The organism is Gordonia alkanivorans NBRC 16433, assembly GCF_000225505.1.
Lineage (GTDB): Bacteria > Actinomycetota > Actinomycetes > Mycobacteriales > Mycobacteriaceae > Gordonia > Gordonia alkanivorans.
On the sequence record NZ_BACI01000030.1, the window covers coordinates 1 to 56765 of the forward strand.

The 56765-nt window shown below is 65.5% G+C and carries 54 protein-coding genes and 4 pseudogenes; 21 read left to right on the forward strand and 37 right to left on the reverse strand.

Translation table 11 applies throughout. The features are described 5' to 3' along the window. Positions 1–88 precede the first annotated feature (88 nt). Complete coding sequence (locus GOALK_RS04290; RefSeq protein WP_006357572.1) at positions 89–1564, forward strand: flavin-containing monooxygenase; 1476 nt, start codon at positions 89–91, stop codon at positions 1562–1564. A 57-nt stretch (positions 1565–1621) separates the two neighbouring features. Here the strand turns inward: GOALK_RS04290 and GOALK_RS04295 are convergent, their stop codons facing one another. Next, a complete protein-coding gene (locus GOALK_RS04295; RefSeq protein WP_006357573.1) occupies positions 1622–2836 on the reverse strand; it encodes a cation:proton antiporter in 1215 nt (404 codons plus the stop codon). 173 nt (positions 2837–3009) lie between these two features. Between GOALK_RS04295 and GOALK_RS04300 the strand changes: the two genes are divergently transcribed. Then, positions 3010–3429: a DUF1622 domain-containing protein gene (locus GOALK_RS04300; protein ID WP_006357574.1), complete on the forward strand. Its 420-nt coding sequence runs from the start codon at positions 3010–3012 to the stop codon at positions 3427–3429. Between the two features lie 55 nt (positions 3430–3484). On the opposite strand, the pseudogene GOALK_RS04305 reads toward GOALK_RS04300, so the two are convergent. Beyond that, positions 3485–4435 (reverse strand): annotated as a pseudogene (locus GOALK_RS04305) (GlxA family transcriptional regulator). Between the two features lie 115 nt (positions 4436–4550). On the opposite strand from GOALK_RS04305, the gene GOALK_RS04310 reads away from it, so the two are divergent. Then, on the forward strand, positions 4551–5186 hold the full coding sequence (locus GOALK_RS04310; RefSeq protein ID WP_040004002.1) for an isochorismatase family protein: 636 nt from the start codon (positions 4551–4553) through the stop codon (positions 5184–5186). 87 nt (positions 5187–5273) lie between these two features. Beyond that, positions 5274–6062, forward strand: a complete 789-nt coding sequence (locus tag GOALK_RS04315; protein ID WP_006357578.1) for a thioesterase family protein — start codon at positions 5274–5276, stop codon at positions 6060–6062. Between the two features lie 23 nt (positions 6063–6085). On the opposite strand, the pseudogene GOALK_RS04320 reads toward GOALK_RS04315, so the two are convergent. Together GOALK_RS04320 and GOALK_RS04325 are read right to left on the reverse strand one after the other, a co-directional pair. After that, positions 6086–7157 (reverse strand): annotated as a pseudogene (locus GOALK_RS04320) (YihY/virulence factor BrkB family protein). An 81-nt stretch (positions 7158–7238) separates the two neighbouring features. After that, complete coding sequence (locus tag GOALK_RS04325) at positions 7239–7898, reverse strand: FMN-dependent NADH-azoreductase (protein ID WP_006357580.1); 660 nt, start codon at positions 7896–7898, stop codon at positions 7239–7241. A 96-nt stretch (positions 7899–7994) separates the two neighbouring features. On the opposite strand from GOALK_RS04325, the gene GOALK_RS04330 reads away from it, so the two are divergent. Then, positions 7995–8345: a winged helix-turn-helix transcriptional regulator gene (locus tag GOALK_RS04330; RefSeq protein WP_006357581.1), complete on the forward strand. Its 351-nt coding sequence runs from the start codon at positions 7995–7997 to the stop codon at positions 8343–8345. A gap of 9 nt (positions 8346–8354) precedes the next feature. Here the strand turns inward: GOALK_RS04330 and GOALK_RS04335 are convergent, their stop codons facing one another. From GOALK_RS04335 to GOALK_RS04360, 6 genes are all read right to left on the reverse strand, one after another. Beyond that, positions 8355–9086 carry a lysophospholipid acyltransferase family protein gene (locus tag GOALK_RS04335; RefSeq protein ID WP_040003999.1) on the reverse strand — a complete coding sequence of 244 codons (732 nt, stop codon included), beginning with the start codon at positions 9084–9086 and terminating at the stop codon, positions 8355–8357. A 113-nt stretch (positions 9087–9199) separates the two neighbouring features. Beyond that, the gene (locus GOALK_RS04340; protein ID WP_035752567.1) at positions 9200–10243 is read right to left on the reverse strand and encodes an NAD(P)-dependent alcohol dehydrogenase; all 1044 of its coding nucleotides are present in this window, start codon (positions 10241–10243) and stop codon (positions 9200–9202) included. Between the two features lie 118 nt (positions 10244–10361). Further along, entirely contained in the window at positions 10362–10760 is a 399-nt protein-coding gene (locus GOALK_RS04345; RefSeq protein WP_050918651.1) for a TraR/DksA family transcriptional regulator, read from the reverse strand. 53 nt (positions 10761–10813) lie between these two features. Beyond that, the gene (locus GOALK_RS04350; RefSeq protein WP_006357585.1) at positions 10814–11233 is read right to left on the reverse strand and encodes a hypothetical protein; all 420 of its coding nucleotides are present in this window, start codon (positions 11231–11233) and stop codon (positions 10814–10816) included. Between the two features lie 74 nt (positions 11234–11307). Then, the gene (locus GOALK_RS04355) at positions 11308–12813 is read right to left on the reverse strand and encodes a protein adenylyltransferase SelO (RefSeq protein WP_006357586.1); all 1506 of its coding nucleotides are present in this window, start codon (positions 12811–12813) and stop codon (positions 11308–11310) included. 46 nt (positions 12814–12859) lie between these two features. Then, the gene (locus tag GOALK_RS04360; RefSeq protein ID WP_006357587.1) at positions 12860–13063 is read right to left on the reverse strand and encodes a zinc-ribbon domain-containing protein; all 204 of its coding nucleotides are present in this window, start codon (positions 13061–13063) and stop codon (positions 12860–12862) included. Positions 13064–13146: 83 nt separating this feature from the next. Between GOALK_RS04360 and GOALK_RS04365 the strand changes: the two genes are divergently transcribed. Beyond that, on the forward strand, positions 13147–13881 hold the full coding sequence (locus GOALK_RS04365) for a DUF6319 family protein (RefSeq protein ID WP_006357588.1): 735 nt from the start codon (positions 13147–13149) through the stop codon (positions 13879–13881). A gap of 7 nt (positions 13882–13888) precedes the next feature. Here GOALK_RS04365 and GOALK_RS04370 read toward each other — a convergent pair whose 3' ends face one another. Together GOALK_RS04370 and GOALK_RS04375 are read right to left on the reverse strand one after the other, a co-directional pair. After that, entirely contained in the window at positions 13889–14293 is a 405-nt protein-coding gene (locus GOALK_RS04370) for a VOC family protein (RefSeq protein WP_006357589.1), read from the reverse strand. 82 nt (positions 14294–14375) lie between these two features. Continuing rightward, the gene (locus tag GOALK_RS04375; RefSeq protein ID WP_006357590.1) at positions 14376–15176 is read right to left on the reverse strand and encodes a crotonase/enoyl-CoA hydratase family protein; all 801 of its coding nucleotides are present in this window, start codon (positions 15174–15176) and stop codon (positions 14376–14378) included. Positions 15177–15253: 77 nt separating this feature from the next. Here GOALK_RS04375 and GOALK_RS04380 point away from each other — a divergent pair, with 77 nt between their 5' ends. The 6 genes and pseudogenes from GOALK_RS04380 (at position 15254) to GOALK_RS04400 (ending at position 21960) form a co-directional block, all read left to right on the forward strand. Beyond that, on the forward strand, positions 15254–15802 hold the full coding sequence (locus GOALK_RS04380; protein ID WP_006357591.1) for a YceI family protein: 549 nt from the start codon (positions 15254–15256) through the stop codon (positions 15800–15802). Between the two features lie 149 nt (positions 15803–15951). Beyond that, positions 15952–16752, forward strand: coding sequence for a hypothetical protein (locus GOALK_RS04385; protein ID WP_006357592.1), 801 nt, complete (start codon positions 15952–15954; stop codon positions 16750–16752). Positions 16753–17176: 424 nt separating this feature from the next. Next, entirely contained in the window at positions 17177–17890 is a 714-nt protein-coding gene (locus GOALK_RS24535; protein ID WP_006357593.1) for an ABC transporter substrate-binding protein, read from the forward strand. Further along, entirely contained in the window at positions 17803–18417 is a 615-nt protein-coding gene (locus GOALK_RS24540) for an ABC transporter substrate-binding protein (protein ID WP_006357594.1), read from the forward strand. The genes GOALK_RS24535 and GOALK_RS24540 overlap by 88 nt, the downstream gene beginning before the upstream one ends. Positions 18418–18464: 47 nt before the next feature. After that, a complete protein-coding gene (locus tag GOALK_RS04395; RefSeq protein WP_006357595.1) occupies positions 18465–21236 on the forward strand; it encodes a branched-chain amino acid ABC transporter permease/ATP-binding protein in 2772 nt (923 codons plus the stop codon). Beyond that, positions 21233–21960: pseudogene (locus GOALK_RS04400) on the forward strand (ABC transporter ATP-binding protein). The gene GOALK_RS04395 and the pseudogene GOALK_RS04400 overlap by 4 nt, the downstream one beginning before the upstream one ends. Before the next feature lie 393 nt (positions 21961–22353). Here the strand turns inward: GOALK_RS04400 and GOALK_RS04410 are convergent. From GOALK_RS04410 to GOALK_RS04425, 4 genes are all read right to left on the reverse strand, one after another. Further along, positions 22354–22947: a cytochrome P450 family protein gene (locus tag GOALK_RS04410; protein WP_231380859.1), complete on the reverse strand. Its 594-nt coding sequence runs from the start codon at positions 22945–22947 to the stop codon at positions 22354–22356. 292 nt (positions 22948–23239) lie between these two features. Beyond that, the gene (locus GOALK_RS04415; RefSeq protein ID WP_006357600.1) at positions 23240–24490 is read right to left on the reverse strand and encodes an NAD(P)/FAD-dependent oxidoreductase; all 1251 of its coding nucleotides are present in this window, start codon (positions 24488–24490) and stop codon (positions 23240–23242) included. Further along, positions 24487–25875: a cytochrome P450 gene (locus tag GOALK_RS04420; RefSeq protein WP_006357601.1), complete on the reverse strand. Its 1389-nt coding sequence runs from the start codon at positions 25873–25875 to the stop codon at positions 24487–24489. Before GOALK_RS04420 ends, GOALK_RS04415 begins: the two co-directional genes overlap by 4 nt. A gap of 19 nt (positions 25876–25894) precedes the next feature. Continuing rightward, the gene (locus GOALK_RS04425; RefSeq protein WP_006357602.1) at positions 25895–26215 is read right to left on the reverse strand and encodes a 2Fe-2S iron-sulfur cluster-binding protein; all 321 of its coding nucleotides are present in this window, start codon (positions 26213–26215) and stop codon (positions 25895–25897) included. A 172-nt stretch (positions 26216–26387) separates the two neighbouring features. Here GOALK_RS04425 and GOALK_RS04430 point away from each other — a divergent pair, with 172 nt between their 5' ends. Beyond that, positions 26388–27023 carry a TetR/AcrR family transcriptional regulator gene (locus GOALK_RS04430; protein WP_040004000.1) on the forward strand — a complete coding sequence of 212 codons (636 nt, stop codon included), beginning with the start codon at positions 26388–26390 and terminating at the stop codon, positions 27021–27023. A 307-nt stretch (positions 27024–27330) separates the two neighbouring features. Continuing rightward, complete coding sequence (locus GOALK_RS24190; RefSeq protein WP_006357604.1) at positions 27331–28263, forward strand: substrate-binding domain-containing protein; 933 nt, start codon at positions 27331–27333, stop codon at positions 28261–28263. A gap of 3 nt (positions 28264–28266) precedes the next feature. Here GOALK_RS24190 and GOALK_RS04440 read toward each other — a convergent pair whose 3' ends face one another. The 7 genes from GOALK_RS04440 to GOALK_RS04465 all read right to left on the reverse strand — a co-directional run bounded on the left by GOALK_RS04440 (position 28267) and on the right by GOALK_RS04465 (position 34931). After that, entirely contained in the window at positions 28267–29133 is an 867-nt protein-coding gene (locus tag GOALK_RS04440; protein WP_040004005.1) for a formate/nitrite transporter family protein, read from the reverse strand. A 228-nt stretch (positions 29134–29361) separates the two neighbouring features. Beyond that, the gene (locus GOALK_RS04445) at positions 29362–29937 is read right to left on the reverse strand and encodes a hypothetical protein (protein WP_006357606.1); all 576 of its coding nucleotides are present in this window, start codon (positions 29935–29937) and stop codon (positions 29362–29364) included. 79 nt (positions 29938–30016) lie between these two features. Continuing rightward, on the reverse strand, positions 30017–30175 hold the full coding sequence (locus GOALK_RS23840) for a hypothetical protein (protein WP_155829487.1): 159 nt from the start codon (positions 30173–30175) through the stop codon (positions 30017–30019). 27 nt (positions 30176–30202) lie between these two features. Beyond that, positions 30203–30973 carry an ethanolamine ammonia-lyase subunit EutC gene (eutC, locus tag GOALK_RS04450; RefSeq protein WP_006357608.1) on the reverse strand — a complete coding sequence of 257 codons (771 nt, stop codon included), beginning with the start codon at positions 30971–30973 and terminating at the stop codon, positions 30203–30205. Then, the gene (locus GOALK_RS04455) at positions 30970–32379 is read right to left on the reverse strand and encodes an ethanolamine ammonia-lyase subunit EutB (protein WP_006357609.1); all 1410 of its coding nucleotides are present in this window, start codon (positions 32377–32379) and stop codon (positions 30970–30972) included. The genes eutC and GOALK_RS04455 overlap by 4 nt, the downstream gene beginning before the upstream one ends. Next, positions 32376–33818: an ethanolamine permease gene (gene eat, locus GOALK_RS04460; RefSeq protein ID WP_006357610.1), complete on the reverse strand. Its 1443-nt coding sequence runs from the start codon at positions 33816–33818 to the stop codon at positions 32376–32378. The genes GOALK_RS04455 and eat overlap by 4 nt, the downstream gene beginning before the upstream one ends. A gap of 219 nt (positions 33819–34037) precedes the next feature. Next, on the reverse strand, positions 34038–34931 hold the full coding sequence (locus tag GOALK_RS04465; RefSeq protein ID WP_035752385.1) for an SGNH/GDSL hydrolase family protein: 894 nt from the start codon (positions 34929–34931) through the stop codon (positions 34038–34040). Between the two features lie 263 nt (positions 34932–35194). Between GOALK_RS04465 and GOALK_RS04470 the strand changes: the two genes are divergently transcribed. Beyond that, positions 35195–36082 (forward strand): universal stress protein, encoded by an 888-nt coding sequence (locus GOALK_RS04470; protein ID WP_006357612.1) that lies wholly within the window; start codon positions 35195–35197, stop codon positions 36080–36082. Between the two features lie 623 nt (positions 36083–36705). On the opposite strand, the gene GOALK_RS04475 is transcribed toward GOALK_RS04470, so the two are convergent. The 4 genes and pseudogenes from GOALK_RS04475 to GOALK_RS04485 form a co-directional block, all read right to left on the reverse strand. Next, the gene (locus GOALK_RS04475; RefSeq protein ID WP_006357614.1) at positions 36706–37878 is read right to left on the reverse strand and encodes a L,D-transpeptidase; all 1173 of its coding nucleotides are present in this window, start codon (positions 37876–37878) and stop codon (positions 36706–36708) included. A gap of 436 nt (positions 37879–38314) precedes the next feature. Then, a pseudogene (locus tag GOALK_RS24195) lies at positions 38315–38557 on the reverse strand (M23 family metallopeptidase); the annotation flags it as partial. A 301-nt stretch (positions 38558–38858) separates the two neighbouring features. Beyond that, the gene (locus tag GOALK_RS04480) at positions 38859–39698 is read right to left on the reverse strand and encodes a F510_1955 family glycosylhydrolase (protein WP_006357616.1); all 840 of its coding nucleotides are present in this window, start codon (positions 39696–39698) and stop codon (positions 38859–38861) included. A 111-nt stretch (positions 39699–39809) separates the two neighbouring features. Further along, entirely contained in the window at positions 39810–40127 is a 318-nt protein-coding gene (locus tag GOALK_RS04485; RefSeq protein ID WP_010844644.1) for a hypothetical protein, read from the reverse strand. A gap of 235 nt (positions 40128–40362) precedes the next feature. Between GOALK_RS04485 and GOALK_RS04490 the strand changes: the two genes are divergently transcribed. Beyond that, positions 40363–41313, forward strand: coding sequence for a M56 family metallopeptidase (locus GOALK_RS04490; RefSeq protein WP_006357618.1), 951 nt, complete (start codon positions 40363–40365; stop codon positions 41311–41313). A 28-nt stretch (positions 41314–41341) separates the two neighbouring features. On the opposite strand, the gene GOALK_RS04495 is transcribed toward GOALK_RS04490, so the two are convergent. After that, positions 41342–41995: a DUF305 domain-containing protein gene (locus GOALK_RS04495; protein ID WP_035718242.1), complete on the reverse strand. Its 654-nt coding sequence runs from the start codon at positions 41993–41995 to the stop codon at positions 41342–41344. Positions 41996–42264: 269 nt separating this feature from the next. Between GOALK_RS04495 and GOALK_RS04500 the strand changes: the two genes are divergently transcribed. Continuing rightward, on the forward strand, positions 42265–43200 hold the full coding sequence (locus GOALK_RS04500; protein WP_006357620.1) for a M23 family metallopeptidase: 936 nt from the start codon (positions 42265–42267) through the stop codon (positions 43198–43200). Between the two features lie 22 nt (positions 43201–43222). Here GOALK_RS04500 and GOALK_RS04505 read toward each other — a convergent pair whose 3' ends face one another. The 7 genes from GOALK_RS04505 to GOALK_RS04535 all read right to left on the reverse strand — a co-directional run bounded on the left by GOALK_RS04505 (position 43223) and on the right by GOALK_RS04535 (position 51937). Further along, positions 43223–43552 (reverse strand): metal-sensitive transcriptional regulator, encoded by a 330-nt coding sequence (locus GOALK_RS04505; protein ID WP_006357621.1) that lies wholly within the window; start codon positions 43550–43552, stop codon positions 43223–43225. Then, positions 43549–45483, reverse strand: coding sequence for a heavy metal translocating P-type ATPase (locus GOALK_RS04510; protein ID WP_006357622.1), 1935 nt, complete (start codon positions 45481–45483; stop codon positions 43549–43551). Before GOALK_RS04510 ends, GOALK_RS04505 begins: the two co-directional genes overlap by 4 nt. A 263-nt stretch (positions 45484–45746) precedes the next feature. After that, positions 45747–48101 (reverse strand): heavy metal translocating P-type ATPase, encoded by a 2355-nt coding sequence (locus tag GOALK_RS04515; RefSeq protein ID WP_006357623.1) that lies wholly within the window; start codon positions 48099–48101, stop codon positions 45747–45749. 77 nt (positions 48102–48178) lie between these two features. After that, positions 48179–49129 carry a DUF8832 domain-containing protein gene (locus GOALK_RS04520; RefSeq protein WP_006357624.1) on the reverse strand — a complete coding sequence of 317 codons (951 nt, stop codon included), beginning with the start codon at positions 49127–49129 and terminating at the stop codon, positions 48179–48181. Positions 49130–49221: 92 nt separating this feature from the next. Beyond that, the gene (locus GOALK_RS04525) at positions 49222–49428 is read right to left on the reverse strand and encodes a heavy-metal-associated domain-containing protein (protein WP_006438347.1); all 207 of its coding nucleotides are present in this window, start codon (positions 49426–49428) and stop codon (positions 49222–49224) included. A gap of 103 nt (positions 49429–49531) precedes the next feature. Next, complete coding sequence (locus tag GOALK_RS04530; RefSeq protein ID WP_006357626.1) at positions 49532–50800, reverse strand: MFS transporter; 1269 nt, start codon at positions 50798–50800, stop codon at positions 49532–49534. A gap of 3 nt (positions 50801–50803) precedes the next feature. Beyond that, the gene (locus GOALK_RS04535) at positions 50804–51937 is read right to left on the reverse strand and encodes a PLP-dependent cysteine synthase family protein (protein WP_035718250.1); all 1134 of its coding nucleotides are present in this window, start codon (positions 51935–51937) and stop codon (positions 50804–50806) included. A 282-nt stretch (positions 51938–52219) separates the two neighbouring features. Here GOALK_RS04535 and GOALK_RS04540 point away from each other — a divergent pair, with 282 nt between their 5' ends. The 3 genes from GOALK_RS04540 to GOALK_RS04550 are packed head-to-tail and all read left to right on the forward strand — an operon-like array spanning position 52220 to position 54571. After that, complete coding sequence (locus GOALK_RS04540; protein ID WP_042375763.1) at positions 52220–52921, forward strand: response regulator transcription factor; 702 nt, start codon at positions 52220–52222, stop codon at positions 52919–52921. After that, the gene (locus tag GOALK_RS04545; RefSeq protein WP_006438349.1) at positions 52911–54143 is read left to right on the forward strand and encodes a sensor histidine kinase; all 1233 of its coding nucleotides are present in this window, start codon (positions 52911–52913) and stop codon (positions 54141–54143) included. The genes GOALK_RS04540 and GOALK_RS04545 overlap by 11 nt, the downstream gene beginning before the upstream one ends. A 47-nt stretch (positions 54144–54190) precedes the next feature. Beyond that, entirely contained in the window at positions 54191–54571 is a 381-nt protein-coding gene (locus GOALK_RS04550; RefSeq protein WP_006438350.1) for a BlaI/MecI/CopY family transcriptional regulator, read from the forward strand. Between the two features lie 38 nt (positions 54572–54609). Here the strand turns inward: GOALK_RS04550 and GOALK_RS04555 are convergent, their stop codons facing one another. Together GOALK_RS04555 and GOALK_RS04560 are read right to left on the reverse strand one after the other, a co-directional pair. Beyond that, positions 54610–54939, reverse strand: a complete 330-nt coding sequence (locus GOALK_RS04555) for a hypothetical protein (RefSeq protein WP_006438351.1) — start codon at positions 54937–54939, stop codon at positions 54610–54612. 27 nt (positions 54940–54966) lie between these two features. Beyond that, positions 54967–55410: a hypothetical protein gene (locus GOALK_RS04560; protein ID WP_231380857.1), complete on the reverse strand. Its 444-nt coding sequence runs from the start codon at positions 55408–55410 to the stop codon at positions 54967–54969. 970 nt (positions 55411–56380) lie between these two features. Between GOALK_RS04560 and GOALK_RS04570 the strand changes: the two genes are divergently transcribed. Next, positions 56381–56765, forward strand: a 385-nt coding sequence (locus tag GOALK_RS04570) for a DUF6924 domain-containing protein (RefSeq protein WP_040004001.1), incomplete at its 3' end; no start/stop codon positions are given.

The following is a 56765-nucleotide window of genomic DNA, read 5'->3' on the forward strand; positions in this document are numbered from 1 at the left end:
GATGGGGGGTGCGTTTGCCGAAAAGTGGTGGGCTTGTCGGAGCTGGCATCCTGGAGACAGCACCACGTCGGACAGCCAGGAGTGAACAGTGACCGCACCAGACCGCGTCGACGTCCTCATCATCGGAGCCGGGATCTCGGGCATCGGGGCCGCCCGCTACCTACGGACCAAGCGTCCGTCGAAGACGTTCACCATTGTCGAGGCTCGTGCAGCCGCCGGCGGAACCTGGGACCTCTTCCGTTACCCGGGCATCCGCTCGGACTCGGACCTGCACACCTTCGGCTACGAGTTCAAGCCGTGGACCGACAAGCAGGCGATCGCCGACGCCCCGCGAATTCTCGACTACCTCCACGAGACGATCGAGGAGAACGACCTCACCGGCCACATCCGGTACCACCACAAGGTCATGGCCGCCGCCTGGTCCTCCGACGACGCACGGTGGCTCGTCGACCTCGAGCGCACCGACACCGGGGAGCGGACGCAGATCAGCGCGCGGTGGATCTTCTGCGGTTCGGGCTATTACGACTACGACGAGGGATTCAGTCCCGACTTCGCCGGCGAGGACCGCTTCCGCGGTCAGATCGTGCACCCGCAGCACTGGCCGGAGGATCTCGACTACGCCGGGAAGCGGGTCGTGGTGATCGGAAGCGGTGCGACGGCCGTGACGCTGCTGCCCGCAATGGCCGAGGAGGCCGCGCACGTGACGATGCTGCAGCGCACGCCGACCTACGTCATCCCGTTGCCGCGTGAAGACGCAATTGCCAACTCGCTGAAGAAGATCTTCGGCGACGAGCGGGGATATGCGCTCACTCGGCAGAAGAACGTCGCGCAGCAGCGAATCCTGTTCGAACTGTGTCAGCGGTTCCCCCAGGTGGCGCGACGAATGATCCGGAAGATCAACAAGTCTCAACTCCCGGAGGACTTTCCGGTCGACGTCCACTTCAACCCGCCCTACGACCCGTGGGATCAGCGCCTGTGCGTGGTGCCCGACGCTGATCTCTTCCGCACCATCCGGTCGGGCAAGGCGTCGATCGTCACCGACCGGATCACGTCGTTCACCGAGACCGGCATCCTCCTGCGGAGTGGCGCCGAACTCGAAGCCGACATCATCGTCACCGCAACGGGACTCAACATCAAGATCATCGGCGGCATCGACCTCACCGTCGACGGCAACCCGGTCTCGCTACCGGACACCGTCGTCTACCGCGGGATCATGCTGTCCGATGTGCCGAACTTCGCACTGGCCATCGGGTACACCAACGCATCCTGGACACTGAAGATCGGGTTGCTGTGCCAGTACTTCTGTAAGTTGCTCGGGTACATGGACTCTCACGGTCACGACGCGGTGTGGCCGGTAGCCGACCCGGGCATGCCCACCCGGCCGTTGCTCGACTTCGGCGCCGGGTACGTCCAGCGCGCTCTCGACACCCTGCCGAAACAGGGACCGCACACCCCGTGGGTGATGTCGATGAGCTACTACGCCGATCGTCGCCTGTTCAAAGGCGATGTCGCCGACGAGAATCTACGGTTTGCGCAGGCGCGGCAACCGGAGGTTCTCACGTAGGAAACACGGACAGAACGACATACCTCGCCGGCTTCACCTGTCGGGCAAGCGAAACAATCAGTCGAACTCTAAGTCCTTCGCGGCCTCTCGCCGGTTCAGTCGCTGGGCCACGACACCCACCCCGAAGCCGTGCAACACGACACTCGCCAGGACCGTCACAGTCATCGCATACAGCGTCTCGTTGGCGACCATGCCGTCGAGTTCGTTGAAAGCAAGGAGACCGAAGACGATCGACGCGGTTCCGCGTGGCCCGAGGACGCCGATCAGAAGTCGATCACGTGGGCCGATGTCGGTGCGCAGCAGCGCGAGGTAGACGGGAACGATCCGGAGGACGGTCAGCGCGGCGAGGGCCAGAACGACGATCTGCCAGACGAACCCGAGTTCGAAGACCAGCACGGCGGCACAGCCGAAGACGAACCACATCGTGAGGGCCGCGAGCGCACTGACATCGTCGGCGAGGCGCAGTTGCTCGTCGCCCGGACCGTCGGCCCGTGCCGCCTTGTAGGCGATACCGCAAAGGAATGCCGCCACGAAGCCGTTGCCGCCGAGTTGCACCGAACATCCGTAGGCGAGGATCGGGATGAGGACGAGACTGATCCGGATGGACTGTTCGGTGGCGAGCCCGCGGCGAATGGTGAAGTTCGTCAGTCGCGCGGCGAGGAGTCCGATGACGCTGCCCGCCAACACCGCCCACAGCGCAGACGGCACCGCCTGTTCGAGTGCTTCGGCGGGGGAGGAGGCGTGCTTGTGGTCGCCTGCGAGCGTCAGGGCGAAGACGAAGAGCGGCGCGATGATGCCGTCGTTGTAACCGCTCTCGATGTTCAGCAGGTGTCGCACCCGCGTGGGGAACCGCCGATCACGTACCAGCGACGAGGCGGGCGTCAGGTCCATCGGGGTCACCACGCAGGCGATCAGCAGCGCGACGCCGACCGCCATCGACGGCAGGAGCGCGACACCCAGCAGGGTCGCCAGGGCGACCGACAGCGGCATCGCAATGAGCAACAGCCGCAGAGATGTTCGACGTTCACCGGCGAAGTAGCCGCCTCGCACTTCGATGGCGTCGACGAACAACAGGAGAGCCAGGATCAGTTCGACGAAGGGTTCGGCTGCGTCGGTGTCGAGTGCGTTGCCGATGGAGTTGTTCGTGGTCAGCCCGATCACGAGGCCGGCGACCACCATCACGATGGCCCCGGAGATCTGGAGCCGCGACAACCGGCCCGCGACCAGGGTCCACCCGACGATCACCACGATCGCGATCAGTGCGGGAGTCATCGACCTCGCCCACGTGACAGCATTGTCGGATCTTATCCCGGCCGGCCGCGCTGATCAGGTAGGTCGCAGCGAGATCAGTGCACGTGAGGCAGCTTCGCCACGTCGTGAATCCATGAAGTCGGCTCGCTCCGGACAGCCGTTGCACACGGGTGGACGCGGATAGGCTGACGTGCATGGAGTTCGAGGACATCTTCACCGCGGTGGCGGTCGCATTCGAAGCGCTCGGCGCACTGGCCATGATCACCGGCTTCATCATCGCGCTCGTCCTCGGTGCGCGGTCGTTGTCCCGCAGGGAATCCGGCAGCGAAGCCTTCTCGATCCTCCGGACAACCCTGGGCTCAGCCATCCTCCTCGGTCTCGAGATCCTCGTCGCCGCAGACCTCATCCGGACGATCACCTCGAAGCCCTCGATCGAGGACGCACTGATCCTCGGGATCATCGTGGTGATCCGGACGGTGCTGTCGATGTCCATTCAGATCGAGATCGAGGGCACTCTGCCGTGGCGGCGGGCGGTGCTGACCAACGGCGGTCAGTTGCTGAGCAAGGCGGTGGCACGTGACGCGGCCGCGAGTCGAGCGGTCGAAGAATCGTGATCGGCTGATCGACAACGCGTTCGGACGCCTACCAGATGCGCCTCGGGATGAGGAGTCAGCCGGTGACCCGGAATTGACGGCGATAACTGGTCGGCGACGTCGCGAACGTCGCCGCGAAGTTCTGTCGCATCGTCACGCTGCTGCCGAAGCCGCATCGTTCGGCGATGGCGTCCATTCCGAGGTCGGTGGTCTCGAGGAGAACCCGGGCACGATCGAGGCGCTGCCGAAGAATCCACTGCGCAGGCGTCGTTCCGGTGACCATCCTGAAGTTCCGCACGAAGCTCCGGGTACTCATGGCGGCCCGGGAGGCGAGATGTTGCACGGTGAGCGAGTCGTCGAGATGCTGCGCGGCCCACTCCATGAGTTCGCCGATCGGGTTGCCTGTTGCCGTCACCGGGACGGGCTGTCGGGTGTATTGCGCCTGACCGCCGTCCCGGTGCGGCGCGACGACCAGGCGGCGGGCGACGTCGTTGGCGACGTCGGCACCCAACCGTTCGCGGACGAGGTGCAGGCAGGCGTCGATCGCCGACGCCGTGCCCGCTGACGTCAAGACGTCACCGTGGTCCACGTACAGTACGAGTGAGTCGAGCGGGATGTCGTTGTGGCGCTTGCGTAACGCGTCCATCGCCGCCCAGTGGGTCACCGCCGAACGTCCAGACAGCAGGCCGGCGTCGGCGACCGGGATCGCGCCGAGACACAGCCCGACGATGACCGCGCCACGGTCGTGGCCGTCGATGAGGATCTGGCGGAGAGAGGCGTCGAGCGGCGGGAGATCCTCGGGCCAGGACGGCACGACGATCATGTCCGCATCTGCGGCAGCCTACGGTCCCACAAGACCGGAGATCTTGTACCCCTCGCCGACGCCGACCTCGCCGCCGGCCGCACTCCACAAGACAGTGGTCCACGATGATCCCGGGTCCGTTCTCGCGGTCTCACCGAAGACCAGCTGCGGTGCGGCGAGATGGAACATCGAGATGCCGTCGAAGACATAGACTGCGATTCGCATTGGCCAGATCCCATCGAAAGTAGGCATTCGTGCCACTCCCGACCGTACTCTGCGACGACGCATAGTGAGGTGGTCGGTCGACACCCCCGGCCGCCGACAGATGGGAGACCCGACCATGACCACGATCCGCCGCGCACTGATCCTCGTCGACGTCCAGAACCAGTACTTCGACGGCCCGCTGGCCATTCAGTACCCGCCTCGTGACATGAGCGTGCAGAACATCGTCCGACTCATCGACCACGCGAAGGAGCAGCGCATCCCGGTGGTGGCCGTTCAGCACACGTACCCGGCCGACGCGCCGGCGTTCGCGGAGGGGTCGCGATCGTGGGAACTGCACCCGGACGTCGCCTCGCGGGCGACACCGTCGTGGAAGCGGGTGCGCAAGATCCACGGCAGCGTGTTCGCCGGGACCGACCTGGCGGAGTGGCTGCGGGCGCAGGACGTGAACACGGTGACGTTCGCCGGCTACATGACGAACAACTGCGACCTGGCCTCGGCCGCGGGCGCCGAGGAACTGGGCATCGCCGCCGAGGTGGTCTCCGACGCGACCGGCGCCATCCACATCGCGAACGCCGCCGGGAAGGCCTCGGCCGAGCAGGTTCACAACACGCTGATGGCGATCCTCCACTCCAACTTCGCCGCGGTCGCCACCACCGATCAATGGATCGACGCCAGCGCCGGTGGAGACCCGCTCGACAAAGACGATCTGGCGTCCTCAGCCGTGGAAGGGCAGCGGGCATTCGGCGCCTGACGAGCGCGGTTTTATATGTCGACCGTCATAGAGTAGCGTGCACTGCGTTATAGCGGTCGTCATAGTCGCGTGAGGAAGAGTCCTGCCATGCCCACACTCGCCGAACTCGTCTCGGGTTTCGATCCGACCTCGGAATTCGTCGTCCCCACCCAGTGGACGCAGGGTCGTACCGCTTACGGCGGGCTGACCGCGGCCATGTCGGTACTCGCCGCGCAGCTGACCGAGGGTAAGCCGCTACCGCCACTGAAGTCGGCACAGTTCCTGCTCAGCGCGCCGGTCGTCGACGCCGCGACGTTCACCGCCCGCCGACTCCGCGAAGGGCGATCAGCCTCGAGCGTCGCCGTCGAAACCGTGAGCGGGGGACAGATCGCCGCGCACGCGTCGCTGATCTTCGCGCAGCCGCGTCCGAGTGCGATCAGCCATGACCTCGTCGGCGCTCCCGAGGTTCCGGCACCCGAGGATTGTGGGCCGTTCGGCGACGCCTCGGCGCCCCTTCGTCCGGCGTTCGTCGACAACGTCGAGATGGTTCGGGCGGGTGGGACCGTCCCGCTGGGTGACGACGGGGACCCGCGGTTCCTCGCCTGGGTGCGGCATCGCGGTGCCGAGGGAGTGGATCCGACGATCGCGCTGGTCGCCCTCGCCGACGCCCTGCCGCCGGCGACCACGGCCGCGTTCACCGAGTGGGCGCCGATCAGCACGATGAGCTGGTCGCTGCACATCTGCACCGACGACCTGCCGAAGCCGACGGACTGGATGCTCCTGGAATCGTCGAGCACCTTCACGCGCGACGGCTACTCCCATCAGTCGATGACCCTGTGGGACAGTGCATCGCGTCCGATCATCCAGGCCTCACAGACGGTTGCGCTGTTCGCCTGACGAAGCCCGGAGAAGTGCGGCGTTCAACCGCCGTGGGATTCCCTGAGGGCTCGGCCCTTCTCGATGTCTTCCTGGTGGATCTTCTCGTTCTTGTCCGAGACGGTGGTGTCGCGAGGGGGAAGCTGTAGCCGCTCTTCGGCAGCCATACCCGCCTGAAGCTGACGACCACGCTCGAGTTCGGCGTCGAACTCCGCGCCGAAGAGCAGGGCCAGATTGGTCAGCCACAACCACAGCAGGAAGACGATCACACCCGCCAGCGCGCCGTAGGTCTTGTTGTAGCTGCCGAAATTCGAGACGTAGAGAGCGAACGCCGCCGAGGCCACGATCCAGGTGACGATCGCCAGGACTGCGCCCGCACTGATCCACCGGAACTTCGGTTGTTTCACATTCGGTGTCGCCCAGTACAAGACAGCGACGATCACCACCACGAAGACCAGCACCACCGGCCAGCGCACGATGTTCCACACAGTCAGAGCGGTGCTGCCCAGACCGATCGCATCGCCGATGGAACGTGCGATCGGTCCACTGACCGCGAGCATCAGCGCCACAGCAGCGGAGGATCAGGGCCACCAGCGTCACCAGCAGCATGGCGGGCCGCAGCTTCCAGATCGGACGGCCTTCATCGACCTCGTACATGCGGTTCATCGCACGACCGAATGCGCCGACATATCCCGACGCCGACCACAGAGCGCCGGCGAGACCGATCACGAGGGCGAGGCCTGCACTCGGCGCGGACACGAGTTGTTCGACGGGTGCACGCAGCGTGTCCACCGCATCCGACGGGCCCAGGTCTTCGACCATCGTCAGCACCGCGTCAACCGTCTTCTCTCCCTGTCCGAAGACACCGAGCAGCGAGACCATGGCGAGCAGTGCGGGGAACAGTGACAGCACCGAGTAATAGGTGAGCGCGGCCGCCAGGTCGGTGCATTGATCACGGGAGAACTCGCGGGCCGTCTTTCGCAGCACGAACATCAGCGACGGCTTGGTGAGGTCGGTGGGCGATTCGGGCTTACGTGGATCGTCTGGATCGGCGAGAGTCGGGTCGTCTTCGACGTCCCGGCCGGCCTTGTCCATGGTCTGCTCGTCCTTGCTCATACCCCGGTGTAGCCGCCGGGTTCGCAGACCAAACTCTCCATGCCTTGACCAGGCGGGACGGGGGAGCGCGCCCGGTGGCGGTCAGCCCGCGGAGGCGACCACACGTGACAGCGCGAGCTCGCGGCCGGCGATGCGCGCGTTCTCCTCGGCCTCGACCTTGAGCTCGGCCGCGATATCGGCGAAGGCATCGAGGGCAGGATTCACACCGACGAGCGTGAACTGACGTTTGACGATCCGGAGGTCGAGTCCCCAGACATCCTCCAGGACGCGGCGCAGCCACGGCGTCGAGTGGTCCCAGCCGTCCCTCGGCGTTCCCGGGTCGTAGTTGCCGCCCTGGGTCGTGACCAGCACCGCGGGCTTGCCACGCAGCGCGGCCGGGTCGACGCCGATCCGCGGATCGGTAGCTGCGAGGTCGTACCAGCCCTTGAAGTGTTGGGAAACACCGAAGTTGTAGAGCGGAACGGTGAGCAGCAACGCCTCGGCCCCGATGACCTCATCCGCGATCTCGGCGGCGAGGGCGACTGCCTCGCGTTGCGCAGCGTCGCGGTCGGCCGGCGGGACCGTTCCGGCGATCACGGCATCGCGCCACACAGTCGCGGAAACGGGATCGGTCGACAGATCTCGGCGTGTGACCGTCGAGTCCGGGTGAGCGCTGGTCCATTCGCGCTCGACGAGGTCGCCGAGGGCGCGGCTCGACGACGTGGAGGGGAGGATGCTGGCATCCAGACGGAACAAAGACATTCGAACTCCTCGGGAGCAACTAGGTATTTAGAAGTGACTACTCACAAGGTAGTACCGTCGTCGTCGAAGCGCCACCGGGCGACTAGGATGTGGTCGATGTCCGATATTTCCGCGACCGGCCACGCGCCGCGCACATGCGACGATGCGTTGCGTCGTGCGTTCGGCTTCCTGGGCAAGCGGTGGAACGGCATTCTCATCGCAACGCTGATGAACGGACCGGCGGGGTTCGCCGAATTGCGTTGCGCCGTCGGAGGAATAAGCGATTCGGTGCTGTCCGGCCGACTCTCGGAACTGACCGCGGCCAATCTGGTGGAACGCCTGGTGGATCCCGGACCGCCGGTGTCGGTGTCCTATCAGCTCACCGAGTCGGGGCGCGCACTCATGCCGGCACTGACCGCCCTCACCGCTTGGGCTTGGGAGAATCTGCCGCCGTCGGTGGCGGAGTAACTCGACGGATCAGACTGCGATCCGACACACTTCGTCGACCACACCCTGCAGGTCGCCCTGGATCACCCTCGTCAGCGCGGCAGGCGTCTCGTCCTTGAAGCCGGTCAGGTCGACCGGATCCCCGAAGGTCACCATCGGTCGGGCCCGATCGCTCTCCGATGAGTAGGCGATACCGGCGGACACGAGCGTGACGTCGACGCCCGCTTTCAACGCACGGTAGGCGATGTGGCCGATCCCGGTTCCGAGCTTCTGCAACCGGGTCACGTCACCCTCGTTGCAGGTTCCCTCGGGGAAGACGGCGATGCTGTCGCCGCGGACCATTCGCTCGACGCAGACGCCGAACATCTGCCGACCGGCCTCCGCGGCGGCCCGGACACCGTGGTCCTTCTGACGGAAGACCGGAATGCCGCCCAGGGTGTCGATCTTGCGTCGCTGCTCCGGGTCCTCGAAGAGTTCGTCTTTCGCCAGCACGCGCAGGTGACCGATGCGGGGACGAAGGGGTGAGCGGAAGCCTGCCGCCGCCAACACCAGCGGATCGCGCTCGGACACATGGTTGGCCGCGACCAGTAACGGTTTGCCGCTGCGGACCGCGCGAACCAGACGATCGCGGGCGGTGAACCCCACGACGGGCCTGATCTTGGCGGCGAGCACCCCGTACATCAACTTCGCGCGTACGCGATCCTGCTGGTGATCGAGGTAATGCGCGTATACGGCCTCAGACCGGGTGAGCTCCACATCCACGTAAGTTACGGTACCGTAGGTTAGTTGTCATGCCCAAGGAACGGCGAAACCAGTCTGTCTGTGGACGACGAAGAACAGCAGGTGGGGGGCTTGAGTCCATGCCGGGGCGATGTTCAGTCAGGCACCACGACGGCTCGACCACGTAGGTCATTGGCGGCCAATCGCCGGTAGGCCTCGACCCCGTCATCGAGCGAGAACCGTTCGACCGCCACCTCTAGGACACCGTCTCGTGCGAGGTCGAGAACCTCGATGAGCTCGTCGCGTGCTCCCCAGTACGGCGCGCGCACCGACACCTCGTAGGGCTGGGTGAAGAAGCCGACCTTCGCCGCGGCGACCATGTCGCCGATGCCCACGATCACCACGTCACCCATGGTCCCGACGACGCCCATCGCGATGTCGAGAGTGGGTTGCAGGCCGACGAAGTCGAAGACTGCGGTCGCACCGTCGTTCCCGGTGATCCTGCGGACGCCCGCGACGGCATCGGCGTCGGAGAGCACCACCTCGTGGGCCCCGACCTCGCGCGCGAACTCGAGCTTCTCGTCGCTCACGTCGAGGGCGATCACTCGCGACGGAGTCAGGTGCCGAAGCAGTTGGATCCCGACATGCCCGAGACCACCGGCTCCGATGACCACTGCCGTGGTGCCACCGACCAGCTTCGGAAGCGAGGGTTTGATCGCGTGGTAGGGCGTGAGGCCGGCATCGGTGAGAGGGACTGCATCCACCGGATCGAGGTCGCCGAGGGGCACCAGGTGGCGCGCATTGTCGACGAGCAGGTACTCGGCCATCGCGCCCGGGTTGCCCAAACCCGGTGGTGCGATGCCCAGTTCGCCGGCTCGGCTGCAGTAGTTCTCCAAGCCGCGGGAGCAGAAGTGGCAGACGCCGCAACCCCAGGCTCCGTACACGGCCACTGAGATGCCCTCGGAGATACCGGTGACGCCGGTGCCCACCTCGGCGACCACGCCGGCTCCTTCATGGCCGAGCGTCATCGGAAGGGGATACGGGAATCCTTCTTCGGGCAGGTTGAGGACGAAGTCGTCCGAATGGCAGGCGCCGGCTGCCGTCACCTTCAGGAGCACCTGTCCGGGACCCGGCGAGGGTTTGTCGACCTCACGCAGCTCCGGCAGTTTGCCCGGCTGGACGACCTGAATAGCCTTCATGCGCATACCTTTCGATCCGGCGGATGGTGGACCCGCCTTCCGGTCTACTCGGTCGGTCGCAAAGCCATGCGTCTTCCGTCGAACTCGGCACAATCCGCTCGGCGTGGCAACTTCCTGTTCACCACCGGCGGGATGGGTTCCGTGCCGCGCATCGCACGCATTGCCGGGCCGCGGGGAGGACCTCGAGTCGCTCGGGGTCGATGACCTCGCCGCACGTCTCGCAGCGGCCGTACGCTCCGCGACCGACGCGCTCGAGAGCAGCGTCGATCTCGTCCAGACGAACCCGCGATCGTTCGAGCTGGGCGACCAACTGGCCACGCTCGACGGCGAGTGTCGTCCCCTCCGGATCGTGTTCATCGTCGGAGGCGGCGTCCGCGGTCGACTCGATGACGGCGGCCAGACTCGCAGACAGTGATTCGATGAGCGTCGCGGTTCTCTCGCGCTCGGCGATCAGCGATGCTTCCGATTGGTTCGGGCCGGAGTTCGGGTCGGAGTGGATCACGTTGACCGAGCCCAGGTCTGTGGTCGACTCACGGCTCAAGTTGTACGCCGCAGGTACGACGTTCTCGGTCACGCATGAACGTCGCGGAGACCGACGGCGCCGCGCAACCCTGAACAGTTGACGCACCCCACGCAGCCGACACATCCAGCGCACCGCCGGCACAGCAGACAGGCCACGACACCGACACTGCCGGCGACCCCGAAACTGATTGCGGTGGCGACACTTCCGGCGACGAGCAGGCTGGCCATCGTCGCCGCCGAACCCGTGACGATCGCGCTCGCGACCGTAGCCGCCGAGGAACTGACACCGGCGCTGGCCACCGTGCCGGCCGACCCGGCGACGGCAGCGCTCGCGACGGTGCCGGCCGAACCGGCCACCGCCAGGCTCGACGTGGTCGCGATCGAGCCGGCGACCGCGGTCGAGTTCACGGTCGAGGGTGATTCGACGACAGAAGTCTCATCGCGGGTGAGTGTCCACATGATGTCCATGGTCGCGCAGTCGGAACACGCACGCAGGGGGTTCGGGGGCAACTCACCGGTGTTCCGCGGAACACTCCCGACACTCAGGTCCCGCAGAACGTCTGGAACGACGAGTTGAACTCGTCCGAAGCAGGCGCGGTGTACTTGACCCATTCGACGCGCCGCTCGAACGGGTGCGTCACGACGTCGAGTAACTCCTCGAACGGCGCGAGGTCACCCTCGTGCGCGGCGCGGAGGGCGGCGTCGACCATGTGGTTGCGTGGGATGTAGAGCGGGTTGACCTGATCCATCGCGTCTGCGGTGGTGTCGTCGTCCCGGCCGTGATCGGCGAGCGTCTCGCGCCATCGTGCGAGCCAGGGCGCCGAGACCTCCCGTGGGAGGAGTAGGTCGAGTGGAGCCGTTCGTCCGCGGAGTTCGTCGGCGAGCGCCCGGAAGGCCCCGGTCCAGTCGGCGCGGTGTTCTGCCATCAGGGCCAGCAGGTCGTCGATCAATGCGTGGTCGACAAAGGTATCGGCCAGCCCCAACTTGGCGGACAGACCTTCGTTGAGGTGCTGCTCGTACAGACCGTCGAAGGTGGACAGCGTGGCGGTCGCGATGGCGATCGCCTCGTCCGGCGTGGGGCTGATCAGCAAGAGAAGCGTTTCGGCGAACCGTGCAAGGTTCCATTTCAGGACGGCGGGCTGGTTCCCGAAGGCGTAACGCCCGCCCTGATCGATCGAGCTGAACACCGCTGCCGGATCGAAGGCGTCGACGAATGCGCACGGCCCGTAGTCGATGGTCTCGCCGGAGATGGTGGTGTTGTCGGTGTTCATGACACCGTGCACGAACCCGACGAGCATCCACTGGGCGACGAGGCGGGCCTGACGGTCGACAACGCCCTCCAGCAGCTTCGCGTAGCGGTTCCCACCACCGGTGGTCGGCAGGTCGGACAGGTCGGGGTAGTGGCGAGCAATCGCATAGTCGGCGAGGGGTTGCAGGATGTCGCCGTTGCGGGCGGCGAACTCGAAGGTACCGACCCTCAGGTGACTCGCTGCGACGCGCGCGAGCACGGCTCCGGGCTCGACACCGGTGCGGTGAACGCCGCGACCCGTCGCCACCACCGACAGTGACCGGGTGGTGGGCACGCCGAGAGCGTGCATGGCTTCGCTGACCAGGTATTCGCGGAGCATCGGTCCGACGACCGCGAAACCGTCTCCTCCTCGCGAGAACGGCGTCGGACCAGAGCCCTTCAACTGCATGTCGACGCGGTGACCCTCGACGTCGAGCAGTTCACCCAGCAGAAGTGCCCGCCCGTCGCCGAGCAGTGGGGCGTATCCGCCGAACTGATGTCCGGAGTACGCCGTCGCCACCGGTTGCCCGTCGGCGGGCACGGCTGCGCCGGCCAGGATCGCGACCCCGTCGTCGGAGCGCAAGGCCTCGACGTCCAACCCCAACGACGATGCGAGCTGTTCGTTCACGACGAGGAGCTGCGGATCGGGCACGTCGGCTCCCCGCCATTCGACGGTGAGCGGCGTCAGCTCATCGACGAAAGTGCTCTCGAAGCCGGTGATCGCGTCGGACGTGCGGGCGGGGGAGTCGGTGGCAGCCACTCTTCGAGCGTAACCACTCGTCGCGCTGCCCGACTTTCGCTGATGTCTACAGTGCGATGGCGGCGCCGCAGATGCCGCAGGCCTCGAACTCGCGCCGTCCCCAGCGCGCGATCGGGATGAAGAACACGGTGAACTGCTTGAACTCCCGCATCCGGGTCCACTGGGTGGTGTTGTGACAACGGGGGCACGTACGGGTCTGTCCTGCGCCGAGTTGCTGCTGCTTGGGGCCGTATCCGAAGACGAAGAACACTCCGTCATCGTATGCACGACCGCGACCGGCCCGTCCGGACTGGATCGAGACCCGGCACCCGTCAGTCGCACGCGTGTGCGAACATGGGACGCGTGAGCTCGCAGAAGAGGACCGGCCTGACCGCCGTTGACCTGGAATCTCTGTCCGCCGCACTCGCGGCCGGCAAGCGCGTGACCGTCTACCTCCGTGACCCGATGCCGTCCCTCGGACTCGACGCCGGGACTTCGGCGCGGGTTCTGTCCGTCGACGGTTCGACGGTGACGGTGCGGCCCAAGGGCGTCGACGATCAGTTGCCCTTCGAGGCCGACGAACTGCAGCGCGCACGTTCCGCCTCAGCACCCGCGAAGGCAGCCCCACGGTCGCCCAGGACCGCCCCTGCCGACCCGACACCGTCGGTACGCCCTGCGCCGACACCGAAAGCAGCTGCAGTGGAACCGAAGCCGACGCCCGAGCCCACTACGCGTCCGGAGCCCGCACCGCCGCGATCGGCCGCGCCGAAGTCTGCTCCGGCGAAAGCTGCTCGACGGTCGAAGAACACGACAGCGGCGGTGAGCGTGACCATCACGTCAGCGGGTGAGAGCCTCTGGACGGTGTCGGTGGCGCACGGGAGTAAGAAGGGAAAGCCTGCTGAGGTGACCGCTGACCGCGTGGCCCGCGCGATGCAGGAACTCGGCGACGACGCAGCGATCACGGCCGTCGACGAGGTCATCGAATCCGCGCGCGAGGCCGCGCAGAGGAAGATCGAGGAGCTGACGCGCGAACTCGAGAACGCACGAGCAGCGCTCGCTCACCTCGACGTCGGGCCCGCCGAGAGCTGACTCGAGTTCATCCGGCCGGCGGGGCGAAGAACTCCAGCGCGATGTTGTCCGGGTCCCGGAACGATATCCCTGATCCGTAGTGGGCGTGCTTGATGCCGCTGTGCGCGATTCCGGCCTTGTCCAGACGGGCAACCCATTCTTCGAGTTCGGGCCGAGTGCAGGCGAATGCGACATGGTCCAGTCCGACGTTCCGCTCGTCGAAACCGTCAGCATCCGACCCGCTCGAACTATGGGTGTGGAGTCCGAAAAGCGTTCCGCCGGCGAGTGCGAAGACCGTGTGATGGAAGTTGCCGGATTCCTCGTCCTCGTCCAAGACCGGTTTGGCGTCGAACAGGGTCTGGTACCAAGCGGTACTCGCAGCAAGGTCACTCACGGTGATCGCGACGTGGGTGAGAGCGGGAAATGCAGGCATCGGATGCCTCCTCCCAGGAAGGGCGCCGGATGGGAACTCCGGACGCACCGACCAGTTTATCGCCGCAGCCAGAGTTCAGGCCTCAGTCCGGGTCGGTGAACCGAGGTTCCCGGCGGGCCAGGCCGGCGTGCACGGCCTCGAGCTGGTTCGGTGAACCGATCAGCTCGACCTGCAGTGTGCTCTCCAGCAGCAGCGCGGCCGATGGGTCGGTACCGGTCCAGGTCTCGTCGTAGAGGCGCTTCGCGGCGCGCACCGCGTGGGGCGACTTCGCCGCGATCTGGTGGGCGAGGTCCAAGGCGCAGGCGAGCGGGTCGTCGGCCGTGCCGGTGACCAGCCCGAGCTCGTGGGCCTCGGCTCCCGAGAGCACACGACCGGTGAAGGTGAGTTCTTTGGCCACGTCGGCCCGAAGGAGGCGCGGGAGCGTCTGGGTGATACCCATATCCGGCACCAGGCCCCACTTCACCTCCATGATGGACAGTCGTGCGTCGGGGGTCGCGTAGCGGATGTCGGCGCCGAGCGCGATCTGCAGGCCACCTCCGAAGCAGTTGCCATGGATCGCGGTGATCACCGGCGCCGGCACGTGACCCCAATCGAGAGACACCCGCTGCGCCTGGTTTCCGCGGTCGGCGTCGTCTCGATCCAGCAGAGAGTCGGCGAGCCCATCGCCGCCGAGTGATGAGATGTCGAGGCCGGAACAGAAGCTCTTCCCGGCTCCGTGGACGACGACCGCCCGCACTCGACGATCCGCCGCCAGGTCGCCCGTCACCGCGAGCAACGCGTCGAACATCGCGGGGTCCAAGGCGTTGTGCTTGTCCGCCCGATTGAGCGTGACCGTCGCGACGCCCGCATCGTCGACATCGAGCAGAATCCGTTGTTCCGTCATCGTCTTCACCACCTCGCCGTGTGTCGTCGGCCGTGCGATGGGCCCGGCCACGTACTCCGAGCGCTTACACTACGGCGGTGGCGGAATCAGTCTGGGAGTTCACCGAATCCGATGGTTCGGTCGTCGTGCACACCGATGTGGGCGGGCGGGCGGCACGCACCGGCCACCGACTGACGATCGCGATGCGCACCTGGTCGGCGTCGGTGACACTGACCGACGACCTCGTGCCGACGAACCTGAGCGCCACGATCGCGGTCGACTCGATGCACGTGGAATCCGGGGAAGGTGGACTCACCCCGATGACCGGTGCCGAGAGGTCACTGGCCCGCATGAACGCCCTGAAGTCCATGGGCGCCGACAAGTACCCCGAGATCACCTATGCGGCAGATACATTCAGCACTACGGACGGTGGTTACCGAGCCGACGGAGTGCTGACGATCCACGGTCGGTCACACCCGCATGGGCTGGACCTGCAGGTCGTCGAGACCGCCGATGGTTGGCAGATCTCGACCGAGTCCACCATCACTCAGAGCGACTTCGGGATCAAACCGTATTCGCTGATGATGGGCACGCTGAAGGTCGTCGACGACGTCCGCGTCGTCGTCGAGGTGGCCCGCACTCGCTGACCAGCGGTGGCCGCGCGCCTGACTTGGCTCCGGTGCGAGTGCGTTCCGGTCGGTACGCTCGATGGTGCGCGATTTGTCCGCCAGGTCCGTCAGCCCTCGCGGGCTTGCGCCGGACGAGCCCGTCGGACACGCACGAGCTGGAGAGAACCATGGAAGCACTGATCCTGATCGCCGTCATCGTCCTGATCGTCGTCGGGGTGGTGGTGATCGCTCAGCAGCGCTCGGGCACCAACGCGGCCCGAAACCTGGACGACGCGAAGGCCGACGCCCGACAGGCGATCGAACGGCTCGGCGGGCAGGTGTTCATGCTGATCGGCGACGGCCCGGCGTCGAAGCAGGCTCTCGCCGACGCGGGCGAGCGCTATACCGCGGCGGGGTCGCAGATCGAGCAGGCCAACTCACCCGCGCAGGCGCGCCTGGCCAAGCAGACCGCCATCGAAGGCCTGTACTACATCCGCGCGGCGCGGATCGCGATGAACCTCGATCCCGGTCCCGCCATCCCCGAACTCGAGGGCCGGCAGAGGGCGGGCAAGGTCACCGAGGATCGGAAGGTCGAGTTCGAAGGACGCCAGGTCGAGGCGTCGCCCAACCCGTCTGATCGGACGCCGAACTACTACCCGGGTGGCCGTGTCGCCGGGCGGCCGGTTCCGGCCGGCTGGTACTCCGAGCCCTGGTGGCGGCCGGCGCTCGTGGCGGGCGCCTGGGGTGTCGGATCGATGTTCCTGTTCTCCGCGATGTTCTCCGGCATGGCCGGCGTCCCGTACGACGCCCAGGGCTTCGAGAGTGGCATCGGCGATGGATCCGACATGGGAGCCATCGACGGTGGCGCCGGAGGCGACGACTTAAGCGGGGGTGCCCCCGGCGGCGATGGCGGTTTCGGCGGAGACGGTGGTTTCGGTGGAGACGGCGGCGGTTTCGGTGATTTCGGTGGCGGAGGATTCGACTTCTGATCGACCTGAGGGGCATCGAAAACCGCGGTGTGTAGCCATCTTCGAGATGTCCTCCACCGGCAACGACCGCTCGGCGACTCGTGGTTCGATGTGCGGGTTTTGCGGCACGGTCCGCTCAACGGCGAAGAGGTCTCAGTACCTGGAATGGGCATAGACGTATAGCAAATGGAGCATCTTCGCATCCGCATGATGAGCCGGATGCAGCTCCTCCGCGACACAGACTAGAGCCGGCCTTGTCGACCCACTCGTAGCTTCCACCCTCGAACCCACTGGTCAGCGCACCGGCTATGGGTCAATCGCCCGTCCTTCGATTTTGGTGACACAGGTCACTCGACGCCCATATAGTTACCCAATGCCACTTAGTCATCTAAGTGACAGAGGACGGCGGCGCCGTTCCTGATCCCCAATTGAAAAGGACACACCGATGAAACCGTTCAGAGGCTCGCGCGTCGCCAAAGTGGTGGCCGCATCGTTCGCGGTGGTCGCGCTCAGTGCGACAGCTGCATGTGGCAGCGACGACAGCGGTGACGGCTCCGCGTCGGAGAGCGTCGCCGCACCGGAGGGTTCCTTCCCTGGGACTGCGGCCAGTGGCGAGCCGGTGAAGATCGGTCTCATCAACAACGAGGGCGGACAGGCCATCTCGATGCCCGAGAACCGGGAATCGGCCGAAGCCGTCGTCCAGTACGCCAACGAGAACCTCGGCGGAATCGGTGGCCGGCCCATCGAACTGGTCATCTGCAAGCAAGGTGAAGACGCCAATCAGGCCCGAGACTGTGCCAACAAGATGGTGGAGGCCAAGGTCTCTGCCGTCCTCATGACCAGTAGCGGCCAGGGCAATTCGATGGTCCCGATCATCACCGGGGCCGGCATTCCCTACGTTTCCGCAGCGGGTCAGGCATCGTCGGAGCTGACCACCGACGGCGCGTTCATGTGGACCGCAGGCCTGCCCGGCGCGCTCACCTCGATGGCGAAGTACTCCGCCAACCAGGGCATGAAGAACGTCACGGCCTACGTCATCGAGTCCCGGCAGCGACCGCCGGTGTCCAGGCGATGGGCGCCCCCGCCTTCCAGGCCGCGGGAGTCAACCTCAAGGTCGTTCCGATCCCGCCGGGCACCCCGGACGCCACTCCGCAGGTGAGCGCGGGCCTCGGCGACAACCCCGACGGTGTGGTCGTCATCGGTGAATCCACCCTCTGCACATCGGTGTTCAAGGCACTGGGCACGGTATCGACGACGGCCGAGAAGATGACCATCCAGCCGTGCTCCGATCCGGCCGTGGTGGAAGCGGTCGGCAACCAGAACCTCAACGGCACCAAGGTCTTCACCGCCTCGGTCATCAACGCCGACGATCCCGAGACGCAGCTCTACAAGGCGATCATGGCCAAGTACGCGCCCGACACCGACATCGAAGGATTCGCGATCATCGGTTACCAGGGCATGCTCGGCCTGGTCCGCGCAACCGAGTCGGTCCAGGGGACGGACACGTCGCCGGCCGCGTTGACCGCCGCGATCAAGTCCGCCAAGGACGTTGTCCTGCCGGCCGGTTACGGTCTCAAGTTCACCTGCGACGGCAAGGCGATGCCCGGCATGGTCTCGGTGTGCGGCAGCGGAGGAATCGTCGAGACCTTCGAAAACGGCGAGCTCGTCGACCCCCAGCTCGTCTGACCTGACGAACGTTCACCACACCCGCACGATCATCCGGAAGTCGGTAGATGACCCAAGATATTCAGTTCTTGCTCCTAGGGCTCGGCAACGGCGCTGTCTACGCAGCATTGGCACTGGCCCTGGTCATGACCTATCGGAGTTCGGGTGTGGTGAACTTCGCCACCGGTGCCATCGCGCTGTACATCGCGTACACGTACGCGTACCTGCGCGACGGCGAGCTTCTTCTCATCCCGATCCCGGGGTTCCCCAAGACAATTGATCTCGGGGGACCCCTGGGATTGGCACCCGCCATGGTGATCGCACTCCTGATCGCCGCCGGCCTCGGCGCCCTTCTCTATCTCTGCGTGTTCCGAATGCTCAGGACCGCACCAGCCACGGCCAAGGCGGTCGCCTCGATCGCCGTGATGTTGGTGATCCAGGCTCTGCTCGCCGCCCGGGTGGGCACCAGCCCGGTATCGGTGGATGCGATCCTGCCCACCGACATCATCGAGATCGGAGACATCCGCGTTCCCGCCGATCGCGTGTGGATCGCGGCACTGGTCGTCGTGCTGACGGTGCTGTTGATCCTCGCCTTCCGCCTGACCCGATTCGGTCTGGCCACCCGGGCAGCCGCCGAATCGGAGAAGGGCGCAATCGTCGCGGGCCTGTCACCCGAGCGCATCGCCTACGCCAACTGGGCACTGTCGACGATGATCGCAGGTCTGGCAGGCATCCTGATCGCCCCGATCGTCCCGCTGATCCCGGTGTCCTACACGCTCTTCATCGTGCCGGCCCTCGCCGCGGCGCTGGTCGGCAACTTCTCCGCGATCGGTCCGGCGGTCGCCGCCGGTCTGGGAATCGGTGTCTTGCAGTCGGAGATGACACATCTCCAGGCATCCGTCAGCTGGATGCCACAGTCCGGGATGGCCGAGCTCATACCCCTGGCGATGATCCTGATCTTCCTGGTGGTGCGCGGCAAACCCCTGCCGACCCGTGGTGCGATCATCCAGAACACTCTCGGTGCCGCACCACGACCACGAAACCTGTTGATCCCCACCATCGTCGGTGTCGTGGTCGCGCTGGGGTTCCTGATCTTCACCGAGGGCAGTATCCGAGGCGCGGTCATCGTCACCTTCACGGTGGCGATCATCGCCCTGTCGCAAGTGGTGGTCACCGGGTTCGCCGGCCAGATCTCGCTGGCGCAGCTGACCCTTGCGGGAGTCGCGGCGTACACGATGTCGCGCCTGACCACCGATTGGGGCGTTCCGTTCCCGATCGCACCGGTGTTGGCGGCCCTGGCGGCAACGGTGGTGGGTGTCGTCGTCGGGCTCCCGGCACTGCGGATCCGGGGCCTGCCGGTCGCGGTCGTGACGCTCAGCCTCGCGGTGTTCCTGGAGGCGTTCTGGTTCCGCAACAACGAGTTCAACGGCGGAATCGACGGGGCGGTCGTCAAAGATCCGTCGCTGTTCGGTCTCGACCTCGGCATCGGCTCCGGAAGCACCTATCCCAACATCGCATTCGGCATCCTGTGTCTGATCGTCCTGACGCTGGTCGGCCTGGGCGTCGCCCGGCTGCGGACCAGTCGTCTGGGTGCCTCGATGCTGGCCGTTCGCGCCAACGAACGCTCCGCCGCCGCCGCCGGGGTCAACGTGTCACGAACAAAACTGGTGGCCTTCGCAATCGGCGCGTTCATCGCCGGGATCGGCGGCTCCCTCATGGCCTATCAACAGACCGTGGTGGTTCCCGAGTCCTATGCCGCCATCGCGGGAATCGGCATGTTCGCACTGGTGTACCTCGCCGGCGTCACCTGCGTCTCCGGCGGCGTCCTCGCGGGCATCATGGGCGCCGGCGGCATCCTGTTCGTGCTGCTCGATCGCGCGGTCAACCTGGGCACCTACTACCACGTCATCACCGGCGTGCTCCTGGTCATCACCATCATCGCCAACCCCGAGGGCATCATCTCCGAGGTCCACAAGGCGACGAACTGGTTGCGCAACAGAATCTTCGGCAACCGCAAGGAAACCGATGCCGACCTCGACCTCGCACTCTCGTCCGGGACCGACACGACGGTCGAAGGGTTTTCGCGCGCACCGGGAGAGGTCATCCTGTCGTCGAAGGGGATCGGCGTCCGATACGGCGGGGTCACCGCCGTCGAGAACGTGTCGTTCGACGTCCGCGACGGCGAGATCATCGGCCTGATCGGCCCCAATGGAGCCGGAAAGACCACCTTCATCGACGCCATCAGTGGCTTCGCCGACGCCACCGGCAGTGTCAGCCTGGACGGCGACAGCCTCGACGGGCAGCGCCCCTATCAGCGCAGCCGCCACGGCCTGGGTCGCACGTTCCAGGGGATCGAACTGTACGACGACCTGTCGGTCCGTGAGAACGTCGCGGTCGGAACCACCGCCGCCCGGCATCGCCCGGACACCGCGACGCTGGGGGACGAGGACCTGGACCGCCTCTTCGAGCTGTTGCACCTCACCCCGGTGGTCGATCGCCAGGTGAAGGAACTCTCGCAGGGGCAGCGACAACTCGTCTCGGTCGCCCGGGCACTCGCCGGCCGCCCCCGGGTGGTCCTGCTCGACGAACCTGCCGCCGGACTCGACAGCACCGAGAGCCTGTGGCTCGGACACCGCCTCCGCGCGATCCGCGATGCTGGGGTGACCGTCGTGATGATCGACCACGACATGGAACTGGTTCTCGCAGTGTGTGATCGGATCGTCGTCCTCGACCTCGGCAAGGTGATCGCCATCGGAACCCCCGACGAGATCCGCAACGATCCCGCTGTCACGAGCGCCTACCTCGGCGCCACCCATACCGGCGAGGAGCTGAAGGGATGAGCCACGTACTCACCTGCACCGGCGTGGATGCCGGATACACCGGTCGCCCGTGCGTTCGAGGATTCGATCTCGAGCTCGCCGCGGGGGAGGTGCTGGCACTTCTCGGCCCCAACGGCGCGGGCAAGACGACGGTACTGATGACACTGGCCGGGTTGCTCCCGAGCCTGGCCGGCGAGGTGTCCATCGACGGTCACACGGTGAAGTCCGGACACGCACGGAGCGCGGCGAAGGCCGGGCTGGTGTTGGTTCCCGACGACCGTTCGTTGTTCACCTCGCTCACCGTCGAGGAGAACCTTCGGCTCTCCGTCAGGTCTCGGCGTTCCTGGCCGACGGAACGGGACACCATCGTGGAGACCTTCCCCCAGCTCGCCGACCGGCTCAAGGTGCCCGCCGGTGCACTCTCTCCGGAGGCGAGCAGCAGATGCTCGCGATCGGACGGGCTCTCGTGCAGCACCCCAAGGTCCTGCTGATCGACGAACTCAGCATGGGCCTGGCGCCGGTCATCGTCGAACGCCTGCTGCCTATCGTCCGCGCCGTCGCCGACAACACCGGCACCGCAGTGATTCTCGTGGAACAGCACGTTCAACTCGCCCTTGGTGTCGCGGATACCGCGATGGTCATGCGGCACGGAAATCAGGTACTGCAGGGCAATGCGTCGGAGCTGGCCGCGACACCCGAGGTGATCGAGAACGCGTACATGGGTGAGGCGTTCGCTGGACCCTGACATCGCGGTGGTGTGCCACACGCCACGACTACGGGGCGGACGTCCGCGGCTGTGACCTGCGAGGACCATCGTTCTGCGGTGTCGAAACCGGGGCCTCGGCCGTGTCCGTACAGAGGTCGTTGTCAGCCAGTTTCCTGCGCTGCGCGCCGGCGAGGATCCGTCAGGAACGAAGGTGCATCGAGGTGTCGCCGACGTGGGTGATGTCGCCGTAGTCGCGACTCGCGAAGTGCCGCTCACCGTCGTCGACAACGAAAGTGTCATGGTGTCGGCCGATCATGACGACGTACTCTCCGTCCGGCCCGTGCTGCACCACCGTGTACGCTGCCCGCACCGACCCGGTTGCCGGAGACGAACACTTCCGCTCGGCCGAAGAGCTCTGCGACACCTGTGAGGTCACCGCCATCCAAGCGTTGAACGTAACTGCGCAGCAGGGCCGTGATGGCCGAAGTCGGAGATCCCATCAGCCGTGGACTCGGACGGCCAGCGACCGGAGGCGGCGGACGAGAAGGCTTCGCTCCCAATGGGGATCGGCGGTGTCGACGGTGGGGATCCGAGCAGTTCGGCGACAACCGCCATCGGCAAACGTTGGGCGACGGCGGCGACCCAGTCGATCCGGCCGTCGCGGAGCCCTTCGGACCACAAGCGCTCGACGGTGACGTCGATGAACGGTTCGAGTGCACGAACCCGCTTGGCCACCAACGACGGCATGACCATCGCACGGTGGGCTTTGTGACTCGGGTCGTCGACCGTGGCCAACACATGGATGGGGGAGCCCAACTCGGCTATCGGGTACTCCTCGACCTTGCCGCCCTCTTTCCACACCATCGTCGCGGTGAGGTTGGAGGAGAAATCTTCGGGCCGTGCTACCGCCTCGGCGATCGCATCCCATCCCGTGACGAGATAGAAGTTCGAGTCACCGACACGGCTGACAGGAGCGGCTCGGGTCAGAGCGGACAGTTCTGGATACGGATCGTCAAGATCATGCACGCCACAAGGGTGTATGCCGTTGTCCCGCGCACCTAGCAGTGTCGGCAGGGTCGATACGATCACGGCATCGATCCGACCTGCGATTGTCTCAACGTGACGCTTCGAACTGCGGTTTGTCTCTGGGTCGTGGTGTCATGTCGTCTCACGGTGAGATCACGCTGACGGCTGCCGACATCGACCGGAACCGGGCCCGGGCTGGAGAAGGCCAGTCGGCGACGGGCTCGATCGACTGCCGCAGCGGTCGTCCAGCGACTCAGGTCAGCCGTGTCACCGGTTGGCCGGGGTGATCGCGCTATGCGGTCGCCTTGTTGCGAACCGACGCGAGTTGAGACGCGATCGGTATGTCGAGATCGGCAAGTGCATCGCGATCGACCGGCAGGCCCTGTGTCAGAACACGTTTGCTGAACATGAACTCTTGCGGACGATTGACGCAGTCGGCTGCGATCAGTTCTCCCGCTCGCAGGTAGAAGCAGGCGAACTCGCGGTCCGACGTCGGGTCCCCGCGGAGTACGACGCTGTCGTACCCGGTGTTGAGTCCGGCGATCTGCAGCTTGAGGTCGTATTGGTCTGACCAGAACCACGGAAGAGCCGAGATCGTCGCCTCCTTGCCGCACATGGTGGCGGCGGCGACCTTGGCCTGCTCACCGGCGCTCGGCACCGACTCGAGTCGCGTCTTCCCGTACCGCTCATCGTGATACGCGACGCAGTCTCCGGCCGCGGTGATGTGGGGGTCGCTCGTGCGGCCGTGCGCATCGACGATGATGCCGTCGTCGACGGCGAGCCCGGCTTCGTGCGCGAGCTCGATGTTCGGCCGGACGCCGATCCCGACGATCACGAAATCCGCAGGTACAGTCTCGCCGTCGGCGAGGCGTACCCCCGTCACGCGATCTGTGTCGTCGTCGCCCTCGAAGCCGACGACGGTCGCACCGGTCCGGATGTGAACGCCCTCTGCTTCGTGGATTCGACGGAAGTAGTCGGAGACCTCCGGAGCGGTGACCCGCTGCAGGACACGGTCGGCCGCCTCCACGACGGTGACAGAGAGACCCAGTTTGCGCAGCGATGCCGCTGTCTCGAGTCCGATGTATCCGCCGCCCACGATGACGGCGCGCTTGCTGCCGGGAACATCGGCGCGGATCGCCTCGACGTCCTCGGCCGTCCGAAGGTAGTACACGCCGCCGAGGTCGGCTCCCGGAATCCGTAGGCGCACTGGGCGAGCACCGGTACACAGGGCGAGCCGGTCGTAGTACACCGACTCGCCATTCGTCAGGACGACGCGCTGTTCGGCGCGGTCGATGCGTTCCACTCGAGCACGACGAACCTCGATGTCCTGCTTGTCGTAGAACTCGGTGCCGCGGATCAGCAGGTCGTCGATCCCGACGGTGTCCGCCAGGTACGTCTTCGACATCGGCGGACGGTGATACGGCAGGTACGGCTCGTCGCCGACCAGGACGACCTCGCCGTCCCACCCCGACGACCGAAGCTGCGCACTCAGTTGGGCGCCGGCATGGCTGGCCCCGACGACGACCGCACGCCCCGTGGTCATGACCGTGTCTTCGGCGTGAGTTCGACCATCAGCTTGCTGTAACCACGGACGAAGTTGGACTGCACGTACTCGGGTTCCTCGATGACCTTGATGTCATCGAAGCGCTGCAGCAGTTCTTCCCAGAGGATGCGCAGCTGCAGTTCGGCGAGACGGTTGCCCATGCACCGGTGCACACCGAAACCGAATGCCATGTGGTTGCGGGCGTTCGGCCGGTCGATGATGAGTTCGTCGGGGCTGTCGAACTTGGTCTCGTCCCGGTTGCCCGAGGCGTACCACATCACCAGCTTGTCGCCCTTGCGGATGAATTGGCCGTTGAGAATCGCATCCTTCTTCGCGACCCGTCGCATGTACGCGAGCGGGGTCTGCCAGCGGATGATCTCCGACACCATGTTCGGGATCAGGCTCGGATCAGCCTTGAGCTTCTCGAACTCGGCGGGGAACTTGTTCAGTGCGTAGACACCGCCCGACATCGAGTTGCGCGTGGTGTCGTTTCCGCCGACGATCAGCAGCGTCAGGTTGCCGATGAACTCCATCGGACGCTTCACTAGGTCGGCGGTCTTCGGATCGGACTGCAGCATGCTGATGAGGTCGAATCCCGGTGCCTCGCCGGCGGCGCGTCGTGCGGCCTTGTCGTGCCACAGCGCGCTGAAGGCACGGGTCATCTCCAGGGCTGCCGCGTACACCTCGTCGGGATCGCTGGCGCCGCCGGTGGCCTCTTCGCTGCCGGACGCGAGATCGGACCAGCGGACGAGACTGCGCCGCTGCTCGTACGGGAAGTCGAGGATGGTCGCCAGGGTCCGGGCGGTGATCTCGACCGAAACGCGATCGACCCAATTGAACGGTTCGCCGACGGGAAGGTTGTCGAGAACCTCGCACACGCGTTCCCGGATCAGCCCTTCCATCTCCTTGAGATTCTTCGGGGCGACGACGCCCTGAACGGCGCGACGCTGCTCGTCATGCCGCGGCGGGTCCATCGCGATGAACATCTCGACGTCGAGGCCCGGTGGGGGAGTGCCGATCACGATGAAGGGTTCGGCCGAGAAGGTCTCGTGGTCCTTGTCGACTGTCATGATGTCGTCGTAGCGGGTGATCGACCAGAACGGGCCGAACCGGCTTTCCGGCTGATAGTGGACCGGCGCCTCGGCGCGGAGGCGAGCGAAGTAGGGAACCCACTGCCCCTGCCGGTACATGAACGGGTTGCTCATGTCGATCTCGTCCAGACCGACTTCGTTGACCGGCGGGATAGGCTGCTCCACATAGGTTTCCGGCCGCGACTCGCCGAGCAGGCGAGCACGCGTCTTGTGGAAGAGCTGGAGGCCCTGAACCTGACGGTCCAGCGGGATGTTCGCCTGCACCGTCTCAACGACGCGGTCGAGGATCTGCATCAGTGGTTCTCCGATCGGTTCAGAACTGGAATTCGGGAAGATTGACGATGAGGCCGTCGTGCTCGGCGTTCAGCGCGATCTGGCACGACAGACGCGACGTCGCCTGGCAGTCGGGATTCATCTCGAGCATCTGCTCTTCGGCGACAGTGCGGCTGCCGGCCGCGGCGGCCCACTGCTGCTCGACGATGACGTGGCAGGTGCCGCAGGCGGCGTCGCCCCCGCAGTCACCGTCGATTCCCGACACGCCGTTGTCGGTCGCTACTTGCATCAGGTTCTGTCCCTCGACGAACGGGACCTCCTGCTTTTCGCCGTCGTGGGTGACGAAGGTGACGCTGGCCATGACTTCCTCCTCGGGTTGGGCTGCCCCCGGTGTGACGATTGCCACGTGTTGGCGCTGTCAACATGAGAATGGCCCACGATGTTGTCCTTGTCAACATCCGTTGGCACACATGTTGCCCGTGTCGCGTTCACCCAGGTAGGAGGACTGCACACGCGTCGGTAGAGTGACCGCCATGGCATCGGAGCGCAGCACCTACCACCACGGCAACCTTCGCAATGCCCTCATCGACGAGGCGTGGGAGCTGGCGCGCACCAGCGCGCCAGAGAAGGTGACCGTCCGCGAGGCGGCGCGTCGCGCCGGCGTTTCCCACAACGCTGCCTACCGGCATTTCGCGGACCGCCAGGAGCTGATGACGTCGATCGCCGATCGTGCCCTCGCAACACTCGCCGACTTGATGCGCGAGCGGATCGCGACGGTTCCCGACGACCAGGCCCCCGGGGAGGTCGCACGATCCCGGTTCCGGGAGACCGCACGTGCCTATGCCCTCTTCGCGATCGACGAACCGCATCTGTTCCAGGTGGCGTTCCACGCCGAGTTCTCGCGACCGGGTGTCAATCCGGACGTGTCCGCGCGCCGCGACGGCCCGTACGCCATCCTGCACAGCGTCCTCGACGAGATGGTGGCAGTCGGGGAGATCCCGCCGGAACGCCGCCCGGACTCCGAGATCGTCTGTTGGGCAGCGGTTCACGGATTCGCCGAACTCTGCATCAAGGGACCGCTGGGGTTGTTACCCGAAGCCGAGCGCGAGAACTACTTCGAGCGACTCATCGGCACGATCCTGCACGGACTGAAGGCCCCGCTCGGCTGACCCGTGAACTTCTGCGTCGCACGACGTTTCGACACTTCTCCACGGATTGCCCACCACCGGTGTTGAGCTGACGTATGTTCACCTGAACCCAATGCCGAGGGATTCGGGTATCTCCGCACGGGCGACTCCGCAGCAAACGCCGCTCCGGAACGATCGAATACCGCGGAAGAGGTACCGGATGTCAACGAGAGGTCGTCGGTGTCGTACGACGCGCCTGATCGCCGCCATAGCCGTCAGCGGTCTGGCAATTGTCAGCTCTGCGTGCAACCAAGAATCCGACGCGAGCACAGGGGAGTCGCTGCAGATTGTGCTGGGTTCGCCTCCACAGGCGTCGCAGATCCCATTGGTCTACGGCGTCGACCACTACGGCGGGGACCTCGGGCTGAACCTCAGCGTCGAACAGAACGTCACGATCACCGACACGCACACCGACGCGGTGAAGACCTCGTCCGACGCCGATGCCGAGGTTCTGGCGACGTCGTTCTCCGCGATTCTCGATGCGCGGAAACGGGGCGAGGACCTCAAGGTGTTCTGCCCGTACGTCAGCATGGACGACTTCGTTCTGGCCGGCGCGAACGGTGTGAACACGGCCGGCCAGCTGTTCGAGACGTCGACCCGCGTGGGCATCGACAGCCCGGGCGGCGCCGGCGCCATCGTCCTCAACGCGCTGTTGAGCGGCATCGGCGAGCCCCGGGACGTCCACGAGATCCCGAATCCGAAGATCATCGAAAGCTCAAGCGCCCGAACCGAAGCGTGGGCTACAGGACAGCTCGACGCCACCGTCATCCACGACACGCAGTACGACGCCGCCCACTCAACGGTGAACCGGCCGGTCCTGATCGCCACCCTTTACGAAAACTCCCCCGGTTTCGTCAAGGTGGCCCAAGCCGCCGAGGCGGACTGGCTCGCACAGAATCGTGAACTGGCCGCGCAGTACTGCGCCACCACGCTGCGGGCGATGAAGGAACTGAAGAGCGACTTCGCCGTCTTCCGGGCTGCGGTCGGCGCGTACGTCGAAGAACCGCCGTCCGACCAGTCACTCAGAGAGCTCTACGACCTCATCCAGAAGTATCCGTTCTGGACAGCAGACGGCGGGCTCTCCGACGAGAGTGTGGAATTCATGATCGACATCGCTACCGAGTCGGGCGTCCTGACCAGACCGATGAATGCCGCCGATGTCGTCGACCGGGAGACTCTGCGTAGGGCCGTCGAACTCGCGAACACGCCGTCGACGGGGTAGTACTCACTTCCTGCCTGAGGGCACGTCGTTGCGGTCGGAGTCGGGCCCGGGCGCTTGGCGTTCCTGCTCGACCAGTTCCTTGGTCCGGAGCAGGCGCAAGGCCGTCACCAGCACGATGCCGCCGATGATGTTGAACACGACGGTGTACCAGAACCATGACAACCACCCGACGACGGTGACCCCGCCGCCGACCTGGATCGCTCCGAAGATGAGCAGCGAGTCGAGGACGGAGTGGAACAGCTGTAGACCCGCCAGCAGAAACGCTGTTCCGACAGTCGCCGCGATCTTGGCCGGGTCGGACGACGTGCCCTGCTGCATCCGGGTCAGGAGAGTCATGACGGCTCCACCGAGTACCGCCAGACAAATGCTCTGCAACGACAGCGGGGCGTCGACGAAGTGGTGTGCCGACTCCGACAGGGTCTCGTTCCATTCCGGAAACGATCGCGTGATCAGCCACATGATGACCCAACCTCCGAGGAGGTTGGCGAGCAGTGTGCCGACCCAGAGCTTGATCAGCTGAAGAACAGACCCCTTACGCGCCACCACCGCGGCGATGGGCATCAGGAAGTCCTCGGTGAACAGCTCGCTGTGCGCGAGGTATATCGCGATGAGTCCGATGCTGAAGGCGAGGCCTCCCAGGAGGTGGCTGCCGGTTTCGTGGACGACGGCCAGCATCGCCATGACGCCGAGTCCGACCTCCAGCCCACCGAAGAAGCCGGTGATGAGAACTGTGCGCACCGCCCGGTACAGGCGTTCGGTGCCCTCGGTCACGACTTCGTCGAAGCTCTCCTCGAGTTGCTGTTCGAGGGGGCCGTCCGCGCGACCGGCCGCGCGTCGGTCGTCCTCGTGGTCCCGCTGGTTCGCAGTCATCGCCATTCCTCTCGGAACGCGGGGCAGGCGCCACGCACCGCCCCTGCGCGGTCCCGCGCTGCTGCAGGTGCGACCCGAATGCTACGCGTCGTCGACGACTACGCAGGGGAACCGACCGATGCACGGCCGGTGTGCGTTGATGACGGTCGGTGGGCGGGCTCAGGTACGAGGAGACCGAACAGGTTGCGACTCATTGTTTCCGGCCGACGAAACCCCCAGCGGTTGGGGTCAGGCCGGCTCCAGCGCCCGGTTCGCCTTCTCCAGAGCGGCGAGCGTACGCAGGACGGAATCCCGCTTCGCGGTCAGGTCCGACACCTTGGCCTTGCCGCTCAAGCCGGAGTCCTTCTGCGCGATCGCCAAGCGTTCCTCGATCTCCGCGAGCTGCGCCAGCAGGTTCTCGGCGCGGCTCATGAGCTCGGCGCGGTCGGGGCGGGTGACTCCGGACTTGTCATTCTGCGTCCTGGTCGCAGGCGCCTTGGTGCTCGCCTTCGGAGCGGTGGTCGTGGTGCGGGTCGTGACGCGCTGCCCGGTTCGAGACTTGGTACGGGGAGGTGTGTGCGAGCGGGTCTGGTTGAGCAGCGCCCGGGCCTCGCGAGCGGCCACCCGGTGTTCGTGTTCTTCCTCGTCCTCCGAGGCGAGCGATCCACCCAGGGGCCGCAGACCGTACAAACCGACGAACTCGCGGGCCACAGCAATGGTCTGTTCTGCAGTGCGGCAGCGCCCGCACCGCGGCTCACCACGGAACTCGGCGATGTCCCCGGTGGACGAGCACCACACGCACACGCGCGAAGTGAGGTCGGTCATGAAAGCATCGTCAGCAGCGGAATTCACGTGAGAAAAGACTACGGCACATGGCTTTTCGATCTGCAGCGGGGTTGCACCCTCAGTCCGACGGATGCCGCGACGGATGTTCCTCTGAGGACGTCGCCGCCCCGATGACCTCAGCAAAGTAGGCGTCGAGCCGGTCGAACAGTCCGAGGAAGGCCTCGACGTGGCGGTCACCCGAGTCCGCGTAGCCCGCGATCGCCATTCGAGCAGGCACGCCCAGCAACCTCTCAGGTCACTTCATCTAGCCGTCCAGGATTCGTGCATCACTGCCGGTGAGTTGGTCGCGTGAGGTGTCCTTGAGCGCGACTCCGGATCTCCCGAGTTTGCGAGCGCCGTCGACCAGGGCCGCGGTGATCGCGGCGGCGGTTGTGTAGTCGAGGCCGTCGGGCGGGTGGATGTTGGAGATGCAGTTGCGGTCTGCGTCACTGCGTCCGGCTCGCGGGAGATGGGTGAGGTAGATACCGAGACTGTCGGCGACCGATAGGCCGGGGCGTTCGCCGATGATCATGATCATCGTCTGGGCGCGGAGGGCTTCGCCGATGTGGTCGCCGAGGGCGACGCGCGCTTGGGTTGCGATCACCGGGGGAGCGAGGGAGTAGCGCGGGGCGAGGGTGTCGAGGAGCGCTTCGAGCAATCCTCGTCCGTGGTCGGCGAGCGCACGCGGTGAGAGTCCGTCGGCGAGCACGATGGCGAGGTCGGCTCCGGTGTCGGGCAGGTGAGACAGATCCGCGGGCCGTCGCCCGAGATCTGGTCGCCGCAGGTACTCACTTCGGGAGCCGGCCTCGCTGTGCACATGGAGTGCTGGCTCGATGTCGAGATCACTGATCTGATCGTTGAGGTCGGCCACGTCGAGCGGTTCGTGCACGGCGTCGCGGGCTGCGGAGTGGGCAGCCTTGAACTCGAGTACTCGACGCGAGGGGAGTGAATTCCCGGCCCGGCCCAATCCGATCCGTGCTCGGGTGGTCAGTCGCAGTCCAGCCCAATGGTCCTCGGCCGGTTGGCGGGCGTTCATCGGGCCGCACTCAGTGCACGCAGGGGAGAGTCGAGCACGTCGACGGGCAGGATGCGTCCGTCGGTGTCGGCCATACCGAGTCCGGCCAGCCAGGCCTCGAATTCCGGAGCGGGACGGAGGCCGAGTGCCTGACGCACGTAGAGCGCGTCGTGGAAGGACAGGCTTTGATAGCCGAGCATGACGTCGTCGGCGCCAGGGACGGCGATGACAAACGCGGCGCCGGCGACACCGAGCAGGGTCAGCAGAGTGTCCATGTCGTCTTGGTCTGCTTCGGCATGGTTGGTGTAGCAGACGTCGACACCCATCGGGAGACCGAGGATCTTCCCGCAGAAGTGGTCTTCGAGACCGGCGCGAATGATCTGTTTCCCGTCGTAGAGGTATTCGGGTCCGATGAAGCCGACGACGGTGTTGATCAGGAGAGGTTCGAGGTCACGCGCCACGGCATACGCACGGGTTTCCAGTGTTTGCTGATCGACGGGTTTGCCGCCGGTGCCGAGATGCGCATTCGCCGACAGCGCGGATCCCTGCCCGGTCTCGAGGTACATGACGTTGTCACCGACGGTGCCGCGGTGCAGAGAGTGGCCCGCTTCGTTGGCTTCTCGCAACATCGCGATGTCGACTCCGAAACTGCGGTTGGCGCCCTCGGTTCCAGCGATCGATTGGAAGACCAGGTCGACCGGTACCCCTTTCTCGATCAGGTCCACAGTGGTGGTGACGTGTGACAGAACGCAGGATTGCGTCGGGATCTGAAAGCGTTGTCGGATGTCGTCGAGCAGGTACAGCAGCTCCGAGGTCGCGTGCGGCGAGTCGGTAGCCGGGTTGATGCCGATCACCGCGTCTCCGCATCCCATCAACAATCCGTCCAGAGTCGCCGCCGCGATGCCGCGAGGATCGTCGGTGGGGTGGTTGGGTTGCAGTCGGGTGCTGATGCGTCCCGGCAGGCCGACTGTGGTGCGGAAAGCTGCGGTGACGGTCGCGGCTGAGGCAACCAGGATCAGGTCCTGGTTGCGCATGATCTTCGATACGGCGGCAACCATTTCGGGGGTCAAACCTGCTGCCACAGCGGCAATTCGAGCGGCACCGTCGTCGCGAACCGCGGTTTCGAGGAACCAGTCACGCAGTCCGCCGACGGTCAGGTGCGCGATCGACTGGAACGCCACCCGGTCGTGGGTGTCGATGATCAGTCGGGTGACCTCATCGGTCTCATATGGAACGACCTGTTCTTCGAGGAAGGTCGTCAAGGGTAGATCTGCGAGTTGCCATGCCGCAGCGGCGCGTTCGGCATCGGACTCGGCAGCACACCCGGCGAGTTCATCGCCGGAGCGGCGGGGGGTGGCCTTGGCCATCAGTTCGACGAGTCCGTCGAAGGTGTAGGTCGTGCCCGAGATCGACTGGGTGTAGATCATCGTAGGTCGTCCTCCGCTTCGGCGAGCGCTGCGAATTCCTCGTCGGGCGAGTTCGCGACGAGCCGGTGTCGGCTGTACAGGGCGAAGTAGAGCATGAACAGGGCGAACACTCCGAGGCAGCACAAGGCTGCCACCACGTCGACGAGGAAAGTCGCGATGACCGCGATGACTGCGACGACGAGTGCGAAGCCCGTGGTCGCGACGCCGCCGGGGGTGCGGTACGGGCGCTTCATATCTGGTTCGCGGCGCCGTAGAACGATGTGGCTGACCATGATCAACACATAGCTCGAGGCGGCACCGAAGACAGCCATGTTCAACAGGAGGTCGCCTTTGCCGGTGAGCGACAGCAGGAAGCCGATGATCCCGGGCACGATCAGCGCTAGCGTGGGGGCCTTGCGTCGGTTGGTCACCGACAACACCGTCGGCAGGTAACCAGCTCGTGAGAGTGCGAACAGCTGGCGCGAGTAGGCGTAGATGATCGAGAAGAAGCTCGCGACCAGACCGGCAAGCCCGATGTAGTTGACCACCTTGGCCATCGACGAATCACCCAGTGCCTCGACCAGCGGATTTCCCGACTCCGACATCGGACCTGCACCACCTGCGCCGGTCGTCAGGAACAGCACGGTGACACAGGTGATGAGAAGGACGCTGATCGCAGCGATGATGCCCCGCGGAACGTTTCGTTCGGGGTCGGCGGTCTCTTCGGCCGCCAGCGGTACACCTTCGATCGCCAGGAAGAACCAGATCGCGAACGGAATGGCCGCCCAGATCCCGATGTAACCGAACGGCAGGAACGACGACGACCCGGCTGCGTCCGTGGGTGCGATGTCGGTGAGGTTGCCGATCTCGAAGTGGCCGATGGCAGTGATCGCAAAGATGACCAGACCGACCAACGCGATGGCAGTGATCGCGAACATCACCTTCAACGCCTCGCCTGCGCCGGACAGATGGATTCCGATGAAGATCATGTACACGACCAGATAGACCCACCAGCCGTCGGTGATACCGAACAGGTTCAACGACTCGACGTAGGCGCCGATGAACGTCGCGATCGCTGCCGGCGCGATCGAATACTCGATCAGAATCGCCGTGCCCGTGGCGAATCCGCCCCATGGACCGAGTGCCCGGCGGGCGAACGTGTAACCACCTCCAGCCGCTGGAAGAGCCGAGGACAGCTCAGCCATCCCCAGCACCAGGCACAAGTACATCGCGGCGATGATGACCGCGGCGATCGCCAGGCCGCCGAAGCCGCCGTGTCCGAGGCCGAAGTTCCATCCCGAATAGTCGCCGGAGACCACGTAACTCACACCCAGACCGGCGAGCAGCAGCCACCCGGCGGTGCCGCCCTTGAGTTGACGCTTCGCCAGATAGTCCGCCGATTCTGCGTGACTGTCCACGCCACCGGTGTGGTGCGAACTCTTCGATTCGTCGATAGCCAAACCGGCCTCCTCGGGAGAAGGACCTAGACCCAGTTATCCAGGCCACACTGGTCCGTGAACGTGACGCCTGACATTAAGGCGAGCAACGTTGCAACCGAGTTGGCCAGGGTTGCGCACTGCCCGAACGGGCAGGGCCCGTCCCAGGGTGCGAGCCGCGAGACGTCGGACACGGACCAGCCCGATCGCCGCACCGGGCGAGCAGGTACTCGAGGCGGCCCCTCAGCGCAGTGCGGCCACGACCTGGTCGGCCATCGCCCGCTGACCGAGTGCATTGGCGTGCATCGCCGGGAAGCTGACCGCACCCAACGTCGGCTCGACCCATCGCCGATCGCCCGCGCAGGCGTCGTGGCCTGCGGAGACCTTGGTCATGTCCACATAGGTTGCGCGCGTGGCTGCGGCGGCGCGGCGCATGGCGTCATTGAGGGCGGCGAAGGCCCGGTGTAGGTATTCGGTGTCTCCGGGCGTCGTGAGCAGAGACGCCGAGCAGAGCGCCGAGCCCACCGCCGGGAAGATCTGCGGATACCCCACGAGAAGGACGCGGGCTCGCGGCGCGGCGCGCTTGATGATGCGCAACGCGTTCACGAGGTCGGGGTAGGTCGCGGAGTTGATCCTGTCGACAAACGAGGTGCCGAACTTGTCGCGGCACGGGGTGGCCGACAGCGGCGCCGCCAGCCAGGCCTGCTGGCAAGCCGAGGTCGAGAAGCTGAAGAGCCCGTTGTTGTTCGCGCCGATCGTCAAGGTGATCAAGCGGGTGGCCGACCCCACCGCGGTGATCTGCGGTCCCTGCCACAAGTGTTGCGCCTGGGTCAGGTCTTCGGTCGACGCGCCTGAGCAACTGACGTCGGCGACCGAGAGCCCGCGTCTCTCCGCGACGAGATGGGAGTAGTTGACCAGCGAGTTCGAACAGAACATTGCCGCATTCGTCGCCTGGGGGAATACCGATGCGCCTGCGCTGTAGCTGTCACCGAGATTGACGTACGGGTATCCGTCCGCTGCCCGGGCCCCGCCGGCGTGGGCGAGTCCGCAGACGAGGGCGAGGGCGGTGGCCGCCGCGGTCAGCACGGTTCGAATGCCGAGGCGCCGGCGTAGGTCACGGCCGTACGGCAAGGGCATTCGGGCACTCCAGATCGTGGTGCTCAAGTTACTGATGGTGCTGATGAGACTAACACGGACGGAGAATTGCCTAAGTTGCAGCCGTCGATTCAACGGGCCTGCATTTGTCGCGTGTGACGATTCTCTTTTTGGTCGAATCGGGTCAGGACCTTTCGACGTCATGCCGATGACCTTCGACTCCGGCTTGTCGGCGGTGGCGGGGCGAGGATGAGTGGAGTCGAGGGGAACTGCTGCCGCAGGCTGTGCAGGGTAGGAGACAAACCATGACTGATTCAGTGACCGATGCGACCGCACCGATTGTCGTCGGGGTAGACGGTTCGGACTCCGCTTTGATGGCGGTGAGGTGGGCGGCCGGTGCTGCAGTTCGGGAGCGACGACCCCTGCGGCTGATCTCTGCGGTGGGGATCGTGCCGGGCGCGTACGCGCCGACCGCGACGTTGACGTCCCCGGCAGTGGTCGAGGCGATGCACGCGGGCGCGGCGCGGGCCATCGAGGCCGCGACTCAGGTCGTCGCAGATGTCGACCCTGACGTGGACGTTGCAGGCAAGACTGTGAGCGGGTCGGCCATGCTGACGCTTCGTCACGCGTCCGCGTGGGCGCACATGCTCGTGCTGGGCAGGCGTGGTCTCGGCGGAGTGCGCGGACTGCTCCTCGGATCGGTCAGCACCGACGCCGCCGCGCATGCGGAGTGCCCTGTTGTGGTTGTGGGCGGGCCGGCGCCCACGACCGGCCCCGTGGTCGTCGGTGTCGACGGGTCGCCTACCTCGACTGCGGCGATCGCCCATGCGTTCCGTCAAGCTGACCTGTTGAACACATCTTTGCTCGGGGTGCACGCATATGGAGGGTCTTCGGGCGCAGCGTTCTACGGCGCAGACCAGAGGACCCTTCGACAGTTCGAGGACGAAGCCGAAGAACTGTTGGGTGAACAACTGGCCGGGTATCCCGAGGACTACCCCGATGTGCAGATCGAGCGTCACGTCGGCATCGCCTCACCTGCCGAAGAAATCTTCGATGCGGCTCAGACCGCGCAGCTCGTCGTCGTCGGGACCCGCGGACACGGGGGTATTCGGGGATTGCTGTTGGGGTCGACGAGTCGCGCCGTGGTGCAAGTGGCGCCGTGCCCGGTGATGGTGGTGCACCGCAAGCCCTGACCCGTGACCGGGTTGCTCACTCAGAAACAGGTGTTCCCGGAGGTGGAGCGAGTCACCGATCCTGTGCGGGCTCGCCGCGAGAGGTAGCGCGGTGGATCGACCGTAGGGTCGTCGTCGATGGTGTCGACGTGCGGGTCGGCGAGAATGTTGGTAACCGCAAGGAGCTGGCACCGAAGGTGGCGAAGTGCGGGTTGACGTCTCTGACGACACTCCGTGCACGGTCCGCCGGCCAAACGAACGCCGGGATCGGCCAAGAAGACCCGAACGGCGCGCGGCGTGGTTGTCGTCCCACGCGGCCAGATCAGCCTCGCCTCGCACAGGTAGTACCGACGGACGCTATGCCGCCGCTGCTCGTTATTGATGTTGATCCTCACGGCACCGGTTCGCCCGCGGAGGTTCTCGACATGACTGACCAACGGCCCTCGTGAATTAACCCCTGGCTCAGTGGGTGACCGGTAGTAGCACTCGTCGCGAGTGGTGGTGTGCTGCATTCGAGCGAAGTTCTGTACACCGCGAGAAGCGCCTGAGACAGTGAGCGGGTGAGCCCGTCGTGAACTCGCCCCGGCCGTGCATGGTCGGAAGAACGTGCTGAGCGTCGACGAACTCCAGCCAGGCGGGGGCGCCTAGGTGTCTGCGTTGCCGTTCTTCCATTGTGGCCACGGGATGTTCCAATCGCCGAGTCCATCAACTCCCGGCAGTGTGTCGGCGTTGGTGTTCTTGACCGTGACGGGGTCACCGCGCAGGGTGTTCTTCACGAGCCATTCCGCGTCAGTGGGACTCAGGTTTGGGCAACCGTTGCTGACGTTGCTGCTGCCTTGCGCCGACATCGACCACGGTGCGCCGTGCATGTAAATGCCGCTGTAGGACATTTGCACCGCCCATTGAACGGGTGTGCGGTATCCCGCTGCGGACTCGACAGGCACTCCGTAGGTGGACGAGTCCATGATGATGTGCTCGACGCGATCTCCGATCATGTAGATACCGCGGGGCGTCGGAGTGCTGTCTTTGCCGAACGAGGTCGGCATCGTGCGGATGACCTTGCCGTCTCGTTTGACGACTATCGTTTTGGTGTTGTCGTCGGCAACGATTTCCTGAGCTCGGCCAATCGTGAAGTCGTAGGACAAGTTCTCGTCGCCGTAGAGCCCGTCGCCGAGGTCGACTCCGTAAATGTTGACGGCGACACTGACTTTGGTGCCCGGCGTCCAGAAGCGTTCGGGCCTCCACCGGACTTCGGAGTCGCTGATCCAATAGAACGCACCCCGCATCTGGGGGTCAGACGACACGGTGATCGCCGCCTGTGCCTTCTTTCGGTCGGGGATGGGATCGGCGAACCGCACCCCGACTGTGTGGGCGATCCCGACGGTTTTCTCGCCGAGGATGGCAGCGCTGGTCAGTGACTCCGGTGAGGTCGTGGTGAAGCGCTGCGAGACGACCGATCGACCGCCCACGCCCACGGCCTCGGCTTGAACGGAATACCGCTTCGAATATCCCAGGGGTTGGGTGCTTGTCCACGTTGAGCCGTCCTCGCTCAGTGAGCCCGCCAAGGGACGGCCGCTGGCTGTGGGGATACGGACGTTTGTCAACGCGCCGCGGCTGGCCGTGACAACAATAGGAAGCCCAGGTTCGACAACCGCGTTGGGCGCGAGTCGACCGCCACCTTCGGTGGCCACAGCAATGGAAGGCTGTGCGATGTCGGCGAAGCTGTCAACGGCCTGAATCTCGTTGCTGTAGGCGGCGCCTCCGGTTGAGCTGCACGAGGTCAATAACATCACCACAGCCGTCAGGGCTGCGAGCATCAGCAGTCGCGGAATACCTGCCCGGACCGACCCGCGGCATCCACGAGCGCTCGAGCACTGCGGCTGCGCACCGTAAGCCGCCAAGAGATCACGTGGCTCTTCGATAGCTCGAGTCCTTCTTACGCGGCCCATCGATTGTGGCGAACCCTCTCACTCGGCGCCTGGACTAGGTTTACTATCCACGATAGTAGTTGAATGCTGTGCGCTCCTCTACCCGCTGCACAGCGCGAGAGAAGGTTCGAAACGTCTTCGTGGTGGGCGACCGCCGAGCGGTCACGTCGACCTCATTATTGCCGTGTGGCGACACCCCACAGGTAGTCCCCGCCGATGCGTGTTCGCCACCGCTCGCCGACGTCGAGGCCGTGGTGCGACAACTCTCGCGACACCTGCGGGACCACTCGTCCTCATACCTCCCGCGCGCCGATAAGGCGGGTCGTCCGACGACGTAGACTCCCCGGGTTCTCAACCACGGTGCAGGATCGAGTTTGGGTCCATCTTGCTGCCACACCTTGTAGTGCAGGTGTGGGCCGGTGGAGTAGCCGCGGTTTCCTACCGTTGCGATCTGCGCGCCGGCCAGGACTCGCTGCCAGACGCTCACCAGTGTCTCGCTGATGTGCCCATACACGCCGATCGTGCCGTCGTCTTGCAGCACTCGCATCCACAGCCCGAAGCCGGCGGCCTTCGATAACCGTCCCCGCCCAAGGCGATCTTTGAGGTCGCGGGTTCGGTGTGCTCACGCAGCTGTGACACGCGCAGCAAGTTCGTGGGGTAGTCGGGGCTGCTCGTCTCATCGATAACGACAGTGACGTCTTCGAAGACGTGGCGTTTCTGGGTGCCGTCAGGTGGTCGAGAGTGACCACCCAGGTCGGCCGGGTGCCACCGTCTGTCAGATCCTGCTCGTGGAGTGGGTGGAGTGGACGTGATCAAAAGCGCGTCCGGATCTGAGTCGCCTCCTTCCTTCGTTGCTCCACACGAGTCCGTTAGCTGAGCGTGTAGAGCAATTGTTCGTTTGCGGCGTATGCATTTTCGGCGTTTCTGGCGACCAGCGCGTTGACACTATTGATGGTGCTGCGTTGTTCCCAGTGTGTGCCGTCTGGGCTGCGCCAGACGGTGTCGGCGGTGTCGATGCCCCAGAGCGTGCCATCGGGTGCGGCCGCCAGGAGAGCTAGGGCCGGCGCATCGGGAACGGTTGCGAAGGTCTGGGCGTCGTCGGTGCTGTGTTGCAGGCCATCTGGGGTAGTCGCCCATACGCCGCGGTCGGTGATCGCGAGTGCTGCTGCGGCCAGGGGCGCGCCGGGGGTCCAGCTTCTCCCGTCATCGGTCGATACGAGCAGGCCGTTGATTCCGTCGAAGCCTACGAGTAGTTGTCCGTTGGTGGCGAGCGCGTGGAAGTCGATGTCGCCGGCCACCGATCTCGGTGTCCATGTCTGCCCGCCATCTTCGCTGGCGACGAGTCCCAGCGGGTTGGGTGCCGAGCTCCGCGGGCCGGGATGGCCGGAGGCGAAGATCCGATCAGAGCCGGTTACCCCGGCCAGTCCCATGAAGTCGTCGTCGGAGACGCCGACCCGGCTGGTGGTTCCATCTGCGGTGAGGGCGATTACGCCGGTGTGAGTTCCGGCGAGGATAGTGCCGTCGGCGCGGATGTGCAGGGCGTGGAGGTGGTCGAGTTCTGGGGTCAGTGTTGCGCTCTCTGCTGAGGTTGCCGACGGTGGTGGGGATGTGGGTTGTTCCCGGGTGGAGCAGCCGGTTAGCACAATCAGCGTGGCGATGACTGCGAGGACGACCGCAGCGGTGCGGTTGGACGGGTTTGAGGCAGGCAAGCGGCTAGGACTTTCGTGTGGGTAGGACTGAGTTCGGGCGTGGGTGGTGTGGTGATCGGGGTGGTGGCGAGACCGGGTAGGAGCCGCCCTAACCCTCTGGGGGTGTCGTGGTCACGACTTCTGGATGGGGGTGGAAGGCTGTGAAGGCTTTTGGCCGCAATGCTTTTGGAGGACGAGGGAGATGAGGACGTTGCCGAGGTGGTGACGTGCCCCGGAGAGGTCGCCGATCGCAGCGAGGTGGCGGACGAGACCGATGTGTGCGGCGAGGTGGCGGCGTCGGTTCGAGGTGACGCTGAGGTGGTGGGCGCGGTGGAAAAACTGGTGGGTCGAGTATGGCGTGGGTGCTCGGTAGACGTCTCGCATGGCATGCAGATACTGACGACGGTGGTCGTCGGGGGGCGAGTGCGTCTCCTTCGGGTTCTCGGTCACGGCGCATTCCTCGGACTGGTACGCGCAGGCCGGGTCAACCCGCGTCAACTAACTACTATAAAACCTAGTAATTGGCGGCGCGGTCGGTGCCTGAGTTGCGGCGTCACCGACGAACTTCTGGGGCATACTGGCTGGTGGTGCAGGTGGTGGGTCGCCGGGAAGGTGTGTTGAGTGTGGGTCTCAGCGAGCTGACGGCGGGGCGTCGAGGATCGAGGCGAACGATGGGTGAGCATCCATGAGTGCAGCGGTGGTGTTAGTTGTTGCCGCGGGTGTGCTGGGCTGGTTGTGGCCTCGATGGATGGTTCGGGTGCAGGGCCGTATCGATGCTCGTTGGGTGTTGGTGGCCTGGCCGGCCGCGCAGGTCGTGTTTGCGATGTTGTGGGTGGGAGCTGTTGTGACGCTGGCGGTTCCCGGCCATTTCGGCATCCATTCGTTGTCCGAGGTGGTGTCGTGTCTGCGGGTGTTGTCACACGGCGCATCCCCGCGGGTGGAGGCGATCTCCGGTGGCGTGCTGGCGGTGGTGACCGGGGCAGCGATTGTCCGAGCGGTGACGATCGCGGTGCGATCGGCGGTGCGGATGCGTGGTGCTCGTGAGGAGTATCTGCAGTCGTTGCGGTTGGTGGGCGCCCGCAGTGAGCGCTATCCCGACGTGTGGTGGCTCGCCGACGGGCGGCCGATGGCGTTTTGTCTGCCGGGTAAGGATGCCGGGATCGCCGCCACGACTGGGTTACAGGCGGCGTTGTCCGGTGAGGAACTCGATGCCGTCGTTGCCCATGAGCGCGCGCACCGGCGGCAACGTCATCACACCGTGGTGTTGGCGGCCCGCGCTCTCGGGCGTGCGTTTCCGCTGATTCCGTTGTTCAGCCGCGCGGGCCGTGAGGTCGCCGGCTTGGTCGAGCAAGCCGCCGATGCCCGCGCCGCCCAGCTGGTGGGTGCGCGGGCGGTCTGCTCGGCGTTGGGAACGTTGGCCCGTTCGGGGCCCGTGGCGGGCCCGGTGGGTGTGTTGTCGATCAGCGATTCGTCGTCCGTGGGGCCGCGGCTGAGCCGCTTGGACTCCGGTCACCGGTGCCGGTCGCGGCGTCATCATGTGGGTGCCGCCGCGGCGGTGGCTGGTGTGGTGGCGGTACCGACCACGCTGGCGGCATCCGGTGTCGTCGCGGCGATGGTGATCGCGATGTGTGTGTAGCCGAGGCAAACCCGGGCGGGTCGGGCCGCTAGGGGTTGTTGAGAAGCTGCTGCATCCTGGCGATTTCACTTTCCTGGTCAGTGACGATCTGGCGTGCCAGCGCGATCGCCTCGGGCGATTGGCCGTCTTGAATCTCGGTCTTGGCCATGGCGATGGCGCCGCGGTGGTGTTCGATCATCTGGGTCAGGAACAGGCGCGACGCCTCGGCGCCTTGCGCGTCGCGTAGCTGCTGCATCTGTTCTGGCGACATCATGCCCATCATCGACGGCATCGGGGAGGTACCCGGTGCCATCGAGGTACCCATGTCCATGTTGTGCCCCTGGCCCTCGAGTGGGGCTCCCCATTGCTTCAGCCACGACTGCATCTGCTCGATCTCGGGCTGCTGAGCGTCTTTGATCTGCTGGGCCAGACTGACGACCTGGGGGTTGATGTTGTCCTTCTCCAACAGGATGTCGCTCATCATGATCGCCTGGGTGTGGTGCGGGATCATCTGCTGGGCGAACGAGATGTCCGCGCTGTTGTGTTCGGCAGTGGCCGCCGCTGAGGATTCGGTACTGGCCGCGCTGGTACCCATCCCCGACATCGAGGAATGATCCTCAGTCGAGGTGTCCGAACACGCGGCCACCACTGTCAGAACAGCCGCTGCGGCAGCAACGACGACACCGGTTCGTGTGGCTCTCATCGATCTCCTCCTCAAGGGTGCTACTTCGCCACCGCCCGGCGGCGCTTCGATAACGATTCTACTAACGCCGATAGTAGTTACTCGCCTGTCCGGTGCCGGGAAAACGGGCTGTGAACTGCGCAAACAACGCCGCTAATGCCCGATTAGTTCGCTTCGTGGCGGGATGTTGTGTGACTGGTGGGGCACAAGTGACTTGTGGTGTGATCTCGCGGGTACACGCATGGCACTAGTGCGTGGGTCTACGACGTCCGTGGGGAAGGTGCGACCGCATGCAGATGGTGTTGACATCGCTACGGGTCAAGGCGGGGCAGCGGTGGGGCCCCAAGGCGCTGGGGGTGGCGGTGGCGGTGTGTGTGGGCGTTGCGCCTGTGATCGCCACCGCACCGGCGGCGGCCTCGACCGATGGACATGTGGCCGGGGAGTTGATCGCGATCGTGCAGGACTCGGTGAAGGCCGCATTGGGTGGTGCTGCAGCGGCGAGTTTGGGGGAGCCGATCACGCAGGCGGCGTCCTGCCTGGGCGCTCAGGCCCAGTCGGGCAGTGTCGGCGATGCGGGCAGTGTGGCCGCGCTGCAGTGCTTCGGAACGTTTTCGCGCATCGATCCGATAGACGGGTTCCGGATCATCGACGCGTTACCGCTGGCCCGGCTGGTGGCCACCCTGATCGCCGCGATCGTGCCGCACGATCCGAACGAGCCGCATGGCCCCCAACCGCAGGAACCCGGAACGCCGACGCCGCTGCTGCCCGGTAGTGGCGGCGCGGTGGCGCCGACTGCGGGTGAGATCACGTCCACCTTCGGTGACGGACGGGGCCATCAGGGCATTGATATCGGTAATGATCTGGGTGCGCCGATTGTCGCTGTGGCTGACGGGGAAGTCATCACCTCCGGACCCGCTGAGGGGTTCGGGTTGTGGATGCGGATCCGCCACGATGACGGCACGATCACCACCTACGGCCACAACGACGAGAATCTGCTCGAGCAGGGCGCGCGAGTACGGATGGGGCAATCGATCGCCACGGTGGGCAACCGTGGGGTGTCGACCGGCCCGCATCTGCATTTCGAGGTTCTCGATCCGACGGGAGTCAACGTTGATCCGGCACAGTGGCTGGCCGATCGTGGGGTGGTTCTGGCGATGGCCGCTGATGCCGACGCCCCCGCGCCGGGGCCGGTGGTGCCCCAGTGGGTCGGCGAACGACGCCTGTGACGAGCCAGCGCGGTGTGGTGGGTCAGGAACGAACGAGGCGAGCGATGGCCGCCGAGGCTTCAGCGATCTTCTCCTGTGCCTCGTCGCCGCCGGAGTGGGCGGCATCGAGCACGCAGTGGGTGAGGTGGTCGTCGAGCAAGCCCAGCGCCACCCCCTCCAGTGCCTTGGTCAGCGCCGAGATCTGGGTCAGGATGTCGATGCAGTACTGCTCCTCATCGACCATCCGGTGGATACCTCGGGATTGGCCTTCGATGCGCTTGAGCCGGGCCAGGTATTTGCCCTTGTCGCTGATGTAACCGTGGGAGGAGTGTTCCGGTGCGGAGGAGTTTCCCGGGGCGGAGGCAGTGGTCATGGACTCACCTTCTCAGTGGATCGCGGTCGGTTGTGCTGCAGTGCACGCACTGTACTCGCGCCTGGGTGCAGGTCGAGTCGGCGCAGCAGTTGCGCGTTGAGTGCGACCACGACCGTCGAGGCTGACATCAGGATCGCTCCGACCGACATCGGCAGGACGAACCCGATGGGCGCAAGAATTCCAGCGGCCAGCGGTACCGAGATCAGGTTGTATCCCGCTGCCCACCACAGGTTCTGCTTCATTTTTCGGTAGCTGGCGTCCGACAGCTCGATGACCGACAGCACCGAGCGGGGGTCGTCGCTGGCGAGGATGACCCCGGCCGAGGCGATCGCGACGTCGGTACCGGCCCCGATCGCGATGCCCACATCGGCTTGGGCCAAGGCCGGGGCGTCGTTGACGCCGTCGCCCACCATCGCCACCTTGCGTCCTTCGTGCTGCAACTCAGCCACCTTGCTGGCTTTGTCTTCCGGGCGTACACCGGCGAACACCCGGTCGATACCGAGGTCGTGAGCGACGGTGTGCGCGACCGCTTCAGCGTCGCCGGTGATCATCACGACCTCGACCCCGCGGGCGTGCAGCGCCTCGACGGCTTGGCGGGATTCCCCACGCACCTCGTCAGCGAGTTTGACAGCTCCGATCAGCTCAGTGTCGCGGGTGACATGCAAGATGATTGCGCCGTCGGCGCGCCAGCGATCAGCGATGGCCAGTTCCTGATGGCCCTGTTCCTCGAGCATGCGGGGCCCGCCCACCCGCACCGTGGCACCCTCGACGCGAGCGGTCACACCAACCGCCGGTGACGAGGTGAAGTCGGTGGCCGCGGGAACCGGCTGGGCGCGGTCGCCGGCCGCTGCGACAATTGCTCGCGCCAGCGGGTGCTCGCTGTCGGCTTCGGCGCTAGCTGCCAGGGTGAGCACGGTGTCCTCATCGACACCGTCGGCGCCCGCGATCTCGATGACGGTGGGCTCACCCTTGGTCAGGGTTCCGGTCTTGTCGAACAGCACCGCATCCACAGTGCGCATGGCCTCAAGTGCCAACCGGTCTTTGACCAGCACGCCGCCGCGGGCGGCGCGTTCTGTGGCAATGGCCACCACCAGAGGGATAGCCAAACCGAGTGCGTGAGGGCACGCGATGACCAGCACGGTGATGGTACGAATCACCGCCTGGTCGGGTTGACCGATGACCGTCCACACGATGGCGGTGATGATCGCTGAGCCGAGCGCGAACCAGAACAGCAGCGCTGCGGCGGAATCGGCCAACCGCTGGGCGCGGGAGGTGGAGTTCTGCGCGTCTGCCACCAGGCGCTGAATCCCGGCCAGCGCCGTGTCGTCGCCGGTGGCGGTGATCTGGACCCGCAGCCCCGAGTCGGTGGCCACCGTGCCGGCCACCACCTGATCGCCGATGCCGCGGCGCACCGTGCGCGATTCTCCGGTGACCATGGATTCATCGAGCTCGGCCGAGCCGTCCACGACGCGACCGTCGGCCGGGACGCTGGCCCCGGGGCGCACGATCACCACATCTCCGACCTGCAGCTCACTGGGAGCAACGGTGGTGATGTGGTCGCCCTCGACGCGTTCGGCCTCATCGGGCAGCAGCGCGGCCAGCGAGTCCAGGGCCGAAGTTGTCTGGGCCAACGACCGCATCTCGATCCAATGCCCCAACAGCATGATCACGATGAGCAGGGCCAGTTCCCACCAGAAGTCCAGTTCATGGTGCAACACACCGATGCTCGCACCCCAGGACGCCACGAAGGCCACCGTGATCGCCAAGGCGATCAACAGCATCATTCCCGGTGCGCGCGACCGCAGTTCTGCAGAGGCGCCTACCAGGAACGGCCGCCCACCCCAGCAGTACATCACCGTACCCAGCACCGGTGAGACCCACTGCAGCACTTGACTATCGGGTAGGTCGTAGCCGATGAGCATCGCGAACATGGGTGAAAAGGCTACGACCGGCACAGCCAGGGCACCCATGATCCAGAACAGCCGGCGGAACTGCCCGACGTGATCACCATGGCCCGCATGCCCGCCATGCCCAGCGTGATCATGTTCGGCGTGATCATGGTCTGCGCGGGCGCGCTCAGCATGGTGATCGTGGTGGTTGTGTGACGCTGCGGCGAGTTGGCCGTGGTGGCGTTCGTCGGCGGCGTCGTGACCGGCGTGCTCAGGGGAAGAGTGCTCGGAGGAGGAGTGCTCGTTCATACCGTCACCTTATACCTCTGGGGGGTATACGTCGAGGGGGTGGTGGATGGAGTTGTGGTCGATGAGTGGGGCGGGCTGGTGAAGGCGCGTAACCGCAGGCTGTTGCTGACGACGAACACGCTGGACAACGCCATGGCGGCGCCAGCCAGCATGGGGTTGAGCAGTCCCAGCGCGGCCAGCGGTATCGCGGCGATGTTGTAGGCGAATGCCCAGAACAGGTTCATTTTGATCGTTTTCAGAGTGCTGCGTGCCAAGGCGATCGCGTCGGCGGCAGCGTTGAGGTCGCCGCGGACCAGGGTGATGTCGGCGGCATGCATGGCGGCGTCGGTGCCGGTGCCCATCGCCAGCCCGAGATCGGCGTGGGCCAGGGCAGCGGCGTCGTTGACGCCGTCGCCGATCATGGCCACAACCTTGCCTTCGGATTGCAGATCGGTGATGACGGCGGCCTTGTTGGCCGGCAAGACGTTGGCGATGACGGTGTCGATCCCGACCTCAGCGGCGACGGTGTCGGCGACGGTCTGGTTGTCGCCGGTCAGCAGGATGGGCGTCATACCCAGTGCGGTGAGCCGGGCGATGGCGTGTGCGCTGGTGGGTTTGATCGCATCGGCGACCGCCAGGACCGCATGAGCGCGGCCGTTCCAGCCGACGAGTACGGCGGTCTGTCCGGCTTCCTCAGCGGCGGCCTGTGCCTCGTTGAGGTGGGGGTCATCCACGGCGATGTCGTGTTCGGCCAGCAGCGTCGGACGCCCGACGGTGACAACTCGTCCCTGGACCGTGCCGCGCACGCCTCGACCTTCGAAGCTGCGGAAGTCTTCGACCTCGTCGAGCTGTCCGACTTCGGCGGCTGCACCAGCAGTAATGGCGGCCGCGACGGGGTGCTCGGAGGCGTTTTCCACCGCTCCAGCGAGGGCGAGCACGTCGGCGCGAGTGGTGGTGGGGGAGGTGGTGACCTGGACGAGTGTCATCTGGCCCGTGGTGACCGTGCCGGTTTTGTCTAGGACAACGGTGTCGATGGTTCGGGTGGATTCGAGGACTTCGGGGCCTTTGATCACGATGCCGAGTTGGGCTCCGCGGCCGGTACCGACCAGCAGTGCGGTCGGGGTGGCCAGTCCCAGCGCGCAGGGGCAGGCGATGATCAGCACAGCGACCGCGGCGGTGAACGCCGCTTGCAGGGGATAGCCGGCGCCGATCCACGCGCCGAGGACTGCGATGGCGACGGTGATGACCACCGGCACGAAGACGCTTGAGATCCGGTCGGCCAGTCGCTGGGCGTGGGCCTTGCCGGTCTGGGCGCGTTCGACCATCGCGGCCATTTGCGCGAGTTGGGTGTCTGCCCCCACGCGGGTCGCCCGCACCCGTAGGTGTCCGCCGGCGTTGACTGTCCCGCCGGTCACGGTGTCGGCGGGGGCAACCTGGACTGGCATCGACTCGCCGGTGACCATGCTGGCGTCAACTGCCGAGGTGCCAGACACCACCACACCGTCGCTGGCGATCTTCTCGCCGGGCCGCACAATGAACTCGTCGTCGACGGCGAGCTCGCCGATCGGTATCCGATGCTGGTGGCCGTCCCTGACCACCGTGACGTCTTTGGCGCCCAGCTCCAACAAGGCCCGCAACGCCGCACCGGCTTGCCGTTTGGACCGCTTCTCGAAGTATCGGCCGGCCAGGACGAACATCGTGACCCCCGCGGCGACCTCGAGGTAGATGTTGCCTGCACCGTCAGAGGCGCCGACCGTCAAGGTGAATCCGTGGGTCATGCCTGGTTGTCCGGCGGTGCCGAAGAACAACGCATACAACGACCACAACAGCGCCGCGGTGGTGCCGACCGAGATCAGAGTGTCCATCGTGGCCGCGCCGTGGCGCAGGTTGAGCAACGCGGCGCGATGAAACGGCCAGGCCGCCCACACGATCACCGGCGCGGCCAACGTCAACGACGCCCACTGCCAGTAGGTGAACTGCAACGTCGGGACCATTGCCAGCGCGATCACCGGTACCGAGAGAACCACCGCACCGATCAGTCGGTGACGCAAGGCCACGAGCTCCCCGTCGTCGTCCGAAGGGTCGTCGTCGGGGTCGGCGCCTGTGGGAATGGCGGGCAGCGCAGCGCGGTACCCGGCCTGTTCGATGGTCTCGATCAGCAGGTGGGGGTCGACACCGGCGCGTGCGCTGACGTGAGCTTTTTCGGTGGCGTAGTTCACCGAGGCGCTCACTCCGTCGAGTTTGTTCAGTGTGCGTTCGATGCGTGCCGCGCACGAGGCACACGTCATGCCCGACACGGCGAGTTCGACATCGACGGTGCCTGTCTGCTCGGCGGTGGCCGCAGGTGGGTGGATCGGAGCTGAGGTGGTCATGGGGAAGTTCCTCGAAGGGTGAGCGCCTCGGCGCAGTGCCTCGGTGCAGTGGCCCCGGGGTGGCGCTGGTTAGCGAGTTAGTGTCCGGCGTGCGGATCGGCCGAGGGGGCCGTGGAGTTGGTTGTCGGGGCCGGGGCGCCGGTGGGGGCGTCGAGAACGAAGGTGGCGGTGTGCACAGCGCCGTCGACCTGGAAGTCGAGGTAGAGCAGATAGCGGCCCGGGGTGGGGGCGGTGGTGGCGAAGCGGACCTGTGGTCCCGCGAGTTGACCGGCGGTCGGTGCCGCGCCCTCAGGGTGAACATGCAGGTAGGCCAGGTCGCCCTGACGCAGAGCCACCAAGTGACCGAAAGCGCCCAGATACGGCTGCAAGGTAGTGACCGGTTGTCCTGCTCGCCGCACGGTGACGGTCAATTCGGACTCGGCTCCCGCGCGCAGGTGCCCGGCCAGCTCGATGTCGAACCCGTCGACGGATGACTGTCGTGATTCGGCGGCGGCTGGGGCCGGCTGGTAGTCACCGCTGACTTCGACGGTGCTGGTCAGGGTGAGGGGTTGACCGGTGGCGGCGGGCACGAAGTCGGCATAGATCCGGTAGCTGCCTCCCGTCGCCCACTGCCAGGGCAGCGACCAGCGCCCTTCGGGCGAGAGAGTGGGGTGCACGTGTCGAAAGTAGGCGCCATCCGCGCGGACGACGATCAGGTGCAGCTGCTTGTCGTGCTCGGTGGCGAAGTCGGTGACCGCGGCCCCGGCGGCGTCGAGGATCTCAAAGCTCAGCGGTGCTTGCATCCCGGGCGCATGGGGTGCCACCACATTTCCCAGGATGAAGCCGCCTGCTGCCAGCGAAACCCCGCGAACCTGATCGGCACCGGGGGACGCAGATGATGACGGTTGGGCAGTGTGGCCGACATGGGTGGACTCGGCCGACGACGGTCGTGGCCGATCGGGTGCGACACCCGCGGCGATGGCATAGGCCGCGGCGAAAACTATCAGCAGAGCCGCAGCGAAGACGCCGAGCTTGGTTGGAACATTCATCGCTGGATTCCTGTCATCGGTGGTGGCGACACACACGCCGCCCGGAGAAGGGCTGAAGTCGCCAGTGGGCAGACACTTCAGCCCCTCATCGGCTACTGCGCCAGGTGGTAGCCGGCCTCTTCGACCGCGACGCGGATCGCGTCGGGCTCGATCGGGGCCGAGCTGGAGATGGTGACTTGCCCGCTGGCCACGTCGACCTCGACGTCGGTCACGCCGGCCAGTGCTCCGACTTCTTCACGCACCGACGACGCGCAGTGCCCACACGTCATTCCGGAGACGATCACTGTCGATGTGCTCATGAGATGTGCCCTTTCGGTACAGCAGTGGTGCCGACGACCCTCAGGAGGCCTGTCGCTGTGGCGTCTCGCCACACCACCTTTATACCCTACCCCCCTAGGGTAATCAATGGGTGGAGGTGGGTTGAGCTTCGGTGGGGGCGGAGACGCTGAGCCATCCGCGGCGGTGCAACATCAACAGGGCGGACGCCGCCGCTATGCCGGTGAGGACCAAAGCGATCCACACCAGTTCGGGCATGTCGCGGGTGGTGGCTGCGCTGAACAGCCACCCGGTCGCGGCATTGCCGAGCAGAATCCCGATCCCGACGATGGTGTTGTAGAGCCCGTAGTGGGTGGCGACAAGCGTGCCGCGGGCCAGTCCCACCACAGTGTCCATTTCGAATGGGAACACTGCTGCGGTGGCGGCGGCGAGCAGGGCTGCGGTGAGTAGCAGTGCGGCGATGTTGAGGGCGATGTTGCGCTGATGCGTTGCGGCGCTGGCGACTAGGGGCAGGAAAGCTGCAGCCATCAGTGTCATTCCCACGCTCAGGCTGCCGGTACTGCCCCAGCGGTTGCCGAACCATGCGGTGATGCGTAGCTGTCCGGCGATGGCCACCAGACCGGTCACCACAAACATTGCGGTGACAATGCTGGTGGCGAGGGTGGGGTTGTCCGCTATGCGGTCGGCGTGCAGGGGCAGCGCGAGGTAGACCTGAAAGGACAGCACATACGAGCTGGCCATCGCCACAGCGAAGAGCAGGAATCGCCGGTTACGTACGACGCTGCGCCAGTCCTGAATGATCGAGGTGTTGCTTGGGGCTGGTGTTGTTGCGGGTAGCGCTTTGATCTGCACGAGGGTCAGGACCGCGAAAACTGCTGCCGCACACAGGGAGGTGAGCCGAAAATCCAAAGCGGTCAACGCCAGTCCGACCAGCGGCCCGAGCAGGATGCCGGCCTGGTAGAAGACGTTGAACACGGCGAATGCTTCGATGCGACGTTCACCGGCGTCGGCGGCCAGGTAGGCGCGGACGGCGGGGTTGAACAGCGCCCCGGCGAATCCCGTTGCCGCCGAGGCGATCAGGATCGCGGGCAGCGAACTGGCCAGGGCCAGTAGGATGAATCCGATGACCCGCATCAGGCATCCGGCGATGATGAGCGGTTTGTACCCCCAGCGGTCAGCGAGTGTTCCCCCGATCAGGAACATGCCCTGCTGGGAGAAGTTGCGTATCCCCAGGACCAGGCCCACTGCCCATGCCGCCAGGGCCAGCGGGCCGGCGAGATAGGCGGCGAGATAGGGCATGAGCATGTAGAAGCCGAGGTTGATGGTGAACTGGTTGACCATCAGCACTTGGCTGGGGCGATCGAAGCTGCGGAAACTGCGGTAGAGGCGTCGCATAGGTCAGCTCGTGGGCTCGGTGTGCGGCATGTGAGTGGGGTCGATGATGGTGGGGCACCGGGTCCAGCTACTCGCGACCTGGGTCAGCGGATCGTTGATGGTGTGGGGGGCAGTGGGCGCTGGGGCGTCCATCAGGTCGTGAGCTTGGCAGTACTCGTCGTTGTAGATGGTTCCGTAGTAGCGGGCGGGGCCATCGGGGAAGACCGCCGCGATGCGCGTATCGGCCGAACGAGTGCGAGCCAGCCAGCCCGAGACCAGGGCCACCGCGCCCACGCTCCAGCCGCCGGTGGCGTACTGCGTGGCGGCCAGGGTGCGGCATGCCCAGACTGCTTCGGCCGGCGCCACCCAGTGCACCTCACTGAACTGGTCGTAGGCGACGTTGCGGGGGTAGATGCTCGAGCCGAGTCCCCGCATGATCCGTGACTGTGCGGGCTGGCCGAAGATCGTCGAGCCGATGGTGTCTACGCCCACGACTTCCAGCTCAGGGTTGAACTGCCGCAGAGTATGAGCCACACCGGCTGAGTGCCCACCGGTGCCCACCGAACACACCAGGACATCGATATGGCGCAGCTGCGCGATCAGCTCCACACCCAGTGAGCTGTAACCGGTCACGTTGTCGGGGTTGGAATACTGGTCGGGACACCACGCAGCCTCGTCGAGTGCGAGCAGGGCGCGCACACGGTCGCGGCGGGCTTGTTGCCAACCCCCGACCGGGTGGGGCTCGCTGACGACATCGACCCGGGCGCCGTAGGCGGCGAGCATTTGCCGCAGGATCGGTTCCAGTCCGGGGTCGGTCACCAAGGTCACCGGATGACCGAACACAATGCCCGCTAGCGCTAACCCCAATCCCAGTGTGCCGCTCGTTGATTCGATGATCTGCGCCCCCGGGGCCAGCTCGCCGCGGGCGCGGGCGCGTTCGACCATGTGCAGCGCCGGCCGGTCTTTCATGCCACCGGGGTTGAAGCCCTCCAGCTTGGCCCAGAAACCGTGCCCGTGCTCGGCAAAGGGTTCTTCGATCCGCAGTACCGGGGTGCCGCCGACCAGCTGACGACTCAGCCCAGCACGGCGCGATGTGGCCTCGGCAGGGAAGGTGGTGGCGAATGGATCACTGGTGGTGAGGCTGTAGGAGACAGTCACACGGGCATCCTCTGCATCGATGGACAGGATGTCGCCGGGCCGAAAGCAGATCAACAGTGTGAGAGGGAACTGGGACATATCGTTCGGCGCGGCGACACCGCCACCTTGCCCACTCAACCTCAAGGCTGATCGGCGGTCGGGATCAAGATCTGCTCAAGAATGCCCGCGGGGTTGGATGGTCGTGTAAACCACCGCCACCATAGGGACGTGCCTCATGACCGCGTCATCGTCGACGACGACCTTCGTGGGCCGGCGGCCCGACCACCGCACGGGCTACACGCGCTGGTCATCGAAGATGAGCCTGACATCGCCGAGGTTGTCGCCGACTACCTGCAGCGCAGCGGATTTGTGGTCACCATCGCCCACGACGGCCAAGAGGGGATCGCCGCCGCACGCACGGTGAGTCCTGCGGTAGTCATCCTCGATCTGGGTTTGCCCTCGATCGACGGCGTCGAGGTGTGTCGGCAGTTACGCACCTTCACCGACGCCTACATCGTGATGGTCACCGCCCGCGCCGACGAGGTCGACACCATCATCGGTCTCGCGGTTGGAGCCGACGACTACCTCACCAAACCGTTTCGTCCTCGTGAGCTGATGGCGCGCATCGACGCCATGCTGCGCCGTCCGCGCCCGACCTCGGCGGTAGACACAGCACACCCGCGGACACTGGGGGAGCTGACCCTGGACCCACAAGGCCGTGAAGTGCGGGTACAAGACACACTCGTGGAACTGACCCGCACCGAATTCGACGTTCTGGAAGCCCTGAGCCGACGGCCCGGTGTGGTGTTCAGTCGAGAACAACTGCTCACCGAAATCTGGGGACCCAACTGGGTCGGCGATGCCCACGTTGTCGAAGTTCATATCGCCAGCCTGCGCCGCAAACTCGGCGACAGCGCCGCGGCCGGTCGATTCATCCGTACCGTGCGCGGCGTGGGCTACCGGATGGGTGACGGCCAACCTCGAGGAGACAGCCATGAACGGTGATCGACGACGGGCACGTATCCCGGGCAGCTTCGGCTCCCGGTTGATGCTGGCCCAGGCCATCGTGATCGGCGGCGGCGGCATCAGCGTCGCGATCGTGGCACTGTTCGTCGCGCCGCACACCTTCCACGATCACCTCGGCCAGTCCAGCCTCGAACCGGGATCAGCACAGGCCGAACACGTCGAGGCCGCATTCACCTTCTCCATCGTCGTCTCGATGACCGCAGCCCTGGTCACCTCGACGATCCTGGCCACGGCCGTCAGCTGGTTCCTGGCTCGCCGCGTACAACAGTCAGTCGCCAGCGTCGCGCGCTCGGCTGTGGCGATCGGCGCAGGCAACTACCGCACCCGTGTTCCCGATCGCCAGCTCGGCACTGAGTTCACCCAGCTCAGCCGAGCCATCAACCAGCTGGCACAACGTTTGAACTCCCAGGAAGACATCCGCAAGCGGATGCTGTCAGACCTCGCCCACGAACTGCGCACCCCGTTGACCACCATCGGCGCGATCACCGACGCCCTCGAGGACGGTGTCCGCGCGCCCGACTCCCACACCTTCGACGTCGTGCGCACCGCCACCACCCGGTTGCAGCGCCTCGCCGAGGACATCGCGACCGTATCCAGCGCCGACGAGCATCAGATGCCATTGCAACCCTCGACGATCACTGTCAATGAACTACTCATCGCGACCTACGAAGAAGCCGCCGAGCTGTTCACCGACGCCGGCGTCACGCTGGGCATCGTCACCACCGCCGCGCGCGTACACATCGATGTCGATGCCGAACGAATGAGCCAAGTACTGCTCAATCTGCTCACTAACGCGCTGCGACACAGCTCCCCGGGCCAGCGGGTCGTAGTGAAAGCCGACACCGCCCCGGCACACGCGGTGCGCATCAGCGTCGTCGACTGCGGGGACGGGATTCCCGCTCAACACCTTCCACACATCTTTGACCGCTTCTACCGCACCGACTCCTCACGGACCCGAGACGCCGGCGGCAGCGGTATCGGACTCACCATCGCCCGCTCCATCGTCGAAGACCATGGGGGCACCTTGCTCGCCGAAAGCCTGGGAACCGGGCACGGAGCCACCTTCACCATCACGTTGCCGACCACAACACGACGTCACATCCACCGCAGCACCCCTGGAACCGAATTCTCCGCAGCCATCGAACACCGCCCGCCTCGCGGCGCTGCCGATGCGCTCCAACGGGACCGAGCTACTAACTGAGGTAGTCCGTCGTAAGATTGACCCGCATCTAGAGATGGTGGGTGAAAATGACTGGGCTGGGTTCGCTGGAACGCGCAGTGATGGACGTGCTGTGGTCGGCCGGTGCGGCGATGTCGGTGCACGACCTAGTCGAGGAACTCCACGACCGCGAACCGGCCTACACCACAGTGCTCACCGTCGTCACCAACCTGCACAAAAAAGGGTTCGTCGGTCGAGAAAAAGTCAGCCGCGCCTACCGGTACTTCCCCATGCAGACCCGCGAGGAGGCCACCTCACGCACCTTGCGTCAGGTCCTCGACGCCAGCGGAGACTCCGCGGCAGTACTGATGCACTTCGCCCAGACCGTGACACCCGCCGAGCGGGAAGTGCTCAGCGAATACCTCAGCCGCAAACCTCGCCACACCCGCGGCGGCGGCACCAAAGCCTAAGCCACAGAAACGTTCCAAGAGTCGAAATCCCGGCCCGACTACTCAACCGGCGCGCGCCCCTTGACTGCGGGAAGTAGATGCGCCGCCAGCGCACCGGCCACACCCGCAGCGAAGGCCGCAGCACTCAGCGCCGACACCCAGTCGTGCACATCCACCGCGGTCAGCATCCGCAGCTCGACCTGATCACCGCGCCCGACTCCTGACGGGTCGGATGGCACGAGATCCGACGTTCGGAGCAGCATCACCAGCCAGAACGCGGCAACCGCCTCAAACATCACCACGGCAAGGCCCACCGCACGAGAGATCGTACGGGCAGGACCGCGCGGGCCGAACCGATCCGTACGCGGCACCTCGACACCGTCAGTCATGCCCACCACCTCCTCCGCACACTCGCATCACGCCCCACTTCTACTAACCACCTTCGTATTTTGTGGGAATCGGGCGTGGGCGCCGGGAACGAGGGCGTCGAAGCCATCACCGCGGGAGGCCGGCCGGGCCAGGCGGAAGACTATCGCGGCCACCAGACCGAAGATCGCGATCACACTGCCTGTGCGGGACCACCTCGGGGTTCGATTGAGCTCCGCCCTCAACGCCAGCTCGGCGATCGGATCAGCAGGCACCGCGCCAATCTCGATCGGCGCGCCCGTGGCGGCGAACACGATGAACACCCACATCGCCGAGGCCATCCACACGAGCGGGTCAACCATTACAGCCAACGACGTACCGTGCAGATGAGCAGAAAACAGCATGAGCGCCCCAACACAGAGCATCACCAACACGATCGCCGACGAGAAATCGCCCTGGGGAGCAACCACCATCACGCCGACGGCCGCACTCACGGCCACCGCACACGAAACAAGCGCCCGCCACGCCTCCCCACCTCGATCCGGCTGGCGGGCAGCGGCGACACCACACGCTACGACCGCACCGAACAGTCCCAGGAGTGTCCCTTGGGCCACAATGTTTGCGATCACCACGCCTCCAACAGCCAACCTTGAAACTATGCTAGATAGTAGTTTAGGTGGGCTGGAGGGCGCTGACGGAGGGGGAGTAGCTCTATCTTCTTCGTCGGTGGGACCGCCGCCTGCATCGATGAGTTGGTCCTCGCCCCCGATTTGGAAGCCTGGGACATCGAACTCGACCACGAATCATGGCTCACGACGCGTTCAACCCGCTGCCACCCGCTACGCGCTGACTTCGTTCCTAGCCCGCCCTACCTCACGATCAACGTTTTCGCGACGTCTCCCCGCGGAGCTGTGACGGCTACGGTTAAGCAATGTCGTCGACGGGCGTTGTGCGGGTATGGCATTTCAGTAAAGGGTGGGGTGTGTTCGACTCACCGGACACTCCCGGCGGGGTGTACGCCGACGCTCAATCGCTCAGACTCCTAGCGGTAGCCGATCTGAACGATCCACTCGCTTCGATGGGTTTGCGTCCGGGGACGGAAGTCGAGTTCGTTTGGTCAGATGCTGCGGATGACCCGCTCGAAGGTTTGCGCTACGAAGTACAGCAGGCGTGGCCGATCGGCGTGGCCGCTACTCCGCCGTCGCCGCCGGCCGGGGCGTTCTCCACCACCTTTTGGACCAGCGAGGGTGACGCCGGCCCAGATGGTTTGACATCGATGCGCGAGCACCGCCACGAGCAACACTTCAGGTCCCCGCGATCTCTCGATGTTATGTAAGGAGCGCTTGAAAGATACTCTCCCCCAGTGATTTACAACTGGTAACGGGACGTGTTGAAGTAGGACGAGTAGCTGGTGCAGCGGCGATTGGTCCGCCAGCCACTTCGAGGAGATGTAAATTGCAGACCATGCCTACACTGCCGTCAAACAGTCAGAATCTCTTGGTTCGGGTCGCATCGAACGCGCACGACGACGCATGGGCCAATCTCGTTCAGGAGATCGGCAGGTTGTCGGGCGATACCAACTTCGAAGTCGTCGACGACCCTCAATTTGATGGATTCTCAGCTGATGACCTCGAAAGGCTCTTGGTCGATAGCGACAACACCTACGCCTTCATAGCCGACGACGAAACGTTCACCCTTGACGAGCATCCGCTACTGGCAGTCTCTAGCTTCGGCGACACCCTGCGAGTAGTCCCGGCGCTACTGTCTGGCGTGGCAGACAACCTCGCCATCGCCAACCTTTCCCTCGCCGACTACCGGAGCGCGGCAGACCGCGATGGCATCTTGCGGA

Bases quoted from the DNA above. Each gene is read 5' to 3' on its own strand.
- GOALK_RS04295 (WP_006357573.1), bottom strand. From the start codon at position 2,836: ATGACTCCCGCACTGATCGCGATCGTGGTGATCGTCGGGTGGACCCTG.
- GOALK_RS04300 (WP_006357574.1), top strand. From the start codon at position 3,010: ATGGAGTTCGAGGACATCTTCACCGCGGTGGCGGTCGCATTCGAAGCG.
- GOALK_RS04310 (WP_040004002.1), top strand. From the start codon at position 4,551: ATGACCACGATCCGCCGCGCACTGATCCTCGTCGACGTCCAGAACCAG.
- GOALK_RS04315 (WP_006357578.1), top strand. From the start codon at position 5,274: ATGCCCACACTCGCCGAACTCGTCTCGGGTTTCGATCCGACCTCGGAA.
- GOALK_RS04325 (WP_006357580.1), bottom strand. From the start codon at position 7,898: ATGTCTTTGTTCCGTCTGGATGCCAGCATCCTCCCCTCCACGTCGTCG.
- GOALK_RS04330 (WP_006357581.1), top strand. From the start codon at position 7,995: ATGTCCGATATTTCCGCGACCGGCCACGCGCCGCGCACATGCGACGAT.
- GOALK_RS04340 (WP_035752567.1), bottom strand. From the start codon at position 10,243: ATGAAGGCTATTCAGGTCGTCCAGCCGGGCAAACTGCCGGAGCTGCGT.
- GOALK_RS04350 (WP_006357585.1), bottom strand. From the start codon at position 11,233: ATGGACATCATGTGGACACTCACCCGCGATGAGACTTCTGTCGTCGAA.
- GOALK_RS04365 (WP_006357588.1), top strand. From the start codon at position 13,147: ATGGGACGCGTGAGCTCGCAGAAGAGGACCGGCCTGACCGCCGTTGAC.
- GOALK_RS04370 (WP_006357589.1), bottom strand. From the start codon at position 14,293: ATGCCTGCATTTCCCGCTCTCACCCACGTCGCGATCACCGTGAGTGAC.
- GOALK_RS04375 (WP_006357590.1), bottom strand. From the start codon at position 15,176: ATGACGGAACAACGGATTCTGCTCGATGTCGACGATGCGGGCGTCGCG.
- GOALK_RS04385 (WP_006357592.1), top strand. From the start codon at position 15,952: ATGGAAGCACTGATCCTGATCGCCGTCATCGTCCTGATCGTCGTCGGG.
- GOALK_RS24535 (WP_006357593.1), top strand. From the start codon at position 17,177: ATGAAACCGTTCAGAGGCTCGCGCGTCGCCAAAGTGGTGGCCGCATCG.
- GOALK_RS24540 (WP_006357594.1), top strand. From the start codon at position 17,803: ATGGGCGCCCCCGCCTTCCAGGCCGCGGGAGTCAACCTCAAGGTCGTT.
- GOALK_RS04395 (WP_006357595.1), top strand. From the start codon at position 18,465: ATGACCCAAGATATTCAGTTCTTGCTCCTAGGGCTCGGCAACGGCGCT.
- GOALK_RS04415 (WP_006357600.1), bottom strand. From the start codon at position 24,490: ATGACCACGGGGCGTGCGGTCGTCGTCGGGGCCAGCCATGCCGGCGCC.
- GOALK_RS04420 (WP_006357601.1), bottom strand. From the start codon at position 25,875: ATGCAGATCCTCGACCGCGTCGTTGAGACGGTGCAGGCGAACATCCCG.
- GOALK_RS04425 (WP_006357602.1), bottom strand. From the start codon at position 26,215: ATGGCCAGCGTCACCTTCGTCACCCACGACGGCGAAAAGCAGGAGGTC.
- GOALK_RS04430 (WP_040004000.1), top strand. From the start codon at position 26,388: ATGGCATCGGAGCGCAGCACCTACCACCACGGCAACCTTCGCAATGCC.
- GOALK_RS04440 (WP_040004005.1), bottom strand. From the start codon at position 29,133: ATGACTGCGAACCAGCGGGACCACGAGGACGACCGACGCGCGGCCGGT.
- GOALK_RS04445 (WP_006357606.1), bottom strand. From the start codon at position 29,937: ATGACCGACCTCACTTCGCGCGTGTGCGTGTGGTGCTCGTCCACCGGG.
- eutC (WP_006357608.1), bottom strand. From the start codon at position 30,973: ATGAACGCCCGCCAACCGGCCGAGGACCATTGGGCTGGACTGCGACTG.
- GOALK_RS04455 (WP_006357609.1), bottom strand. From the start codon at position 32,379: ATGATCTACACCCAGTCGATCTCGGGCACGACCTACACCTTCGACGGA.
- GOALK_RS04465 (WP_035752385.1), bottom strand. From the start codon at position 34,931: ATGCCCTTGCCGTACGGCCGTGACCTACGCCGGCGCCTCGGCATTCGA.
- GOALK_RS04470 (WP_006357612.1), top strand. From the start codon at position 35,195: ATGACTGATTCAGTGACCGATGCGACCGCACCGATTGTCGTCGGGGTA.
- GOALK_RS04475 (WP_006357614.1), bottom strand. From the start codon at position 37,878: ATGCTCGCAGCCCTGACGGCTGTGGTGATGTTATTGACCTCGTGCAGC.
- GOALK_RS04490 (WP_006357618.1), top strand. From the start codon at position 40,363: ATGAGTGCAGCGGTGGTGTTAGTTGTTGCCGCGGGTGTGCTGGGCTGG.
- GOALK_RS04495 (WP_035718242.1), bottom strand. From the start codon at position 41,995: ATGAGAGCCACACGAACCGGTGTCGTCGTTGCTGCCGCAGCGGCTGTT.
- GOALK_RS04500 (WP_006357620.1), top strand. From the start codon at position 42,265: ATGCAGATGGTGTTGACATCGCTACGGGTCAAGGCGGGGCAGCGGTGG.
- GOALK_RS04505 (WP_006357621.1), bottom strand. From the start codon at position 43,552: ATGACCACTGCCTCCGCCCCGGGAAACTCCTCCGCACCGGAACACTCC.
- GOALK_RS04510 (WP_006357622.1), bottom strand. From the start codon at position 45,483: ATGTTCGCGATGCTCATCGGCTACGACCTACCCGATAGTCAAGTGCTG.
- GOALK_RS04515 (WP_006357623.1), bottom strand. From the start codon at position 48,101: ATGACCACCTCAGCTCCGATCCACCCACCTGCGGCCACCGCCGAGCAG.
- GOALK_RS04520 (WP_006357624.1), bottom strand. From the start codon at position 49,129: ATGAATGTTCCAACCAAGCTCGGCGTCTTCGCTGCGGCTCTGCTGATA.
- GOALK_RS04525 (WP_006438347.1), bottom strand. From the start codon at position 49,428: ATGAGCACATCGACAGTGATCGTCTCCGGAATGACGTGTGGGCACTGC.
- GOALK_RS04530 (WP_006357626.1), bottom strand. From the start codon at position 50,800: ATGCGACGCCTCTACCGCAGTTTCCGCAGCTTCGATCGCCCCAGCCAA.
- GOALK_RS04545 (WP_006438349.1), top strand. From the start codon at position 52,911: ATGAACGGTGATCGACGACGGGCACGTATCCCGGGCAGCTTCGGCTCC.
- GOALK_RS04550 (WP_006438350.1), top strand. From the start codon at position 54,191: ATGACTGGGCTGGGTTCGCTGGAACGCGCAGTGATGGACGTGCTGTGG.
- GOALK_RS04555 (WP_006438351.1), bottom strand. From the start codon at position 54,939: ATGACTGACGGTGTCGAGGTGCCGCGTACGGATCGGTTCGGCCCGCGC.